Source organism: Mesorhizobium tamadayense (assembly GCF_003863365.1).
Classification (GTDB): Bacteria; Pseudomonadota; Alphaproteobacteria; order Rhizobiales; family Rhizobiaceae; genus Mesorhizobium; species Mesorhizobium tamadayense.
The window spans coordinates 110,151-164,957 of sequence record NZ_RQXT01000011.1; the positions used below are offsets into that span (position 1 = coordinate 110,151).

The window sequence follows — 54,807 nt, forward strand, 5'->3', positions numbered from 1 at the left end:
AAAACTCTTTTGCCAGCCAGTCGACCTGCCGCTCGGTGCCGCCATAGCCTTTACAGGGAATGGCGCGTTCCGCCACCAGCGTGATGCGCATCAGGCGAGCCTGTCGGTTTTCTGCTTGACCATGATCCGGTCCAAAAACCGGTTTCCGCTTTTCGGGATCATGGTCTGTGCGGCCCGACCTTCAGGGGCGAGCGGCGATGCAGAAGCAGGAGCATCGTCAGCAGCGTGCTTGCGACGCCGATCGCGGCGATGAGAACGGCGTCCCAATTCGTCCAGCCGGGGCCTTCGAGCGGCTTGGCGTTGAGCAGGGCGAAGGAATTGTAGCTCTCCTGGTGCGAGATCAGCAGGAAGCCGGTCAGATTGTTGCCGAGATGGGCGCCGAAGGCAGCGCCCAGATTGCCGGTCACATAGACCATCAGCGCCAGAAGCAGCGCGAAGGCGGCGATCGAGACCAGCACGCAGGCATTGATGGCGGGCGTCGAAGCCGGGCTCCAATGCAGCGCGGTGAACAGCAGTCCGGGCAGCGCGCCCCAGATCAGCGGGCTGCCAAATCTGCTGGCGAGACCGCGCAGCAGATAGCCGCGGAACAGAGCCTCCTCCGAGGACGTCTGCAGGAAGGCGAGCAGCACGATCGGCACGAGGAAGAGCAGCCAGGACGAGAAGGCGATCGATCCGCGGGCGATCTCCGGCTGCAGCCAATAGAGCAGGACCTCCGAGAACAGCGAGGTGATCAGAACCGCGACCAGGCCTTTGAGGAAACCGCCGCGCGAGATGCGGCGGTCTGCGCCGACCATCGCCGAGAGCGGCTCGCCATGCACGAAGCGGATCGCCACCCAAAGGCCCATCCAGATGCCGGCAAACGACGCCAGCGCGGTGAGGATGCCGACGGGCGAAGCCAGGAAGTCCTGGACCGGCTGTCCGGTTGCCGGGCCGGGGAGGCGCAGGACGATGAAGGCGTAGGTGCCGGCGACAAGCACGATCAGCGTCATGGCAAGCCAGAAGAAAACGACGATCGCCGTCCCCAGCAACAGCCGGGGCAGGGTGGTTTTCTCGTTCGGCGAGCGCCGGTAACGCTCGAAGGCGGCACTGTCGATGATCACGCGGGTCCCCTGCCGAACGCTTTCGGGTGGCATGATCTAGGGGATCGGCGGTTTTGGCGCAATCGTCTCATCAAGTCTCGCAACCTGTCGGCACCGCTCCGGCCGCAGGGAGCATAGAGATTCGCATCATGGGACGACCCATTCCGCGCCCATTGATTGCGTATCACAGCATGATACTTGGTACGGAGACGCGTTGGAGATTAGCCGAAACGCCCATCACTTTCGTCATTCTGGGGCGGAGCAAGGAGCGAAGCGACGCAGCGCAGACCCCAGGATCCTGCCGTGACATCAAAGCGCTGCTACGGTGCAGAATCTGCTCCGCTGCATTCCTTGGCTATGGTCACGGCATGGATCCTTGGGTCTGCGCTCCGCTTCGCGTCGCTACGCCCAAGGATGACGACTTCGGGGAGGCTTCCGCCCAATTGCGAATGTTTGCGAATGCTCCGGCTGCCGACAAAGTATGCACGACGCCGCAGTTCTGGATGAACATGCAGGCAAGCTATGACCTCGCAGTGGAGGGCGAGGCGAAGAAGGCCGAAATCGACGCCATCGAGCAGATGCAGGCAGCCTGACCTGGCGTTGGCGTTCTTCAAAAGAGCGGCCGCCCAATTTCCGGCGACCGCCTTCCAAATCGCGGTGGATCAGCGCATCACATAGACGATGCGCCGCGTGCCCGGATCGACCAGCGCCGGCTGGTTGTTCACATAGACATAGCGGTAGTTGTAGTCCGGGATCTCGCGCAACTCGACCGTGTCGGGCAGCACCGCGCCGGTCACCACTTCGCCCTCGAGATAGACCGGGGCGACCCGATGCGTGGTGACGTAGGTGCCGACCTCGGCCGGCGGCCTGGCGATCGGCTCGATCGGATCGCTCGCGACGATGGCGCCGGTGTAGTCGTCCTGCGTATAGACTTCGTCGGTCGGCGGCGCCACGACGGCGATGTCGGCCTCGGCCGGCCGGCGCGTGAGCACCACGCGGCTGCCGCCGAAGTCGCCCGTCACATAGTCGGAATAGACCCAGCCGTTGCCGCCGGCTTCGGCGATGGCGCACCATTTGCTGCCTTCGATGCAGCCTCTGAGCGTCGCCGATTGGCCGGCGGCCAGCACGCCGATGACGGGATATTGCGGGCCGGGGCCGGCGCGGACGTTCAAATCCGTCACCGCCGAGACGGGCGTGTCGGCAAGCGCCGCGCCCGACATGGCGAGCAACGCACCGGCAACCGCCGGAAACAATAGGCGTTTCATGGTTTTTCTCCGTTTTCAACGCTCCCTCGGGCTCGAAAACGAAACCAGGCCTTATGCGTTCCGGCTAAAGTGCCGTCGCCTGCTCACGAATTGTTCCATGGTTTTTCGGCGGGCCGATCAAAAGCTGGTGAACGAAGGCCAGTTTTTGCGACGTTACGTCCGAAATGACGAAGGGATAGAGATCGGGCAGCCCCATGCAGCGGTTGATCGAATTGGAGGCCTCCGACAGCACCAGCCAACGGGCGAGGATCTTTTCGAACGGCTCCGGCGCAGGATCGGGCTCGGCGGGCGCCGGCTGCAGATGCCCGCCCGTGTCGCCACGCGGCAAATCGTTGGCTTCCACGGTCTCCAGCCGGCCGAGCGGAAAATTCAGCGCATGCACCATTTCCAGCGTGTCGGCGATGTGCAGATGGTGCGCCCAGGTCTCGGCCCAGTCTTCCCAGGGGTGGGACGTCGCATAGGCCGAGATGTGGCGCTGCTGCCAGTCCGGCGGCGCACCGTTGGCGTAGTAGGCCTTCAGCGCTTGCTCGTAGTCGGTCCGCTCGTCGCCGAACAGGGCGCGAAAGGTCAAGAGCCGCCCGGGATCGTCGCGGATCAGCCGGTCCCAGTAGTAGTGGCCGAGCTCGTGGCGGAAGTGGCCGAGCAAGGTGCGGTAGTTCTCGCCCATCTCGACGCGCCGCCGCTCGCGCTCGGCGGAATCGGCCTCGGCGACGTTGAGGGTGATCAGGCCGTTGTCGTGGCCGGTCAGGATGCGTTCGCCCCCCGGCCCGCCGCCGATCGGGTCGGCGAGGAAGTCGAAAGCGAGCCCGGCCTCGTCCTGAGGTCCGGTCTTGGGCGCGACCGGCAGGCCGAAGGCGAGCAGCGAATAGACGGCGCGTTTCTTCGCCGCCTCGACCCGGATCCAGCGCCGGCGGTTGCCGTCCACCGAAAGGTCGGGGATCAGCTGGTTGAGCGCGCAAGCGCGGCAGAAGATCGTGCCCGGCTCGGCCCGCCAGTTGCAGGCGCATTCGTCGGCATTGCCGCATGGAACGGCGGCGTCGGCGGAAAGCATGAAACGCGACCGCCCCGGGTCATAAAGCACCGGACTGGAACAGTTCAGGCATTGCGCGTTCTCGAAATAGAGACGGTGGCCGCAATGAGGGCAGTCGAACAGCTTCATCGGTAATCGACCCACAGGACAGGGCTGCGGAGTTGGGCATCGCCCAAACGCCCGTCGGCGCCCGTCGTTCCGTCGCTATTTCGGCGCAAGCTGGGCAATGACTTGCCTGGCCACGCCTTCGCCCGACAGCCTTGCGCCGCCGCAGGTCTGGATCAGCGGTCCGGCGACATGCTCTCCGGCGAAGAAGATCTTCTCCGCCACCGGCTGCATCAGCGTGGCGCGCGCTTTTGAACGGCCTGGACGGGCTGTCGCATAGGCGCCGCGCACAAAGCGCTCGCTGCCCCAATTGGTCATCATGGCGCGGCCGACATGGTTCCTCACGTCGCCCCCGAAGATGGCGCACAGCCGGTCGACGACGAAGTCGACGCCCGCCGCCTCGCCGGCCGCCGACATCTCCCAGGCGAAGTCGCCGCCGACAAACCCCACCATCAGGTCGAGGTCGAAGGCAAAGCAGAGGAAATAGATGTCGTGCCTGGCCATCCGCTCGATCAAAAGGTCATCGAAGGGCTCGAGGCCAAGCCGCGTGCCCTTGATCTCCACCGGCAGCTTGGTGAGCATGCCCATGGGCAGTCGAAGAAGGCGCCGAAATGCGTTTAGGGCAGCGCTGGCGAGAATTCAATCTCCTCGAAGGCGAGCACCGCCGGCGAAGCGGTGACGATGACCGCCCTGGCGCGGATAGCGCCGCGATCGGTGACGCAGGCGACATCAGGTCCATCCCAGAAGATCTTGCGCACCGGCGTCGACAGCTCGACCGGCACGTCGGCGCCGAAATGCGCGACCCGCGCGCCGAAACCTTCCTTGCTGAAGTAGTTCGGGTCGAGGTCGGCGGCGGCCTGGAAATCGCGGATCGAGATCTCGTCCTCGTCGGCGCCGAAATCCATCGGGCCGGCGAAAGTGGCGGCGGCGCGCGGCGCATGGCCCTTGGCCAGCAGCGCCGACAGCCGGTCGTCGTCGCTCTCCTTGACCTGATGGGCGGCAAGCAGCTCGAACAGCCTTGCGTCGGCGGCCTTCATCTCGCCCTCTTCGGCCTCGCTCGCCTTGCGATTGCGGTAATAGAGGTGGTCGACATTCATGTCGTGATGGTGCAGCGTCCAGCCGGCAGCTTGCGCTTCGGGGAAGTAGGGATTGCGGTCGGCGGCATGCAGCCGGGCGCAGCCGATGTCGAAGGGCACGCCGAAATGCCGGTCGCTGGTCCAGGCGCGGCCGCCGATGCGGCTCATCGCCTCCAGAAGCGTGAAGGAAAGTCCGGCAGCCCGCAGCGTCTTGGCCGCCGAAAGCCCCGCGGAGCCCGCGCCAATGATCACAACATCTACGTCTTCCATTAAAGCCCCCGCCGCGATAAATGCTTGCGCCATAATAAATGCATGATCCTAGGCAAATTCCCCGGCATTCGCCAGCGCCGAGCGCCGAGCGGCCCGCGTGGGCGGTGACAATCGGGCGTTTCACTGGCAAATTCGCAACCGGGACGTGATTCAGTTAACCAGGAGAGACAGCATGGCATTTTTTGCCAAGGGAAGAATATTTGCAGCGGCAACCGTGGCGGTGCTTGCGCTGGCGACGGGCGCTGAGGCGGGAGCCGGCTGCGGCAAGAATGGGGCTGGCTTCGATGCTTGGAAGCAGGACTTCGCCGCGGAGGCCAGGGCCAACGGCGTTGGCCAGAAGGGTCTGTCCGCGCTGGCCGGCGCGACTTACGCGACGAGGACGATCGCCGCCGACCGCGCCATCCACAAGGCTTTCAGCGGCTCGGTGGAAGCGTTTATGAAGCGCCGCGGCGCGTCCGCGATCATCTCCAGGGGCCGTGCGCTGAAGAAGTCGAACGCGGCGATGTTCGACAGGATCGAACAGAACTACGGCGTGCCGCCGGGCGTGTTGCTCGCCATCTGGGGCATGGAAACCGGCTTCGGCGCTTCCATGGGCAACCAGAACACGGTCTCGGCGATTGTGACGCTGGCCTATGATTGCCGCCGCCCGGACTATTTTACCCCGCATGCCATCGCAGCCCTGAAGCTGGTCGATCGCGGAGCGTTGAGCGCCTCCTCGGTCGGCGCCATGCATGGCGAGATCGGCCACACGCAGTTCCTGCCCGGAAATGTGCTGCAGTACGGCGTCGGCAACGGAAACCTGCGCGACAGGAACACCGCGCTGGCCTCCACCGCCAACTACCTCAAGGGCCATGGCTGGCGCGCCGGCGCGAGCTATGAGGCGAATATGGGCGCAATCGCCGGCTGGAATTCGGCGAGCGTCTACCAGCAGGCCATTGCCCGCATCGCCGAGGCGATCGACGGCGGCACTGACTGACAGAAATCTCTGTTCGACAGAAGGCCCGGCCGTGCGCCGGGCTTTTTGTTTATGGGCCAAATTAGCCGCACTGAAGACTAGCGAAGGCCGAGGTGACGGCCAATCTCCCCCCTTGCGGGAGAGATGTCCGGTAGGACAGAGGGGGGTGCTGTCCCTCCAGCCTATCCAGCAAAATCGTCACCAAACTTTCACGCTGATGCGGGGCCGCAAATCGCAGAGGCTGGCGATCCTTCACACTCCCCTCTGCCCTGCCGGACATCTCCCCCGCAAGGGGGGAGATCAGCAGCTTCACCGACGATTACGCGCCGCCAGTGTCCTCAGCCTCAACCCGTTAAGCCGGATAAAGCCCTCGGCGTCTTTCTGGTCGTAGGCGCCGCGGTCGTCTTCGAAGGTGACCAGCGCGTCGGAATAAAGCGTCTTCTTCGACTTGCGGCCGGTGACGATGACGTTGCCCTTGTAGAGCTTAAGCCGCACCGTGCCTTCGACATCGTCCTGGCTCTTGTCGATCATCGCTTGCAGCATCACGCGCTCGGGCGAGAACCAGAAGCCGTTGTAGATGAGCTCGGCATAGCGCGGCATGAACTCGTCCTTGAGGTGGGCCGCGCCCCGGTCGAGCGTGATCGATTCGATGGCCCGATGGGCGGCGATCAAGATCGTGCCGCCGGGGGTTTCATACACTCCCCGCGATTTCATGCCGACGAAACGGTTCTCGACGAGGTCGAGCCGGCCGATGCCGTTGTCGCGGCCGAGATCGTTGAGGGCGGCCAGCATGGTGGCCGGCGACAGCTTCTTGCCGTTGAGCGCGATCGCGTCGCCTTTGAGAAATTCGATCTCGATCTCGGTGACGACGTCGGGCGCGTCCATCGGCGAGACCGTGCGCTGGTGGACGAATTCCGGCGGCTCGCTCCACGGGTCCTCCAGCACCTTGCCCTCGGAGGAGGAGTGCAGGAGGTTGGCGTCGACCGAGAACGGCGCCTCGCCGCGCTTGTCCTTCGGCACCGGAATCTGGTGCTGCTCGGCGAAGTTGAGCAGGTCGGTGCGCGACTTGAACGACCAGTCGCGCCACGGCGCGATGACCTTGATGTCGGGGTTCAGCGCATAGGCCGAAAGCTCGAAGCGAACCTGGTCGTTGCCCTTGCCGGTCGCTCCATGCGCAATCGCGTCGGCGCCGGTCTCCCTGGCGATCTCGACCAGATGCTTCGAGATCAGCGGACGGGCAATCGAGGTGCCGAGCAGATAGGTGCCTTCATAGACGGCGTTGGCGCGGAACATCGGGAAGACGAAGTCGGCGACGAACTCCTCGCGCACGTCGACGATGCGAATGTCCTTGATGCCCATTATCTCGGCCTTGCGGCGCGCCGGCTCCAGTTCGCCGCCCTGGCCGAGGTCGGCGGTGAAGGTCACGACCTCGGCGCCGAGCTCGGTCTGCAGCCACTTCAGGATGATGGAGGTGTCGAGGCCGCCGGAATAGGCGAGCACGACTTTCTTCACGGCTTTGATCATGGACATTGTTGGCGGTTCCGGAAAAGGTTTCGCGGGCGAGGTATCACGGCATTTCCAGGCGGCGCAAGAGACCAAGGGATGTATGGCGGCGACAGAAGCCGAGCCCGAGTTCGTGTAGGCAGTTGCTGGCGAAGCGGAAATGGCTGCGCTATAGGGTCTGCGATCCATCTCGCAAGGGGCGAAGAATGTCCTTCATTCCAGACACCACGACGCTGATCCAATTCGCCATCGCGACCGTCATCCTGGCGATCACGCCGGGGCCGGACATGACGCTGTTCGTGTCGCGCACGCTGAGCCAGGGCCGCGCCACCGGCTTCGCCTCGATGGCAGGCGCGCTGTGCGGCACGCTGATCCACACCACGCTGGTGGTGGTCGGCGTCTCGGCGCTGATCGTGGCCTCGCCGATGGCCTTCTTCGTGCTGAAGCTCTTCGGCGCCGGCTATCTTGTGTTCCTCGCCTGGCAGGCGGTGACGAAAGGCTCGGCCTTCTCGCCGGAGAAGAAGACGGGGCCGCAGATCTCGCTGTTCCGCAGCTGGGCGGCCGGGCTCGGCGTCAATTTGCTCAACCCGAAGATCATCCTCTTCTTCATGACCTTCCTGCCGCAATTCGTCTCCGCCCATGACCCGAACGCCCCGGGCAAGCTCTTCTTCCTCGGCGTCATGTTCATCGTGCTGTCGATCCCGGTGACGGCGCCGATGGTGCTGGCGGCGGAGAAATTCGCGGCGGCGATGAAGGCGAGCCCGCGCGTCACGCGGGTGGTCGACTATCTGTTCGGCGGCGTGTTCTCTGCCTTCGCGCTCAAGATCCTGACGGCACAGGCGAAGTAGAAATCGCGTAGAGCTCAGGGCTCCGGGTCGGGCAACGGCTCGCGGCGCCAGCTGCCGGCCGAGCGGCCGGCGGAGAGCCAGTAGAATATCCCGCCGACCATGCCGCAGCCGACCAGCGCGAGCCTCACATTGTTGTCGGTGACATCGAAATCGCCGTCGCCGACGTTATGCGCGAAGCCGAGGAAGACGACGGCGATGGCAGCGCCGCCCAGCGCGTAGAACAGCCAGTCGCGCCGGCCGAGCACTTCGGCGATCAGGATGACGACCGCCGCCGGCATGAAGCCGAAATAGGCGACGAACAGCGCCAAGAAAGGCACCGAAAAATAGAGCGCGGGCGCGATCGTCGGATGCCCGGGCTCCAGCGCATAGCCGAAATAGCCCAGGAACAGCACGTTGAGAAAGGCGCTCGCCGCCAGCGAGGCGACGGCATAACCGATCAGGATGACGGCGAAGCGGACGAGATAGGCGATGATACGCCTCACGCCTCGCCGTGCCCCGCGATCATCATCGCCTCGAGCGCCAGGCGGTCCACCTTGCGCATGCGCTCCGATTCGGACTTGAGCTGGCCGCAGGCGGCGAGGATGTCGCGGCCGCGCGGCGTGCGGATCGGCGAGGCATAGCCGGCGTTGTTGATATAGTCGGCGAACTTCTCGATCGTCTCCCAGTCCGAGCACTGGTAATTGGTGCCGGGCCACGGGTTGAACGGGATCAGGTTGATCTTGGCCGGAATGCCTTTGAGCAGCTTCACCAGCGCCTTGGCGTCGTCGAGGGAATCGTTGACGTCCTTCAGCATCACATATTCGAAGGTGATGCGACGGGCATTGGAGAGGCCCGGATAGGCGCGGCAGGCGGCGATCAATTCCTTCAGCGGATACTTCTTGTTGATCGGCACCAGGAGATCGCGCAGATCGTCATTGGTGGCGTGCAGCGAGATCGCCAGCATGACGCCGATCTCCTCGCCGGTGCGGAAGATTTCCGGTACCACGCCGGAGGTCGACAGCGTGATGCGACGCTTCGACAGGGAAAGCCCATCGCCGTCGGAGGCGATCAGCAGCGCCTTCTTCACCGCCTCGAAATTGTAGAGCGGCTCGCCCATGCCCATCATGACGATGTTGGAGACTTTTCTGCCCTCGGCCGGCACGATGGCGCCGTCCGGCGTGTCGCGGTCGGGGAAGTCGCCCAGCCGGTCGCGCCCGGTGAGCAGCTGCGCCAGGATCTCTTCCGTCGTCAGGTTGCGCACCAGCTTTTGCGTGCCTGTGTGGCAAAACGAGCAGGTCAGCGTGCAGCCAACCTGCGAGGAGATGCAGAGCGTGCCGCGGCCTTCTTCCGGAATGTAGACGGTCTCGATCTCGACCGGACGGCCGGCGCCGCGCGGCGGAAAGCGGAACAGCCATTTGCGCGTGCCGTCGGCGGAGATCTGCTCCTCGACGATCTCGGGCCGCGCGACGGTGAAATGCTTGTCCAGCTCGGCGCGCAGGTCCTTGGAGATGTTGAACATATGGGCGAAATCGGAGACGCCGCGCACATACATCCAGTGCCAGAGCTGCTGGCTGCGCATTTTTGCCTGGCGCTCCGGCACGATGCCGGCGTCGACCAAAGCGGCGCCGAGCTCGGCGCGGGTCAGGCCGATCAGCGACGGCTTTTCGGCCGGCGTGGCGCGGGCACGCAAGGCGTCGCGTGCGCCTTCGGCGGTCAGATCGAATGAAAGGGTCATGGTTGCGCCAATATAAGCGGTTTGCGGCCGATTTCAGCATCGTGCCCGAAATGAAGCGCGGCGCATAGCACAGCTTGGCGGCGGAGTCATGCGGCGGGGAAAGGAAGGCGATCTCGCTTGCTATCGAGTCCGACTCAATCGGAGCGCGGCGGCGTGGCGCGAAACCGCATCCCAGAACCGATCACATATTCGTGTCAGCGTAACGACCGGCAGAGCGCCTGCGAAACCTGAAGGGGGCAGCTGTGCCCCTCCAAAATGGGAGTATGCAGAATGAACTGGATCAAGCTCGCCGTCGCTGCCGGTCTCGTCGGCCTGTCCGTGCCTCAGGCATTTGCCGAGGACACGATGGGCACGATGACCATGATGAAAAGTGGGCAGGTGACGGCAATCATGCCCGACGGGCACATGGGCACCATGATGCCGGACGCGAAAACGAGCGCCGAAATGATGAAGATGGCGAAACCCATCAAGCATTGCATGATGATGATGACCGACGCCAAGGGCAAGACCTACATGATCGACACGTCGACCAAGAAGGCCCAGGCCGAATGTGAAAAAATGGCGATGTGAGCAATCCGGGGTTTGTCAATTCTGCCCGCCGGCCAACGCGCCGGCGGGATGTCCAATCCGCCGATCCGCCCAGTCAAAAGCCGGACTTGCGGTCCGGATTCGCGTCAAACCCAGATGTCGCTCTCGCCTATTTGCACTTGGCGATCGAGGCCAGCGCGGCCGAGATGCCCTTCAGCGAGAAGACGTATGATGTGGGATTGCCGCGGCCGGACTTCGCCTGCACCTTCATGTCGGTGCCGGTCTTCATGGCGGCGATCAGCACCGGCTCTTCCGCGGCATTCTCCACCCAGGCCGACTTGCCGCGGGTGAACATCGAGAAGCTCTTCTTGTCGATGGTGACGGTTGCCTTGGAGCCGTCCTGGAAGTTGTAGCCGGCAATGAACTGCGGCTCGTAGGAAACCTGCTGTCCGGGCCGTTGGCTGACGAAGAAGAACATGTCGCCATGGTCGAGCGTCGGCGGCTGCTTTTCGGTCGGCACGGTCAGCACATAGCAAACCTTGCCGCCCGCCGCCTGATAGCTGTAAGTGCCCCAGGCATTGTGCTGGCCGATCTTGGTCGCCTGCTGCGCCAGCGCCGGCGCCGCGAAAGCGGCCGCCAGCACCAGGCTGGAAACTGTAGCAATCAATCCGCGCATCGTTCTTTCCGTATTCCCAACTGGTGCGGAGGCGGGGTCGCGTGGCGTCCTGCCGTCGCTTCATTTTGATTTAATCAGGGTTACCAAACGGTGAATTTTCCTCAAGAAAAGGAGATCACCCCAGGAAACCGCCACCATTCGCGCCCGCCGCTTCAAAGCGGCGGTCGCTATGTCCCGGCGCGAACTTGGAGGGCACGAAAGCGGCAAGAGTTTGTCTTTTCGCGCGGGCGGTTTCGCCGTCTCGTTGTGCCGGAAAGTCAGCCAGGTCAACCCTTGTCGGCCAAAGCGTCCCTGGCGGCCTGCCGGTGCGCGGGCGTGATATGGGCGCTGACGGCGGTGATCGCGGCGGTCAGCACGGCAAGGTCGTCGGTGAAGCCGAGACCGAGGACGAAGTCGGGGATGAAATCCACCGGCAGCACGAAATAGCCGAGCGCGGCAAGCAGAATGCCCTTGGCGCGCAGCGGCGTCTCCTTGTCCATCGCGCAATAATAGGCGGCGACCACCTCGTCCATGAACGGGACCTGCCGGACAGCCTTCTTGGCAGTGCGCCAGAATTTCTCGCGCACCTCGCTTTCGCCGGCGAGCCTGTCGCCAAAGCCGAAGAAATCAAAACCCTGCGCCATCAATCTCTCCTTGGCCGCGCGCGACCCCTGCGCGCCGGCCCGCGGAGAGATGTGGTGAAAACGGCACCCCGCTGCAAGAGTTTGGACGGTGGTTTGGCCGGAAATCGGCCGGGAATGCCGGCAGCAGGGTACGTGGACCCGGCAATTGCCTTGGTCTGGTGATTAGCCGAGCCATCCCTCCGATCGTCATCCTATGGCGGAGCAAGGAGCGAAGCGATGCGGCGCAGACCCTAGGCCATGCCGTTACATGGGAGCGCCGCCCACGGTGCAGAATTCTGCTCCGCTGCACTTTTCGACCGAGGTCACGGCAGGATCATAGGGTCTGCGCTCCCGCTTCGCCTTCGCTCCGCCCTAGGATGACGAAGCTGGAGCGGCGGCAGTCACACTGCGGGAGGACTCCCGCCTCTACCCGAAATACCGATTCATCCGCTTGGCCAGTTCGATGTCGAGCGCCGTGACGCCGCCGGCGTCATGCGTGTTCAGCGTCACGTCGACGGTCTTGTAGACGTTCGACCAGTCGGGGTGGTGGTCCATCTTCTCGGCGGCCAACGCAACTCGGGTCATGAAAGCGAAGGCCTCGGAGAAGTTCTTGAAGCCGAAGCTGCGCTTGATGGAGGCGCCGTCGGCGGCCAGCGACCAACCTTCGAGTTCCGCCAGCGCTGCGGCGATCGCGTACTTGCTGAGTTTCTCTCTGGTCATGTCGGGTTCCTGTGCTATTCGGACTTGAACCCAACCATAGCGCCGGATCGATGAGCGCAAAGCCCATAAATTCCATTCTGTTCGTCTGCCTCGGCAACATCTGCCGCTCGCCTTTGGCCGAGGGCGTCTTGGGCGCAGTTCTGGCGGAGCGCGGAATTGCCCGCGATATCGTGCTCGATTCGGCGGCGATCAGCGGCTGGGAGGTTGGCTCCGGCCCCGATCCGCGCTCGATCGCGGTCGCCGCTGAGCATGGCATCGATATTTCCGGGCAAAGGGCGCGCAGAATAGCGCCGGACGATTTTTCGCGCTTCGACCTGATCCTCGGCATGGACCGGGCGAACGTGCGCGACCTCCAGGCGCTGGCGCCGTCGATCGCGCGCGACCGCATCCATCTCTATCTGGAATTCGCGACCGGAGCAGCCCGCGACGTGCCGGATCCCTACTATGAAGACCAGCAAGCCTTCGCTTCGGTCTACCGCATGATCCGCGAGGCGTCGGAGGCGCTGGCCAAGCGGTTGGAAGCGCGCGCGTCGGCGCCGACCAACGGCCAGGCCTCCTCGACGATATAGGGGCCGCCGCCGACCGAATCGCGCGACGACATCAAGACAAAGCGGCCGACGCGGAAGGGCAGCGTTGAAAAATTGCCGCGCGCCGAAAGATATTGCGCGACGTCGAGCGGGCTCACATTGCGCAGCCGCGCGAGCGTCACATGCGGCGTGAACTTGCGCGGATCGGCCGGCAGGCCGAGGCGCTGGCAGATGCGGTCGATCTCGCCCTGCAGCGCCACCAGATCCGGCGAGGCGGACACGCCGGCCCACACCGCATGCGGCTTCTTGCCGCCGAAGGCACCCACGTCGAAGAGCGCCAAGGGGAAGGAGGGACGGTTGACGCGGTCGAGCGCGTTGGCGATCTCGTCGGCGACATGGCCTTCGACATCGCCGATGAAGCGCAGCGTCAGATGATAGTTTTCGACATCGATCCAGCGGGCGCCTGGAAGGCCGCCCCGGAGCAGGGACAGCGAAAGAGCTGCGTCACGCGGAATTTCGAGGGCGGTGAAAAGACGCGGCATGGAAAGCCTCCTGTCCTCGAATCGAAACTCTCGCCCCTTAGCGAATCATCGATAGCCATGCGGGGCAAGCGGTTTGTTGTCCACAAGCTTTCCCCAGCGGAAACCGTGGCGTTTCGGACTCACGACCCACCGCCGTTCGCGGCGATGGCCTTCTCGACGGCGGGCAGGATGCGCTCGACGATCACATCGACGCCCTTGGGATTGGGATGCAGGCCGTCCTCCAGCTGCAGGCCCGGATGGCCGGCCACACCGTCGAGAAAGAACGGATAGAGCGCAACGTCGTATTTGGCGGCAAGCTTCGGATAGATGGCGTCGAAGGTCTTCTGGTAGTCGGCGCCGAGATTGGGCGCGGCGCGCATGCCGGCCAGCAGCACCGGGATGTTGCGCTGCTTCAGCTTCGCCAGCATCGTGTCGAGGTTCTTCTCGGCGATCTCAGGCGAAACGCCGCGCAGCATGTCGTTGGCGCCGAGCTCGAGGATCACCAGCCTGGTGCCGTCCGGCACCGACCAATCGAGCCGCGCCAGCCCGCCGCTCGTGGTATCGCCGGAAACGCCGGCATTGGCAACGGTCGCATCATGGCCCTTCGCCTTCAAAGCCGCCTGCAGCTTGTCGGTGAAGCCCTCGCCGGGCCCGAGGCCGAAGCCCGCCGTCAGGCTGTCGCCGAAGCCGACGATGGTGAAGGTCTCGGCGCGCGCCGACACCATGGCGCCGCAAACCGCGAGGAAAAGGACGAGGGCTGCGGCGACCGAGTGTTTGAAAGCCATGCGGCGAGCCCCATATGACCGAAGCAATTCCACGAGAGGAGATATATTCGTCTCCCTTTCCACCATATAGGACGCTTTCATTGTGACAGAAGCCGTCATTGCACTGAGGGATGTCTCGCTGACGCTCGGCGAGGGTGCTTCCTCCGTCCATGTGCTCAAAGGCGTCGGCCTCGACGTGGCGGCAGGCGAGGCCACCGGCATCGTCGGTCCTTCGGGTTCCGGCAAGTCCACCTTGCTGATGGTTCTGGCCGGACTGGAAAGGGTCGACTCGGGAACGGTGCGCATAGCCGGCCAACTGCTCAACGGCAAAAGCGAGGACCAGATTGCATCGTTTCGGGGACGAAATATCGGCATCGTCTTCCAGTCCTTCCATCTCATCCCGAACATGACGGCGCTCGAGAATGTCGCAGTGCCGCTGGAGCTCGCCGGCCATGCCGATCCGTTCGCGGTGGCGGCGCAGGAGCTCGCGGCCGTCGGCTTGAGCGACCGTGTGACGCACTATCCCGGCGAGCTCTCCGGCGGCGAGCAGCAGCGCGTGGCGATCGCCAGGGCGCTGGCGCCCTCGCCGCGCATCCTCATTGCCGATGAGCCGACCGGGAACCTTGACCAGGCGACGGGAAAACAGATCGCCGACCTGATCTTCGCCAAGGCGGCCGAGCGCGGCATGACGCTGGTGCTGGTCACGCATGACCCGGCGCTCGCTGCCCGCTGCTCGCGCCAGGTGGCGATGCGCTCGGGGCGCATCGAGGACCCGCCCTTGCTTAGAGTGACGGCGTAACGCTATGGCGGACAAGGCCTGGCTTCGTACCCTGAAGCTCGCCATGCGCTTCTCGTTGCGCGAGATGCGCGGCGGCCTGTCCGGCTTCATGATCTTCCTCGCCTGCATCGCGCTCGGCGTCGCGGCCATCGGCGGCGTCAATTCGGTGGCGCAGGCGATCACCGCCGGGGTCGCCAACCAGGGCCAGACGCTGCTCGGCGGCGATCTGCGCTTTCAGATCAACCAGCGCGACGCTTCCGAGGCCGAGCTCGGCTTCCTCGACAGCCTCGGCACGGTCTCGCTGAACTCCGGCATGCGTTCCATGGCCCGGCTCGAGGACGGCTCGGACCAGGCGCTGGTCGAAGCCAAGGCGGTCGACGACGCCTACCCGCTTTACGGCACGCTGGAAACGGACCCGCCGCTGCCGAAGAAGCAGCTGTTCGGCGAGAGATCCGGCGTCTTCGGCGCCGCCGCGCCCGATCTCTTGTTCGATCGCCTCAATCTGCATATCGGCGACCGGCTGAAGCTCGGCGGCGCCACTTTCGAGTTGAGGGCCAGGCTTGTCAGCGAGCCCGACGCGATATCCGACGGTTTCGGCTTCGCGCCGCGGCTGATGATTTCCAACGACGGGCTTGCCGCGTCCGGGCTGGTTCAGCCCGGCAGCCTGATCGAGAACGCCTATAAGGTCCGGCTGCCCGACCCCGCCGGCGAGGCGCGGATCAAGGAAATCCAGGCTCAAGCCGCGAAAGACTTTCCACAATCTGGCTGGTCGATCCGCACGCGCAGCAATGCAGCACCCGCGCTGTCCTCCAACATCCAGCGCTTCTCGCAGTTCCTCACGCTGGTCGGGCTGACGGCTCTGGTGGTCGGCGGCGTCGGCGTGGCCAATGCCGTGCGCGCCTATCTCGACGGCAAGCGCGGCGTCATCGCCACGTTCAAGAGCCTCGGCGCCTCCGGCGGCTTCGTCTTCACCGTCTATCTGGTGCAGATCCTTTTGATTGCCGGCCTCGGCGTCGTGCTCGGCCTGATCCTGGGTGCCGCAATGCCGTTCGTGGCAAGCGCGCTTTTGCAGTCGGTCATTCCGGTGCCGGCGCAAGGCGGCTTCTATCCGGACGCCCTCGCCATGGCGGCGCTGTTCGGCCTCTTGGTGACGCTGGCCTTCGCGCTGCTGCCGCTCGGGCGCGCCCGCGACGTGCCGGCGACCGCGCTTTTCCGCGAGATGGGGTTCGAAAGCCGCGGCCTGCCACGCCTACCCTATGTCGGCGCCGCTCTCGCGATCGTGCTGGTGCTGGCGGCTTTAGCCATCCTTTCCGCCGACGATCGACGCATCGCCTCGATCTTCGTCGGCGCCACCGTCTTTGCCTTCCTGGTGCTGCGGCTGGTTGCGGCGCTGGTGCAATGGGCCGCCCGGCAAAGCCCGCGCGTGCGTTTCGTGTCGCTCAGGCTGGCGCTCGGCAACATCCACCGTCCCGGAGCGCTGACGCCGTCGGTGGTGCTGTCGCTCGGGCTCGGCCTGACGCTGCTGGTGACGCTGGCGCTGATCGACGGGAATCTCAGGCGCCAGATCTCCGGCAGCCTGCCGGAACGGGCGCCGAATTTCTTCTTCGTCGACATCCAGGGCAGCGATGTCGATGCCTTTGCCGGCCTGGTCGGCAAGGAGGCGCCGCGGGGAACGCTGGTCAAGGTGCCGATGCTGCGCGGCCGGATCATGGCGCTCAACGGCGTCGACGTCGACAAGGTCAAGGTCCCTGCCGACGGCGCCTGGGTGCTGCGCGGCGATCGCGGGCTGACCTATGACGCTAAGCAGCCGGAAAACGCCACGCTGACCGAAGGCACATGGTGGCCACAGAATTATTCCGGCGAGCCGCTTGTGTCGTTCTCGGCCGAGGAAGGCAAAGCGATCGGCCTGAAGCTCGGCGACACCGTCACCGTCAATGTGCTCGGCCGCAACATCACCGCCAGGATCGCCAATTTCCGCCAGGTCGAATGGGAAACCATGGGCATCAATTTCGTCATGGTCTTCTCGCCCAACAGCTTCGCCGGCGCGCCGCATGGCTGGCTGGCGACGCTGACCGACAGAGAAGCCACCACGGCCGACGATGCGCGGCTGCTCAACGCGGTCACCCGCGCCTTTCCGGCGGTGACGACGGTGCGGGTCAAGGACGCGCTCGACATCGTCAACCGGCTGGTCGCCCAGCTCGGCACGGCGATTCGCGCCGCCGCCGGCGTGGCGCTGATCGCCTCGGTGCTGGTGCTCTCCGGAGCTTTAGCCGCCGGCAACCGGGCGCGCATCCATGACGCGGTGGTGCTGAAGACGCTCGGCGCGACGCGCAGGACGCTGATTGCGGCCTTCTCGCTGGAATATGTGCTGATCGGCCTCGCGACCGCGCTGTTCGCGCTGGCCGCGGGCGGCGTCGCGGCATGGTTCGTCGTGGCCCACATCATGACGCTGCCGTCGCATTTCATGCCGGAGGTGGCGGTGGCGACGATCCTCGTTTCGCTCGGCGTCACCGTCGGCATCGGCCTCGCCGGCACCTGGCGGGTGCTCGGCCACAAGGCGGCGCCGGTGCTGCGCAACCTCTGATCCGGCATGCCGGCAAGCTGCGCGTGCCTTAAATCTTCGTAAGGATGCCGGCCGAAACGGCCGAAAACCGGGCTTTTGCTCTCTCACGAAGCGTTGCCCCTCGTTACCGTCTTGTTCTTGACGTCGAGAACGCTCATATTTTGCCCAGGCATGCTGGAGCCCCGCCAGCGGCGCCTGGTCCAAAGGGGGTCACCACTCCAAGGGACCTGTCACCGGACGGGGCAGAAGCAACAGAGGATTTCCAATGGCTGATCCCATTCGCAACTACCAGACGTCCGCCGCCCCCGGCGCGCGCGTCGATATCGATCAGGGCCTGCGGGCCTATATGATCAAAGTCTACAACCTGATGGGGCTTGGCCTGCTCATCACCGGCCTTGCCGCCTGGGGCGCATTCCAGCTTGCCGTCACCGGCGACGGCCAGCTGACTGCCTTCGGCCAACTCATCTATGCAAGCGCGTTCCGCTGGGTCGTCATCCTGGCGCCGCTGGCCGCGGTGATGTTCCTGTCGTTCAGGATCCAGTCGATGAGCGTGGCGGCGGCACAGACGACGTTCTGGGTCTATGCCGGCCTTGTCGGCCTGTCGCTGTCGACGATCTTCCTCGTCTATACCGGCACCAGCATCACCCAGACCTTCTTCGCGACCGCCGCGGCCTTCGGCGGGCTTTCGCTGTACGGCTACACGACCAGGCGCGACCTGACCGCGTTCGGCTCGTTCCTGATCATGGGCGTGATCGGCCTGCTGGTCGCGATGCTGGTCAACATCTTCCTGCAGTCGTCGGCGCTGGCCTTCGCCATCTCGGCGATCGGCGTGCTGGTGTTCGCGGGCCTGACCGCCTACGACACGCAGCGGATCAAGGAGATGTATTTCGAGGGTGACGTCGCCGACGTCGCTGGCCGCAAGGCGATCATGGGCGCGCTGCAGCTCTACCTCGACTTCATCAACCTGTTCATGTTCCTGCTGCAGTTCATGGGCGACCGCCGCTAAACGGTAGCCCGGCTGGACCATAGACTTCGGACAGGGCGGCCCAATGGCCGCCCTTTCCTTTTGTGCATCCCTCTGCTGTTATTGAGGCAAGACGAACAACTGCACAAATTATGAGCAAGATTGCGATCAGGGCCACCATTGCGGCCGACCTCGACCGAATCACGGAAATCTATGCCGACGCGGTCGCGCACGGCACGGCGAGCTACGAGCTGGAGCCTCCCAGCCGCGCCGAAATGGGCAATCGATTCGACAGTTTGACGGCGGGCAGCTTTCCCTATCTCGTGGGCGAGAAGGACGGCATCGTGCTCGGCTATGTCTATGCCGGACCGTTCCGGCCGCGGCCCGCCTACCGTTTCGTCGTCGAGGATTCCGTCTATGTCGCGCCCGAGGCCAAGGGCCAGGGCGTGGGTCTCTTGCTGATGCAGGCGCTGATCGAGGCGGCGCGCGCTGCGGGCTTTCGCCAGATCATCGCGGTGATCGGCGACGGCCATGCCGACAGCGCGTCGGTGCGGCTGCATGAGAAGCTCGGCTTCCGCCATTCCGGGCGCCTGGAAGGATCGGGCTACAAGCACGGGCGATGGCTGGACACGGTGTTCATGCAGCTGTCGCTCAACGGCGGAGCAGCGCTGCCGCCGGATCCGGGCTCGTTGCCGGAGCGGAGATTTCGCAGCCAAATTAAATAGTTAGGCCTCGACCAGCTTCAGCTTGGAATCGAACACGCCAAGCACGCGGCCGAGCTCCTGGCCGCGCTTGAGGATGCGCCCGCCGGCGGCGATGACGGCGAAGGCGCCCTGCCGGCGCGCCAGTTTCGGGTCCTTGACGATCTGGAACAGCGGCACTTCGCTGGCGCGGCGGAAGACCGAAAACACGGCGCGGTCAGTGAGGTGGTCGATCGCATAATCGCGCCATTCATTGGCCGCCACCATGCGTCCGTAAAGCCTCAGGATCTGGTCGAGCTCGCGCCGGTCAAAGCGCACCGGCTGGTCGAGGCGCGCGCGTCGCGCCTCATGCAGCGGGATCAATATTCCGGATGCTTCCCCATCCTCCGTCCCGCAGCTGTGATCGGTCATGCTTCGATCCTTCGCTTGAATCTTGCGCAGTCAAGGTTCGCGCTTTCGCGGCCGAATTGCAAGGCCGGCTAAGCCAGCCGGCACCGCGCTGTTTCCGAAAGGTCCAGTCACGTTTGCAAAACGCGTGTTGGAATTGGTGATGCTTCGCCACAATGTCGCCACAAATTATCCGCGCTCATGCCCCATTGTCCGACGAATTTACCGGCGTTGCCTGAGACGGTTCGGTCCGGCACCGGCTCGTAAACCCCAAGCCCCCCGCCCACGGGTCAGCGTCGGATCGAACCAACCTCGGTTTTTCCTTGGAAAAATCAGGTGCGACGATCCCAAAACCTGAATGACCGGCGTCAGAAGCAAGCTGACGCCGGTTTTTTATTGGCTAGCGGCGCGACCTCCCCTTCTCCCCTTGTGGAAGAAGGAAAGAGCTGCGGTTACGGCTTGCGAATAAAGGCGGCGCCGAGGATCGGACCGGGCATGCCGTCCTTGCCGACCGACTGCAGCAGCACCGCGCAGCCGCCCTTCTTGGCGATCTCGCTCATCGGCAATTCGTAGCGCTGCGCCTTGCCGTGCCACATGCCGGCGGTCTGGATGTCGGAGACGGCGTTCCAGTAGGTCAGGTTGCGGCCGCTGTTCTCGCCCTTGCCGATCTGCACCGTCTTCGGCGGATCGAAATAGACGATCACCACATGGGCGTCGGCCGGGCCATTGCCGGCGTCGCCGGCGTCGATCATGACCCGGTCGCTGGTGCGGCTCACCTTGATGCCGACCCGCATGCCTTCGCCGGTCCTGTCCATACGGGCCAGCGCGCCGCCGACGTCCTTGCGGCTGGCGCCGTTGACGTGGCTGCGGCCATTGATGACGGCTTGCGGGGTATAGACCGAGCGGCTGCCGAAGGCGCGCATGTAGTCATACTGCCGATCGGTGTTCTCTTTGTTGCTCAGCGTGTCTTGCCAGCCCAGATAGTCCCAGTAATTGACGTGGTAGGCGAGCGCGACGACGTTTTCCTTGGCGGCCAGCTCGGCGAAGAATTCATCGGCCGGTGGGCAGGAACTGCAGCCCTGGCTGGTGAAAAGCTCGACCACGCCCAAGGGCTTTTCGGCTTGGGGCTTGTCAGTTTGAGGCTTCTCGGGCTCGCCTGCCAGCGCGGCACCGGCAAACGTTGCAAGGGCCAGCGCAAGTGCCGCAAGCCGCAATGGTCCTCGAGATGCCATGACTGTTCCGATTCCCGCCGGTGACGCCGGCCTTGTTCTGATTGCCAAAATATGTGGCAGAACGGACAGTCAACGGGAAGTCACGTTGCGGTGAAACTTGGTCGCCGCGACCGCAGATAAGGCAGTAGCCGAGGCACTGCATTTTTCGACGCGGTTCGATTTCGGAGCCGCATCACCGCCATGCGGTAAATTTGCCGATGCCGGCCGATCTCTATTGCGGGCGAACCGGACCTGGACTTTTGAGCTGGCCGGCCAATGCTTAGGCCGCCGCGGTTTAATTAGGGCAGTAGGGCAGTAGGGCAGTAGGGGTATCTTTCCCTACTCCCCTACTCCCTTGCTGCTAAGCTGCCAGATCGCGCAGCACGTATTGCAGGATGCCGCCGTTCTTGAAGTAGTCGAGCTCGTCCAGCGTATCGATGCGGCAGATGATGGGGACGTTCTTCACCGTGCCGTCGCCGTAGGTGACCTTGGCCACCATCTTCTGGCGCGGCTTGATCGCGTCCAGCCCGTCGATCTCGACCAGCTCGTCGCCCTTGAGGTTGAGGGAGGCCCATGAGGTGCCGTCCTCGAAGACGAAGGGGATGACGCCCATGCCGACCAGGTTCGAGCGGTGGATGCGCTCGAAGGACTGGGCGATGACTGCGCGGACACCAAGGAGGTTCGTTCCCTTGGCCGCCCAGTCGCGCGAGGAGCCGTTGCCGTATTCGACGCCGGCGAAGATCACCAGCGGCACGCCTTCCTGCTTGTATTCCATCGCCGCATCGTAGATCGACATCTCCTCCTTCGAGGGATAGTGGATCGTGTAGCCACCCTCGCGGCCGTTCTCGCCCAGCATGTGGTTGCGGATGCGGATGTTGGCGAAGGTGCCGCGCATCATCACCTCATGGTTGCCGCGCCGCGTGCCGTACTGGTTGAAGTCGGCGACGCCGACGCCATGCTCGGTCAAGTACTTGCCGGCCGGCGAAGCCGCCTTGATCGAACCCGCCGGCGAGATGTGGTCGGTGGTGATCTTGTCGCCGAAGAGACCAAGCACGCGCGCGCCCTTGATGTCGCCGATCTTGCCGAAGCCGCGCACCATGCCGGCGAAATAGGGCGGGTTCTGCACATAGGTCGAATGATCGTCCCAGGCATAGGTCTGGCCTTCCGGCGCCTTGACCTTCTGCCAGTGCGCGTCGCCCTTGAAGACGTCGGCATATTTGCGGGCGAAAAGCTCGCGCGTGACGTTCTTCTCGATGAACTCCTGGATCTCGACCGCGCTCGGCCAGATGTCCTTGAGATATACCGGCTTGCCGTCGCTGCCCTCGCCCAGCGGCTCGACGGTGAGGTCCTTGGTGACGGTGCCGGCCAGCGCATGCGCCACCACCAGCGGCGGCGAGGCGAGGTAGTTGGCCTGCACGTCGGGCGAGACGCGGCCTTCGAAGTTGCGGTTGCCGGACAAGACCGCGGCAGCAATCAAACCTTTATCGTTGATGGTCTTGGAGATCGGCCCCGGCAGCGGGCCGGAATTGCCGATGCAGGTGGTGCAGCCGAAGCCGACCAGGTTGAAGCCGATCTGGTCGAGTTCCTTCTGCAGGCCGGATTTCTCCAGATACTCGGCGACCACCTGGCTGCCCGGCGCCAGCGAGGTCTTGACCCAGGGCTTCTGCTTCAGGCCGCGCCGGTTGGCGTTGCGAGCCAAGAGGCCGGCGCCGATCAGAACGCTCGGGTTCGAAGTGTTGGTGCAGGAGGTGATGGCGGCGATGACGACGTCGCCATGGCCGAGGTCGTAGGGGGCGCCTTCCACCGCGTAGCGCTTGGAGATCTCGGCCGCCTTCTTGTACTCGGTCTCCATCGCATTGGCGAAGCCGGCGGGAATGTCCTCTAGGGCGACGCGGCCCTCGGGGCGCTTCGGGCCGGCCATCGACGGCACGACGTCGCCGAGGTCGAGCTCGAGCAGGTCGGTGAAGACCGGATCGGCCGAGCCGGCATCGCGCCACATGCCTTGCGCCTTCGAATAGGCCTCGACCAGCGCGATGCGGTTCTCCTCGCGGCCGGACATGGTGAGATAGCGGATGGTCTCGCTGTCGACCGGGAAGAAGCCGCAGGTGGCGCCATATTCCGGCGCCATGTTGCCGATGGTGGCGCGGTCGGCCAGCGTCATATTGGAGAGGCCGGGGCCGAAGAACTCGACGAACTTGCCGACGACGCCCTTCTTGCGCAGCATCTGGGTGACGGTGAGCACCAGGTCGGTGGCGGTGACGCCCTCCTTCAACCTGCCGGTGAGGCGAAAGCCGATGACTTCCGGCAGGAGCATCGAGACCGGCTGGCCGAGCATCGCGGCCTCGGCTTCGATGCCGCCGACGCCCCAGCCGAGCACGCCGAGGCCGTTGATCATGGTGGTGTGCGAATCGGTGCCGACGCAGGTGTCGGGGAAAGCGGTGGTCTCGCCGTCTTCCGAGTTGGTCCACACCACTTGGCCGAGATATTCGAGATTGACCTGGTGGCAGATGCCCGTGCCGGGCGGCACGACGCGGAAGTTGCGGAACGCCTGCTGGCCCCATTTCAGGAACTTGTAGCGTTCCTCGTTGCGCTCGTATTCGAGCTCGACATTGCGCGCGAAGGCCATCGGCGTGCCGAACTCGTCGACGATGACGGAGTGGTCGATAACGAGATCGACCGGCACCAGCGGATTGATCTTTTCCGGATCGCCGCCGAGCGCCTTGATGCCGTCGCGCATGGCCGCGAGGTCGACCACGGCCGGAACGCCGGTGAAGTCCTGCATCAGCACGCGGGCGGGGCGGTAGGCGATCTCGACGCCGGCGGTGCCCCTGTCGGCGAGCCATGCCGCGACCGCCTTGATGCTCTCCTTGGTGACGGAGCGGCCGTCTTCGTTGCGGAGCAGGTTCTCCAGCAGCACCTTCATCGAATAGGGCAGCTGGGCGATGCCGGTGAGGCCGTTCTTCTCGGCCTCGACGAGGTCGAAATAGACATAGTCGGCGCCACCCGCGGTCAGGGTGCGGCGGCATTTGAAACTGTCGAGGGATTTTGACACGTGCGATCCGTCCTTGTCTGTTCAGCCTAAAAGGGAACGGACGCCGATGGCATGCGATCACGCGCAAAGGTGCGGGTACGGCCATTTCCGCTGTCCGCTCCCAAGCAACCCGAGCCGTTCAAGGCGGCGCGTGCGCTGGTTCGGCGCTAATTCTGTTCCCGCGCCGACCGCTGGCACGGATGAACCGCATATAGAGAATTTCCTGGAATAGTTCTAGACAGTCGAAAAGCAAATTTGTGCGATGCGGCGGCGGCCGCGAGACGGTGCTTTCGGGACGGGCAAGGAATGCGGCTGATCGCCGAAAATCTGGGCGGCGAGCGCGGCGGCGAGACGGTCTTTTCCGGCATCGGATTCGCGCTCGAAAAGGGCGAGGCGCTCGTCGTCACCGGGCCTAACGGCGCCGGCAAATCGACGCTTCTGAGGGTCATCGCCGGCTTGCTGCCAGTAGCCGCGGGCAAGATACGTGTCGAAGGCAGCGGCGAGGATTTTTCCTCTATCGCTTCGGCCTCGCACTATCTCGGCCATCTCAATGCGATGAAGACGGCGCTCAGCGTCGAGGAGAATCTGGCCTTCTGGCGCGCCTTCCAGGGCGAGCCGGCTTTGAGCGTGGAGGAGGCGCTGGAGACGGTCGGGCTGGGCGGGCTTGGGCATTTGCCCTTCGGCTATCTCTCGACCGGGCAGCGGCGCCGCGCCTCGATCGCGAAGCTTTTGACCAGCCGGCGACCGGTCTGGCTGCTCGACGAGCCGACCGCGGGGCTGGACAAGGCGTCGGAGGAGCGGTTCGCGGGGCTGATGCGCGGGCATCTCGAAGGCGGAGGGATTGTGGTTGCGGCAACGCATCTGCCGTTGGGGCTGCGGGGGGCGAAGGGGCTGGCTTTGGGGGTGGCTGGATGACGTTTGCACTCCGTCCCACCCCCCTCTGGCCTGCCGGCCGTCTCCCCCGCAAGGGGGGAGATCTGATGTCACTGCGGCTTTCGCCAATCTTCGACGCTGAAGGGGGAACGCCGGCGGCGCAGCTGCCAATCTCCCCCCTTGCGGGGGAGATGGCCGGCAGGCCCGAGGGGGGTGAGAAGGAACGCGCCGTTTGTAGAGAGGGCGATCGAGCCATAGAAGCGCCTCGCCAATGCTAGCCCTCTTCCTGCGCGACATCCGCCTCTCGATCCGCGCCGGCGGCGGGGCGCTGATCGGCGTCATCTTCTTCCTGGCGGTGATCGCCACCATCCCCTTCGGCGTCGGGCCCGACCTCAACCTTTTGTCGCGCATCGGCCCGGCGATCCTGTGGATCGCCGCCCTGCTCGCCTGCCTGCTCGGGCTCGACCGGCTGTTCCAGGCCGACCGCGAGGACGGCTCGCTCGACCTTTTGGTGCTCAACAGCGATCGCCAGATGCTGGCGCTGACGGTGCTGACAAAATGCCTGGCGCACTGGACGGGCAGCGTGCTGCCGCTGGTGGTGGCTGCGCCTCTGCTCGGCCTGTTCATGAATATGGAGCCGGCAGGCATCGGCGCCACGGCGCTGACGCTGCTCATCGGCACGCCGGCCATCACCTTCATCGGCGCTGCGGGCGCAGCCGTGGCGGTGGCGCTGCCGCGCGGCGGGCTGCTGATCTCGGTGCTGGTGTTGCCGCTCACCGTCCCGGTGCTGATCTTCGGTGTCTCGGCAAGCTATGGCGCGGTGGCCGATCCGGCGCCGTTCCTGCAGCCCTTCCTCATTCTTGCCGCGCTGACGCTGTTTCTTGCTGTGCTCGGGCCCTTGGCCGCGGCGCTGGCGTTGCGCCACGGGACGGATTGAGGCCCCGGGAACGTTCAGACCTGCGGCGCCGCGCCTGATTGCGCGGCCGGCAGCGCAAGGTTAAGGGAAGCCATGATCGAACGGATTGGCAGGGCAGGCGCTAAGGCCACGCGCACGGAGCGGCTGATATGAGCGCGCATGCTCTCTATGTCACTGCCGCCTATGCCATCACGGCGATCGTGCTCATCGGGCTGATCGGCTGGATCCTGCTCGACCAGCGGGCGCGCAGGCGCGAGCTCGCGGCGCTCGAGGCCGCCGGCGTGCGGCGGCGCTCCGACAAGGCCGGGACGACGAAGCCATGAGGATCGAAACCCAAACGCCGGCGCCCCGCCGCGGCCTCTTCGTGCTCTTGCCGCTACTGATCTTTTTGGGATTGGCGGGATTGTTTCTCTCGCAGCTCCTGTCCGGCCGCGACACTTCGGAAATTCCCTCGGCGCTGATCGGCCTGCCGGCGCCGCAGACGAACCTGCCGCCGCTGGAAGGCGTCAACCTACCGGGGCTGGAGTCAAAATCCTTCGCCGGCAAGGTGACGCTGGTCAATGTCTTTGCGTCCTGGTGCGCGCCGTGCCGGGAAGAGCACCCGGTGCTTTTGGCGCTGTCGCATGACAAGCGCTTCACGCTTGCCGCTCTGAATTACAAGGATCCGCCGGAAAATGCCCGCCGCTTCCTTGGCGACCTCGGCAATCCCTATCAGGCGATCGGCGTCGATCCGGCCGGCCGTGCGGCGATCGACTGGGGCGTCTATGGCGTGCCGGAGACCTTCGTCATCGGCAAGGACGGCAAGATCGCTTACAAACATGTCGGGCCGCTGACGCCGGAATCGGCGCGAGACCTGCTGCTGCCGCAGATCGAGAAGGCGCTTGCGGCGCCGGGTTGACGATCGAGAACATGGCGGGTCAGAAAGTGGCGACGGATCGCAGCGTCACCCCGCCGCCGCCTGTTCCGCCGCTTCCTCGATCCGCTCCATGTCGTCGTCCGAAAGGCCGAAATGGTGGCCGATCTCGTGGATCAGCACATGGGTGACGATGTCGCCCAGCGTCTCCTCGTTCTCGGCCCAATAGTCGAGGATGGCGCGGCGGTAGAGCGTGACGCGGTTCGGCCCCTCGCCGGTCTGCGGGTTCCAGCGCTCGGCGATGCCGCGCCCCTCGAACAAGCCGAGCAGGTCGAAGGGCGTCTCCAGCGACAAATCGTCCATGATCTCGTCGGTCGGGAATTCGGCGATCTGGATGATGATCTCGCCGGTGAGCTTGCGGAACTCCTCCGGCAGATGGGCGTAGGCCTCCAGCGCCAGAAGCTCCATCTCGTCCATCGACGGCGAAAGTTGGTCGTGCCAGGTGCGGGTCTTGTAGATACGGGCCATGAGGTTTCCTTTAATCCCGGCATATAGGCTTTCGCACCGAATGAGGCAAATGAGCCAGCCGGCAGGCTTCCTGGAGGATAAAGTGCGAAGGAATAAATTCCTTGTGACTCCGCTTGACTCTTCCGAAGGCCTCTGGAATCTATAAGAACATAACAGGAACAACTGCTGCCGGAAGTGAACGTCATGGCGATGAGCGCCGTGGCGCGGGACACTGTTTTTGCCCTGCGCCGCCAGATCGCGAAGATCGAGGGAACGCTGCCCGAGCGCCTGGAAGCGCCGGCAAGCGGCGCACCCGCCGATACCGCTCGATCCGACATCACAGTCGTCCGGCGCGGCCTCGTCGTGGCCTCGCCGGATGCCTTCCTGCACACCGGCATCGAACGCCTCGACACCGCCCTTGGCGGCGGCCTGCCGAAAGCGACGCTCAGTGAAATCCATGGGCTGGAGACCCGCGATGCCGGCGCCGTCGCCGGCTTCGCGCTGTCGCTCACCAGCCTGATCCTCAAGGAAAAGCAGGGCCTGCCCATTCTCTGGATCGGCACGGCGGAGATTTTCCGCGAGGCCGGCTTTCCCTATGCCAGGGGACTCCAAATCCTGTTCGGCATCGAGCCGGAGCAATTGCTGTTTTCCGAAGCGCCGAAGCTCCTGGACGCGCTGTGGATCGCCGAGGAGGCCGCCCGCATGACGGCCTTCGCCGCCGTCATCCTCGAGATCCGCGGCAACCCGCAGCGGCTCGACCTTACCGCGACGCGGCGGCTGCATGCGCGGGCGCAAAGCGCCGGCCGCCCGGTGCTTTTGCTGCGCCAGGCCGGGGCGGCCGAGCCCACCTCCGCGCCGGTGCGCCTCATCGTCTCGGCAGCGCCGGCGGCGAGCCGCGAGACGCTCGCCGGCCCGCTCGCCGGCTCGATCGGCCGCCCCGCCTTCACCGTCGATATCGGCAAGAGCCGCACGGCCCTGCCCGGACAATTCACACTGGAGTGGAACCCCGATGAGCACGCTTTTGAGGAAAGAAGAAGGGGTGAGGAAAGAAGAAGCGATGAGGAAAGAAGGCCCCAGGAAGAGCGGGCAGCGAATCCTGTCGCTGTGGTTCCCGTACCTGTGCGCGGAGCGGATCCTGCGCCAGCGTCTGGGGCGGTCCTGGCGTTCCCGGCCGTCGGATCACCTGCCGCTGGTGATCAGCCATCGCGACAGCAACGCCCAGCGCATCGCAGCCCTCGACGAGCGGGCTGAGGCGCTCAAATTGAAGCGTGGCATGGGCATTGCCGATGCGCGCGCCATGCACCCCTCGATCGACGTGGTGGAGGCCGACCCGGAAGCCGACCGCCGCCTGCTCGAAGGCCTTGCCGACTGGTGCGACCGCTACACGCCGTTGGTGGCGATCGACGGCGAGGACGGGCTGTTCCTCGACGTCACCGGCTGCACGCATCTGTTCGGCGGCGAGCGCGCCATGCAGGACGAGATCCTCACCCGCTTCTTCCAGCAGGGCTTCGATGTCCGCGCCGGTCTCGCCTCAACGCCGGGCGCCGCCTGGGCGGCGGCGCGCTTCCACGGCGACCGCATCGTCGCCGGCGGCGAGGAGGAGGCGCTGCTGGCACCCTTGCCGCTTTCGGCGCTGCGCATCGCGCCCGAAACCCGCGCCAGCCTCGAAAGCGTCGGCCTGCGCACGGCGGGCGCCGTGATGGCCGCGCCCCGCGCCCCGCTCGCTCGCCGCTTCGGCGCCACTTTGCTGCTGCGTCTCGACCAGGCGCTTGGCCGCCTCGACGAGGCGGTGTCGCCGCGCCTTCCAGTCGCGCCGCTTTCGGTCGAGCGCCATCTTGCCGAACCGATCATGCTCACCGACGACATCGAGCGGCTGGTGAGCCGGCTTGCCGTGGCCTTGAAGGTCGATCTCGAACGCCGAGGCGAGGGCGCCAGGGCGCTCGCCCTTCTTCTCTTCCGCGTCGACGGCGCCGTCAGCCGCATCGCGGTCGGCACCTCGCGTCCGATGCGCGAGCCGCAACTGATCCGAAGACTGTTCCACGAACGGCTCGCAGCACTTGAGCAGAACATCGATGCCGGCTTCGGCTTCGACCTCGTGCGGTTGTCGGTGCTTTCGGTCGCCGCCTTCGACATGCTGCAGGGCGACCTTGCCGGCGAGGTTGCCGACGACGATGCCGACATCGCTTTGTTCGCCGACCGCATCCGCGCCCGTCTCGGCGAGGCCGCCGTGCTGAAGCCGGTCGTCGTCGAGAGCCATCTGCCGGAGCGCGCCGTGACCACGGTTCCCTTCGCGGAAGCGCCGCAAAGGCGCATGCCGCCGAAACAATCCGACCGGACAGCGCCGCCGATGACCATCTTCCCGCCGGAGCGGCCGGTGCGGCTGTTCCGCTCGCCCGAGCCGATCGAGGTGCCGGCGACCGAGATCCCCGAGGGCCCGCCGATGAATTTCCGCTGGCGCCGCGCGCTCTACCGCGTCGCCCGTGCCGAAGGGCCGGAACGCATCGCCGCCGAATGGTGGCGGCAGCTGCCCGGCGAGGACGAGGCGCCGACGCGCGACTATTACCGCATCGAGGACAGCGAGGGCCGCCGCTACTGGCTCTATCGCCAGGGCCTCTACAGCAGCGCCGCGCAGGCCGCGCCGCGCTGGTTCATGCATGGGGTGTTCGCATGAACGCGCTGACCGCCATCCCCTATGCCGAGTTCGGCATCCAGTCGAACTTTTCCTTCCTGCGCGGCGCCTCCAAGCCCGAGGAACTGGTGGTCACGGCGAAATTCTACGGCTTTGCCTCGATCGGCCTTGCCGACCGCAACACCGTCGCCGGCGTGGTGCGCGCCTGGCAGCAGGCCAAGGTCGAAAAGCTTGCCTATCATCCCGGCTGCCGCCTGGTTTTCCGCGACGGCACGCCGGATATTCTCGCCTATCCCCGCGACCGCAAGGGCTGGGGGCATCTCTGCCGCATGCTGACCCAGGCCAATTTGCGCGACGAGAACGAGAAGGGCGCGACGCTGCTCGAGCTCGGCGATCTTCTCGAATGGGGCGATCTGATGTCGCTGGCGGTCCTGCCCAGTCCGTCGGGGGGCGCGGAAGATGGTCTCGCGCTCATTAGCCGGCTCAAGGATCGCTTTGGCGCGGCGCTCCGGCTGGCAGTGGCGCCGGATTACGGCGGCAATGACCGTTTCCGCATCGAGCAGGCGGCGGCGATGGCCGAGCATGCGCGTGTCCCGCTGATGGCGACCAACGACGTGCTCTATCATGCCGCCGACCGCCGACCGCTGCAGGACGTGCTCACCGCGATCCGCCTCAACACGCCGGTTTCCGGGGTCGGGCTGGAGCTGACCGCGAATGCCGAACGTCATCTGAAGCCGCCGCTGGAGATGGCGCGCCTTTTTCGCCGCTATCCGCAAGCGCTGGCGGAGACGCTGCGCTTCGCCGAGGAGCTCACCTTCTCGCTCAGCGACCTCGAATACAATTATCCGGACGAGCCGACCGAATCCGGCCTCGGGCCTCAGGCCGAGCTCGAACGTCTGGCGCGGGAAGGGGCTGCCGTCCGCTACCCGGCCGGTGTTCCCGCCCATGTCACGCAGCGCATCACGGAAGAGCTCGCGCTCATCGAGCGGCTGAATTACGCGCGCTATTTCCTGACCGTCCACGACATCGTCAAGTTCGCCCGCAGCAAGGACATCCTTTGCCAGGGGCGCGGCTCGGCCGCCAATTCGGTCATCTGCTTCTGCATCGGCATCACCGAGGTCGGCCCCGACCGGATCGATGCGCTGTTCGAGCGCTTCATCTCCGAGGAACGCAACGAACCGCCGGACATCGACGTCGACTTCGAGCATGAGCGGCGCGACGAGGTCATCGCCTATATCTACGAGAAATACAGCGCCAAGCGCACCGCGCTCGCCGCCGCCGTCATCAGCTATCGCGGCCGTTCGGCCCTGCGCGAGGTGGCCAAGGCCATGGGTCTCTCCGAAGACGTCCGAAGCGCCCTGTCGAGCACCATCTGGGGCTGGTCGACCTCCGAGCTCGGCGAAAGGGAGGCCAATGCCGGCGGCCTCGACCGCACCGACCCGCTGTCGCGGCAGGTGCTGGAGCGCGCCAACGAGATCATGGGCTTTCCCCGCCATCTCTCCCAGCATGTCGGCGGCTTCGTCATCACCCGAGACCGGCTTGACGAGGTCGTGCCCATCGTCAAGACGGCGATGGAGGAGCGCAAGATGGTCGAGTGGGACAAGGACGACCTCGACGCGGTGAAGATCCTCAAGGTGGATGTGCTGGCGCTCGGCATGCTGACCTGCCTGAAGCGCGCCCTGACCCTGCTCACGCACCATTATCCCAAGGCGCGGGATCCGTTTGGACAACCCTACGTGCTCGCCACCCTCCCGGAAGAGGACGGGCGCGTCTACGCCATGATCTGCCGGGCCGACACGCTTGGCGTCTTCCAGATCGAATCGCGCGCCCAGATGTCGATGCTGCCGCGGCTCAAGCCTGAAAAGTTCTACGACCTCGTCATCGAGGTGGCGATCGTGCGGCCCGGCCCGATCCAGGGCGACATGGTGCATCCCTATCTGCGCCGCCGACAGGGCAAGGAGAAGGCCGAATATCCCAAGCCCGAGCTGGAAGAGATCCTCGGCAAGACGCTGGGCGTGCCGCTGTTCCAGGAACAGGCGATGAAGATCGCCATCGTCGCCGGCGGCTTCAGGCCGGGCGAGGCCGACGAATTGCGCCGCGCCATGGCCACCTTCAAGCGCACCGGCACGATCGGCAATTACCGCCAGCGGATGATCGACGGCATGGTCGGCAGGGGTTACGAGAAGGAGTTCGCCGAGCGCTGCTTCAAGCAGATCGAGGGCTTCGGCGAATATGGCTTCCCGGAAAGCCATGCCGCGTCCTTCGCGCTGCTGGTCTATGCCTCCTGCTGGTTCAAGACCTTCTATCCCGACGTCTTCTGCGCCGCGATCCTGAATGCGCAGCCGATGGGTTTTTACCAGCCGGCCCAGCTTGTCCGCGACGCGCGCGACCACGGCGTCGAGGTGCGCGAGGTCGACATCAACCACTCCGTCTGGGATTGCACACTGGAAGAATCCACCTTCGATCCCTCGCGTCTCCTCGAACGCCATGCCTCGATGCGCGGCGTCATCGAGACGGCTCATGCCGTGCGGCTCGGTTTCCGCCAGATCAAGGGGTTGTCCGGGGAGCGCATGGATGCCGCCGTTGCCCGGCGCGGCGACGGCTATCGATCGGTCAGGGATGTCTGGCTGCGTTCGGGCCTCGATGTCGGCGAGATCGAAAGGCTGGCTGAGGCCGACGCCTTCCGCTCGCTCGGCCTCGACCGCCGCGCGGCGCTCTGGGAGGTGCGCGCGCTCGACGGCAGGAGCGCCGCGGAAAAACTGCCGCTATTCGACCAGCCGTCGCTGCGCCTGCGCGAGCTGGAACCCGAGACGAAGCTGCCGAAGATGCCGCTCGGCGAGCATGTCGTCCACGACTACCGCTCGCTCGGCCTTTCCCTGAAGGCGCATCCCGTCGCCTTCCTGCGCGAGCGGCTCACCCGCGCCGGCATCACCCCCAATGCCAGCCTGCCGTCGGTGAGCGATGGCCGCCGCGTCTCCGTCGCCGGCCTGGTGCTGGTGCGCCAGCGCCCCGGCAAGGGCAACGCGATCTTCCTCACCCTGGAGGATGAAAAGGCGATCGCCAATGTCATCATCTGGCCGCGCGTCTTCGACCGCTTCCGCTCCGTGGTCATGGGCGCGCGCTTCATCCGCGTCACCGGCAAGCTGCAGCACGAATCGGATGTCATCCACATCGTCGCCGACAGGATCGAGGATCTGACGTCCTGGCTGAGCGTACTTCTGCGGCCACCTACTATCGAGCATCAGCCCGCCGACAGCCCCAGACCGAATGGATCGGAGCGCGCCGCAAGCCGCGTCCTGCCTGTCCGGCAGGACATCGAGGCTCTATCGGGCACCGCGCAGCAGGTCATGCCCAAGGGGCGCAATTTTCAGTAGGATAAAGCATGAGCCCTTACTCTGGGGCGCTGCAGCGGTGCAGAATCTTGACGCCGGCGGGACAGCGCCCCCCTCTGTCCTGCCGGACATCTCCCCCACTTGGGGGGAGATCGGACGTCACGCAGACTTTCGCCAATCTCCGGCGTTGCAGGAAGAGCGCCGCGACGAAACTGCCAATCTCCCCCCAAGTTGGGGAGATGGCCGGTAGGCCAGAGGGGGGCGCGAAGGATCACCAACCTTTTTCGTCACCGCATCCGTTGAAGACTCCTCACGATGGCCCGCCCAGCCGTGGCGGCGGCGTGAGCGCATCTTCGGCCGAGATCGTGCGCGCTTCCGAAGGCAGCATGATCGGAATGCCGTCGCGCACCGGATAGGCGAGCTTCGCCACGCGTGAGATCAACTCGCCGCGCTCGGGGTCCCAGGTCAGCGGTCCCTTGGTCAGCGGGCAGGCAAGCAGTTCCAGTAATTTCGGGTCGACCGTCGCCTTGCGCCCATCACGTCCGTCCGCCGCCATCGCACTTTTCCGTTGTCCAATTGCCACGGGCTTAAGTGTGCTGAGATTCAGGTGAGGCCGGCCTGCAAATGGCGGCTTCCTGCGCTTCCGGTGCTCACGTACTTCAAGTACGCTCCGCTCCGGTTCTCGGAAGCCACCATTTTCGGCTCGGCCTCACCTGAATATCAATACACTTACTGTATGCTGGAGCCAAAATCCTCATCCTCGCGCGCCAGCGTTATTTCGGTGATGGCGATCAGCGTCTCGGCGCGCGTCTTCAAGTCCGCGGCCTCGAGCAGCGCCTGCTTCTCGGCCGGCCCATAGGGCGCCATCATCGACAGGGCATTGACCAGCATGGCGTTCTCGGCGCGGCTGACGCTTTCCCAGTCGGCCTCGAGGTCGTTGGCCTGCAGGTAGGCGCGAAACGCCTTGAGCAGAGCCGGCCGGTCGACCTCGGCGCCGGCTGGATCCTCCTCGAGATCGGCGAGGAAGGCCGCGATCCGGCATTGCCGGAACGGCGTCCTGACCGTCAGCTCCTGCGTGACGCGGAAGCGGCAGACACCTTGCAGCGAGATCAGGTAGCGGCCGTCGCCGGTCTCGGCGAGCGAGATGATGCGCCCGGCGCAGCCGACGCTGCACAGCTCCGGCCCGCCGTCGTCGCGCAGCGCGCCGTCGAGACTTGGCTGGATCATGCCGATCAGCCGGGACCCGGCCATCGCCTCATCGATCATCTGCAGGTAACGCGGCTCGAAAATGTTGAGCGGCATGCGGCCGCCCGGCAGGAGCAGCGCTCCGGCGAGCGGAAACACCGGGATCGTCGACGGCAAATCCCTCGCGAGCCGGTAGCGGGCGTTTCCGACCTGCACTTCAACCCTCCGCCTGCACTTCAACCTTCGAAAGCGTCGCCGGCCAGCGTGTCAAACCTGCGGTCTCCTCCGACGCAGCCCGGCTCATTCAACCCTTCATCGCAGGGCAAGCCGTTCTCGCCTGCCGCCTATCTGGCGCAGTCGCCGCCTTGTGCAAGCCCCTTACCCAGCAAAAGGGGCCGGCAGCAAAGCCGGCAAAACGCTCAGGAGAACAACAGCGATGACAGCTTGCGCCGCGCCGCAAGCGTGGCCTCGTCGGTCATCCCCCATGCCTCGAAGAATTTCAAGAGCTGCGCCCGTGCGCCGTCGTCGTTCCACGCCCTGTCGGCCTTGACGATGGCCAGCAGATTGTCGGCGGCCTGCATCCGCTCGCCGCGCGCGTTCTGCACCATCGCCAGGTCGAACCGCGCCTGATGATCGTTCGGATCGGCGGCGAGCCGCCGCTCGAACTCCGCCGGATTGCCAAGCGCCGCCGCTTCCGCCGCAAGCGTCATCTTGGCGCGCAGCGCCGCAAGCGCCGGTGCGTCCTTCTTGTCCTCCGGCGCCTTCGCCAGCACCGCCTCGGCGCTCTGTGCGTCGCCTGCGTCGAACAGTATCTCACCCAGGCCCGCGATCGCCTCGATGGTTTCGGGCGCCTGCTCAATGATCGCGTCGTAGATGTCAGCCGCGGTCTGGACGTCGCCCGCCTCGTGCGCCTCGCCGGCCGCTGCCAGCGCGTCGGTGATCTGCGGCGCGCCGCCACCGCCCTTGCCGCCGACCTTCTGGATGAACTGCGTGATCTGGCTCTCTGGAATCGCGCCCATGAAGCCGTCGACCGGCTGGCCGTCCTTGAAGGCGATGACCGCGGGAATGGACTGGATGCCGAGCTGGCCGGCGATCGAGGGGTGGTCGTCGATATTCATCTTGACCAGCTTGACCTTGCCGCCGGCAGCCTGGACCGCCTTTTCGATCTGCGGTGTCAGCTGCTTGCAAGGGCCGCACCAGGGCGCCCAGAAGTCGACCAGCACCGGCTGGCGGCGCGATTCCTGGATGACGTCGGCGGCGAACGTCGCGGTCGTGGTGTCCTTGACCAGGTCGGCGGCCGCCGGCGCCTCGCCGAGCGATACCTTGGCACGGTCGCCGCCGCCATACTGGACGGACTGGGCGTACTGGCCGGCATTGCCGCCAAATGAGCCGCTGAACGGGTTGTTGTCACTCATATCGTCGCCCTTTCGGTCGCCGGCGTCGGGACGCGGCGCGTCATTGTCGGAATTCGATTTCGCCATCCATGTGGCGATCAGCCCCTAACTTTCAAGATAATGGGACTTTCAAGGTAACGAGACTTTCAAGATAACAGGATCGTGGCCGGTTGCCTCGACGAATCTGACGAGATCGGCGGCGGCAATGGTCGTCGTCGCCTCATTGGTCAGCGGGTGGCCGTTGATGACCTCGTGGCTCATCAACTCCTGGTCGAGAACCACCTTCACCCGTCCGGCCGTGTCGTTGATCAGGCCGAAGACGGTGACCGCGCCGGGAATGACGCCGAGCAGCTCCATCAGCATTTCCGGCTTGCCGAACGACACGCGGCCGGAAGCACCGATCAGGTGATGGATTTGCTTGAGGTCGACCTCCGCCTCCTCGCCCACCGTGACGAGAAAGAAATTGTCCTTCTTGTCCTTGAGGAAGAGGTTCTTGGTGTGGCCGCCTGGGATCTCGCCGCGCAGCGCCTGCGAATCGGCGACCGTGAACAAGGGCGGATGGCGCACCGTCGAGGCGGAGATGCCGAGATCGGCAAGAAAGGCATAAAGCTCGCATTCGGTCTTCGGCATCGGTCCTCGCATCATCCGGAAAGCTCATGCCGTTTACGGCCAACCATGCCCTCGGGGCAAGATCGCCCGGGTGGGCCAACGCAATCCGCCTGTCGAAACGAACCTTCGGTGTATGAAGAGCCAGCTCCAAAAAGACCGTCATTTCCCTGTTGCAATCGGCGCGCTCTTCGGCCATATAGGCGCGGCTTGCGGCCCAAGGCCGCGCGAGCGGGTGTAGCTCAGGGGTAGAGCACAACCTTGCCAAGGTTGGGGTCGGGCGTTCGAATCGCCTCACCCGCTCCAGTTTCCTCACCGAGGATCAAGCAAACGAAAAGCCGCGGTTTCCGCGGCTTTTTCGCATTTTGAGGCTGGCCGAAAGCCGCTTTCGCGGGGTCTACGCCAGCCTCGCCCTCGTCGTCCTCGGCGTCGCCAGCAAAAGGCTCGTCTCGCTGCCCGTTATGCCGGGGATCAGCCGTATCCGCCGCAGCACCGCATCGAAATCGGTCAGCGAGGCGGTGCCGAGCTCGACCACAAGGTCCCAGCGGCCGTTGGTGGTGTGAATGGTGGAAATCTCCGGAAAGCCGCCGAGCGCCCGGATGACGCGGTCGGCGGCATGGCCCTCGATCTCGATCATCATGACGCCGCGTATCTTCTGGTCGACCGCGTCGGCGCGCAGTACCACCGTATAGCCGATGATCTCGCCGGATTTTTCCAGCCGCTCCATGCGTGCCCTGACCGTCGCGCGCGACAGGCCGAGATCGAGCGCGAGGTCAGAGACGCTGCGCCGCGCATCGTGCCTGAGAAGCGTCACCAGCCTTTCGTCGAGCGAGTCCATGATTGTCCATTTCGATCGAATTCTATGTCCAATATGATAGATTACCCTTTTCGAAATGCCAATTTCGCCTGTTCAAACCGCCAGACCGCAATGGTTCACTGCTTCGATCAATCGCAAGGGCGGAAAAGAATCATGCGCTGCAGGATCGTTGGCGCGCCGGTGCAGGACGGTGCGGGCAGGATGGGATGCGAGATGGGGCCGAGCGCGCTGCGCACCGCGGGGCTTGTTTCGGTGCTGTCGGAGCTTGGCCATGAGGTCGAGGACTGGGGCGCGGTGCAGAAGGCTCAGTCGCGCGCGGTCGTCCATGGCAATCTCGCCTTGAAGGCCCTGCCGGAGATTTCCGCCTGGACGGCGTCGATTGCCGAGACCGCCTATGTGGCTTCGAAGGACGCGATGCCGATCTTTCTCGGCGGCGACCACTCGATCTCCGCTGGCACCGTCTCCGGCGTAGCCCGCCGCGCCGCCGAACGCGGCCGGCCGCTCTTCGTGCTCTGGCTCGACGCGCACCCGGATTTCCACACGCTCGACACCACCACCAGCGGCAACCTGCACGGCGTGCCGCTCGCCTATGCCAGCGGCCGGCCGGGCTTTTTGGGCTATTTCCCCGATCTGCCGACCGCCGTCGACCCCGCCCGCGTCTGTACCATGGGCCTGCGCAGCGTCGATCCGGCCGAGCGCCGGGCGCTGAACGAAGCCGGCGTCACCGTGCACGACATGCGCGCCATCGACGAGCATGGTATCGCGCCGCTGCTGCGCGCCTTCTTGCGCCTCGTCGAGAAGGAAAACGGGCTGCTGCATGTCAGCCTCGACGTCGACTTCCTCGACCCGTCGATCGCGCCGGCCGTCGGCACCACGGTGCCGGGTGGCGCCACCTTCCGCGAGGCGCATCTGCTGATGGAGATGCTGTCCGACAGCGGCCTGGTCTCCAGCCTCGACCTTGTCGAGCTGAACCCGTTCCTCGACGAGCGCGGCCGCACAGCGACCCTGATGGTCGATCTCACCGGCAGCCTGATGGGCCGCCGCATCATGGACCGCCCGACCCGCAGCCATTCCGGAAGCCTCTGACCATGACCCAGCCTTCCCGCCTTGCCATCGTCCCCTTCGTCAGCGTCGACCGCATGATGAAGCTGGTGCTCGCCATCGGCGTCGAGCGCTTCCTCACCGAGCTCGCCGCCTATATCGAAGAGGATTTCCGCCGCTGGGAGCTGTTCGACAAGACGCCGCGCATCGCCTCGCACAGCCATGACGGCGTCATCGAGCTGATGCCTACCAGCGACGGCCGCCTCTACGGCTTCAAATATGTCAACGGCCACCCGAAGAACATGCGCGAGGGCCGTCAGACGGTCACCGCTTTCGGCGTGCTGGCCGATGTCGGCTCCGGCTATCCGATGCTCTTGACCGAAATGACGATCCTGACGGCGCTGCGCACTGCGGCCACTTCCGCCGTCGCCGCCAAATATCTGGCGCCCAAGGGCTCGCGCGCCATGGCCATCATCGGCAACGGTGCCCAGTCCGAATTCCAGGGCGTCGCCTTCAAGGCGCTGCTCGGCATCGACCGGCTGCGGCTCTACGACATCGACCGCCAGGCCTCGGAAAAATGCGCGAGGAACCTCGCCGGCCAGGGTTTCGACATCACCATCTGTTCGACCGGGCAAGACGCGGTCGAAGGCGTCGACATCATCACCACGGTGACGGCCGACAAGCAGTATGCCACGATCCTTACCGACAACATGGTGGGTTCCGGCGTGCACATCAACGCGGTCGGCGGCGACTGCCCCGGCAAGACCGAGCTGCACCGCGACATCCTCCTGCGCTCCGACATCTTCGTCGAGTTCCCGCCGCAGACGCGCATCGAGGGCGAGATCCAGCAGCTCGACGCCGACCATCCGGTGACCGAGCTGTGGCAGGTGATGACCGGCAAGGCGCAAGGGCGCAAGACGCCGGAACAGATCACGCTGTTCGATTCCGTCGGCTTCGCCACCGAGGATTTTTCCGCCCTCCGCTATGTCCGCGACCAGCTCCAGGCCACCGGCCTCTATGAGGAGCTCGACCTTCTCGCCGACCCCGACGAGCCGCGCGACCTGTTCGGCATGCTGCTGAGGGCAGCCATGCAGCCGGCTGCCTGAGGGACTGCGATCTGCTATCCGCGCGCTGGCGCGCAGCTCTCCCGCTCGACGAGGACCGGCGCCAGCACCTCGCGACGCGACGGCGCTGCCGGCTCGCCGACGCGCTCGAGCAGCAGGCTCACCGCCCGCGTTCCGATCTTCTCGACCGGCTGCGCGATCGTCGTCAGCGGCGGCCACGTGGTGACCGCATAGGGAATGTCGTCGAAGCCGACCAGCGACATGTCGTCGGGAACACGCAATCCGCGCGATCGCAGCGCGGTGATGGCGCCCATGGCCATCAGGTCGTTGCAGGCGAACACCGCGGTGATATCCGGCGCCTGCGCCATCAGCCGCTCCATCGCCAGGCGGCCACCGGCGAAATGATAGTCGGAATCGACCACCGACGAGGCAGGCAAGTCGAGGCCCACCTCCTTCAACGCCCTGGTGAAGCCGCGCAGGCGGGCCGGGCTGGAGCTCGAATCGCGCGGGCCGCCGATGACGCCGATCCGCTCATGGCCGAGCCCGGCCAGATGGCGGCCGGCGAGATAGCCGCCGTGATCATGGTCGACCAGCACGGTATCGACGTTGACGGAATGGATCTCGCGGTCGAGCAGCACCGCCGGCACGGCGGCGGAAAGGTGTGAGAACACCCGCGCGTGGTCGGACGAGCCGGCGAAGATCAGCCCGTCGATCTGCTTTGCCAGCAGCACCGACAGATAGCGCTCTTCCTTCTCCGCGCTGCCGTCGGAGTTGCACAGGATCACCGTGTAGCCCGCCACGAACCCAGCATCCTCGATCTGGCGCGCCACGCCGGCGAAGAACGGGTTGGAATTGTCGGGCAGCAGCAGGCCGATGGTCTTGGTCTCGCCGCGCCTGAGGCTTCTCGCCAGCGAATTCGGGCTGTAGCGCAAGGCTGTGATCGCCGCACGAACGCGCTCGGCCGTCTCCGGCTCGACATGGCGCGTGCGGTTCATCACATGCGAGACGGTTGCGACCGACACTCCGGCATGGCGCGCGACATCGGCAATCGTCGTCATCGTTTCCTTCCCCCTGGCGAATAACCCGCAGCGGCCGTCCCCGATAGAGGTCTAGGATGACGGTGAGCACAATGACAAGGCCAATCACGATCGGTTTGAAATTGTCGCCGACGCCGAGCAGCCGCGGCCTTGGGAAATCTCTGTTGCTTCCTCCGCTTGGGCGATCCGTAATCGGTTACGCAACCGATTAATGGCCAAATTGTGCCTGGATTTGGCGGGTGTCAATGGGCGGAGATGCGCTGCTGCGGCTGTCAGGTCGGGTATGGTCGGCCACGTAAGGCTCGGCCAGCCTGCCTCTCACCGCCAGCCGAGCGCCGGCGCGACGTGCTTCAGGATCGCCTCGATGACGTGGGCGTTGTAGTCGACGCCGAGCTGGTTGGGCACGGTGAGCAGCAGTGTGTCGGCCTCGGCGATCGCCTGGTCCCCCTTGAGTTGTTCCACCAGCACGTCGGGCTCGGCGGCGTAGGTGCGGCCGAACACGGCGCGGCGCTCCGGCTCGATATAGCCGAAATGATCCTCGCCCTCGCTGCCGCCGAAATAGGCGCGGTCCATGTCGTTGACCAAGGCGAAGATGCTGCGGCTCACCGAGACGCGCGGCTCCCGGGCGTGGCCGGCTTCCTTCCAGGCGGCGCGATAGGCGCGGATCTGCTCGGCCTGCTGGATGTGCAGCGGCTCGCCGCTCTCGTCGAATTTGAGCGTCGAGCTCTGCAGGTTCATGCCGAGCTTGGCCGCCCATTCGGCGGTGGCGTTGGTGGCAGCGCCCCACCAGATCCGCTCGCGCAGGCCGGCCGAGAACGGCTCGAGGCGCAAGAGGCCGGGCGGATTGGGAAACATCGGCCGCGGATTGGGTTGCGCAAAGCCTTCGCCGCGCAAAAGATCGAGGAATATCTCGGCATGGCGGCGGGCCATGTCGGCGTCGGTCTTGCCCTCCTCCGGCACATAGCCGAAATAGCGCCAGCCGTCGATCACCTGCTCGGGCGAGCCGCGGCTGATGCCGAGCTGCAGCCGGCCGCCGGCGATGAGGTCGGCCGCGCCCGCATCCTCGGCCATGTAGAGCGGGTTCTCGTAGCGCATGTCGATGACGGCGGTGCCGAGCTCGATGTGCTTGGTTTTCGCCCCGGCCGCGGCAAGCAGCGGGAAGGGCGAGCCGAGCTGGCGGGCAAAATGGTGGACGCGGAAATAGGCGCCGTCGGCGCCCAGCTCCTCGGCCGCGACCGCAAGGTCGATCGACTGCAGCAGCGCGTCGGCGCCCGAGCGCGTGCCCGATTGCGGCGAGGGCGACCAATGCCCGAAGGACAGAAACCCGATCTTCTTCATGCGCTCCGTTCCCAATTCCCTGACGTAGATATTTTCACTGCTCGGATGGGCTTGCGTTTAGCGGGCCGCATACCTCGGAGATTGGCCGGAACGCCCACCGCTTCGTTAGGGAGGCCTCCGCCAAGCCCAAACATTTGCGATGGTTCGGCGAAACGGACAATGAAATCCGACAAGCTGCAGCCTTTCAAGCCGGAAATCCGTCAGTCGGTGCGGATCCAGACACCCTTGGTGTTGAGGTATTCGTCGAGATGCTCGGCGCCGCCCTCGCGGCCATAGCCGCTCATCTTGTAGCCACCGAAGGGCACCGCCGGGTCGATCGCGTGATAGGTGTTGACCCAGACCGAACCGGCGCGCAGCCGGTTGGCGAGCTGATGCGCCTTGCCGATATCCTTCGTGAACACACCGGCGCCGAGGCCGTAAGGCGTGTCGTTGCCGCGTCGCACCGCCTCGTCCAGCGTGTCGAAGGGCAGCGCCGAGATGATCGGGCCAAAAATCTCCTCACGCGCGATGCGCATGCCGTCTGTCACGCCGGCGAACACGCCGGGTGTCATGAAATTGCCGGCGGCAAGCGTGCCTTCAGTGATGCGCTCGCCACCCGTCACCAGCCGCGCGCCCTCGCGCGCGCCGTCGGCGATGAAGCCGCTGACGCGCTCGAGCTGTCTTGGCGAGATCAGCGGCCCGATCTCGATTTCGGGATCGGCGCCGTCGCCGATCCGGAGCTTGGCCGCGAAGGCCGCGACGCGCTCGACGAATTCCTCATAGATCGGCCGCTCGACGAAGAGCCGCGACCCGGCGATGCAGATCTGGCCGGAATTGGCGAAGACCGACATGGCCGCCACCGGCACGGCGCGCTCGATATCGGCGTCGGCCAGGACGATCACCGGCGACTTGCCGCCGAGTTCCAGCGACACACGCTTCATGTTGGCGGCAGAGGCACGCAGGATCGCCTGACCCGTCGCGGTCGAGCCGGTGAAGACCAGCTTGTCGACGTCCATATGCGCGGCCAAAGGCGCGCCGGCCTCCGCGCCGGTTCCGGTCACGACATTGACGACGCCGGGCGGCACGCCGGCTTCCTGCATCAGGTCGGCGATCAAGAGCGGCGTCAGCGGCGCTTCTTCCGAGGGTTTCAGCACGATGGTGCAGCCGGTGGCCAAAGCCGGGCCGATCTTCCAGATCGAGGCAGCGGTGGGCGCATTCCAGGGGATGATCGCGCCGACCACGCCGACGGGCTCCTTGCGCGTGTAGGAGACGATCTCGCCCGGCAGCGAATTGCCGATGGTGTGGCCGTGGATCGACGTCGCCATGCCGGCATAGAAGCGCAGCATGCCGAGCACGCGATTCTTGTTGGCGAGGGTGCGGGTGACCGGCATGCCCATGTCGGTGGTGTCGGAAAGCGCCAGCTCCTCCCAATGCCGCTCTATCACGTCGGCGATCTTCAACAGCAGCAGCTGGCGCTCATAGGGCTTGAAGCGGCTCCACGGCCCCTCGAAGGCCCGCCGCGCCGCCGCGACCGCCAGGTCGATATCCCTCGAATCGGCCTGCGGCACGGTGCCGATCACCGCGCCGGTGGCCGGATTGCGCGTCTCGAACGCCCGGCCGCTCACCGAATCGCGCCATTCGCCGTCGATCAGCATCCGGCGATGCCGGCCGTCGATCGGCGTGCGTAGGGAAAAGTCTCTCACCGGTATCGTCATCGCGAGCCGCTTTCTCTGACGAGCATGGCGTTATGGCACCGGCCTGCACCGGGGTGCAAGTTCGGCTCCGCGGTCGAATCGCCAGTCGCCGGCTGATCTATCCATCCGCCATACTTTGTACTTCATCGCCTATTGAACAAGACTGGACCGGCCCTCCGTCTGGAACGGGCGGCGAAACACGGAGCCCGGCACCCATTCATGCATGAACTGACGCCCGTTCTCTCCACCGTGACCGCTTCCTTCCTGGCGTCCTTCGTCGAGGTGGTCGAAGCCTTCACCATCGTGCTCGCCGTCGGCGTGACGCGCGGCTGGCGGCCGGCGCTGACCGGCGCGGCGTCGGCGCTCGCCGTGCTGGCGGCGCTGGTGCTGGCCTTCGGGCCGTTGCTGGCGCTCGTCCCCATCACGCTCCTGCAATTCGTGGTCGGCGTGCTGCTGGTCCTGTTCGGCATGCGCTGGCTGCGCAAGGCGATCCTGCGCAGCGCCGGCGTCATCGCGCTGCGCGACGAGGAGGCGGCCTTCTCCAGGGAAACCGATGCGCTGAGCCGCCAGGCCAACGACCGCCGCGCCGGCTACCTGGCCGGCGTCGCGGCCTTCAAGGCGGTGCTGCTCGAAGGGGTTGAGGTGGTATTCATAGTCATCGCCGTCGGCGCCGCCCACGGCCAGACGCTTCAAGCCGGCTTCGGCGCGCTCGCGGCCGTCGTGCTGGTGATGCTGATCGGTCTCGCCGTGCACCGGCCGCTGGCGCGCGTGCCGGAAAACGCGCTCAAATTCGCCGTCGGCCTGATGCTGACCAGCTTCGGCGTGTTCTGGACCGGTGAAGGCCTCGGCGCCGAATGGCCGGGCGAGGATTTTGCGCTCCTTGCCATCTTCGCCATCATCGCCGCCGCATCCCTCGCCATGGTGCGCTGGCTGCGCAACAGCTGCGCGGCGCCCGCTGAGGGAATTGCCCGATGAAAATCATCCGTCTCGTTCTGAAGGAGCTCGTCGGCATGTTCGTCGACGACGGCAGTCTCGCGCTGCTGGCGGTGATCCTGATTGCCCTGGTCACCGGCGCTGTGAAGCTTCTGGCGCTGCCGCCGCTCGCCGGCGGCATCCTGATTCTGGCCGGCTGTCTGGCGATCCTTTTGGAAAGCACGAGGCGCGGCGCGCGCGGCAGCAGCCGGACCTAAACCGACCTGAAGGTGACAGGGGCATCCGGCCGGTTAAGCCTGGATGGCGCGGCTTTCCCTGCGGATCGTGCTTTTCACGAAAAGCTCGGCGTGCTCAGCCCACTGGATTTCCGTCACGTTGTTCTCGCGCACGGATCGCCTGAAAGCTTCTCGCAAGGCGTCGAGCTCAAAAACCGACATCCGTCCGGGTGTATTGCGCTTCGATGCGCGAGCGTCCATCGCGTTGCCGCCAGCCAGGGTTCAGGCCTGATCTGTATGCCTGGTCGGTTCAGGCCATCAAGGCGTCGCCGCTGACTTCTTTTGGGTGCAAACCGGCCAGGGTTGGCCGTGAAATACACGATCGCGATCAGTAGACGGTGAACAAGGTCGGCAGCACGCCGGCCATGCGAAAATACTCGACCGTTTCGATGAGTGGAAACAAGGCCAGGAAATAAAGCCCGTCCCGGAACGTGTTCTTCAGCGCGCCGGTGGAAAAGACCCAATGGTCCTGGTCGCGGTAAAGCATCGGGTTCGGCCAGAAACGCGGCGTCCGTTCGGCATAGGCCGTGTAGCCGGCGCCGAACTTGGCCGCCAGGAACTCGGCCTCCCGGCTGGCGGTGAACCGGAAGACAAGGAAGCTTGCGAAACCCAGCATCGCCGCAGCCAGCACCGATCCGAACATCAGCCCGATGCCGGCCGCGCCGATGGTCGAGAAGAAGTAAAGCGGGTTCCTGGTCATCGAGAACGGACCCGAGACGACCAGCTCGTCATTCTTCCTGCCGCCGACATAGAGGATGCTCCACAGCCGGCCGAGGAAGCAGATGAGGACGAGGCTGAAGCCGATCATTTCCACCAGCTCGTGCCCGTTCGAGCCTTCGCTGAGAAACGGCTTGGAAAACAAGAGCAGGACGATGGCCATGACCGCGGCGACCTGGACGACGATCAGGCGCTTGTGCTGGTCGAGCGCTCTTGGCGCTGACTTGAGCGATGTGTAAGCCATTCGGGTTCAGTCACTCCGGCCCCGGCAGGGAGGTTGCTCCCAGTAGCCTTTCTCCTGTCCCATTGCGAGGCCTCATCGGTGTTTTCGGTCATCCTTACGAATTTGTAAGGACCCGGACAGGCCTGCGTAAGTCCGGCTTGTGGGAATGGATCTGCGCCGATGCTACCATGCCGGCTGAGCTGGACTCCGCACGATAGGTCAAAAATGCGACTTCTGCTGGTTGAGGATGACCCGAGGACAGCCGACTATGTCGTCAGAGGGCTGACCGAGGCCGGCCATGCCTGCGATCTCTTGCGCAACGGCCATGACGCGCTCGCCGCGGCAACCCGCGATGCCTATGACGTCATCGTGGCCGACCGCATGGTCCTCGGCCTTGACGGCCTGTCGATGATCAAGGCGGTGCGCGCGGCCGGCGTCAAGACGCCGGCCATATTCCTGACCTCGATCGGCGGCGTCGACGACCGAGTCGAAGGATTGGAAGCCGGCGGCGACGACTATCTCGTCAAGCCGTTCGCCTTTTCGGAGCTGCTTGCCCGCATCAACGCGCTCGGCCGCCGGCCGGCTGCGCAGGAACAGAAAACGGCGCTGCGCGTCGCCGACCTCGAAATGGACCTTATCATGCGCCGCGTGACCAGGCAGGGCCAGGCGATCGACCTGCAGCCCCGGGAGTTCAGCCTGCTCGAGGTGCTGATGCGCGGCGAGGGCCGCGTGATTACCCGCACCATGCTTCTGGAGCGCGTCTGGGATTTCCATTTCGACCCCAAGACCAGCGTCGTCGAGACCCATATCAGCCGGCTGCGGGCCAAGGTCGACAGGCCGTTCGACGTGCCGCTCATCCATACCGTGCGCAACACCGGCTACAGCCTGCATGCGCCCGCTTGACGATGCATGCTGCATCTCGCACGTCCGGCAGGCTGCCCGTATATAAGCGACATGGCAATGTTGGACACTGCAAAGCGATGGGCACGCGGCATCAAGCGCGACACGGTGGCGCTGTGGCTTGCCGCCCGCGATCCTCGCGTTCCCTGGTATGCGAAGGCCGCGGCCGGAGCCGTCGCGGCCTATGCCCTCAGCCCCATCGATCTCATTCCGGATTTCATCCCGATCATCGGCTATCTCGATGACCTTTTGATCGTGCCGCTCGGCATCATGCTGGCGGTCAAGCTGATCCCTGCCGGTCTCATGCAGGAACTCCGCGACGAGGCAACGCGCAGCGCCAAGCCGGTCAGCAAGGCAGGGCTGATCTTCATCATTGCCATCTGGATGTTGGCGGCCATGGCCTTGCTGTGGCTGTTCTGGCCGATGCCTGCTTAGAGCAATGAAAGAGACGCGCCCCAGCCTGCTGCGCAGCACGCCGTTCCGGCTGGCGCTGACCTTCGCCTTCCTGTTCGTGCTCGCCTTCATCCTGTCCGGCGGGATCGTCTACTGGCTGATGAGCGCCGAGCTGGCGCGACGGCTCGACCAGTCCATCAAGGAAACCTATTCGGTCGTCGCCCTGACCTATGCCGAGAACGACAAGGAAGATCTTGTCGCCTCGGTCAACAACAATGCCGACCTCAGCCCGGACAAGGACCAGCTTTTCTCGCTGACCGATCCCCGCGGCAATCATCTGGCCGGAAACTTCACCGCTTCCGGCCTGCCCGAGGGCTTCTCGATGTTTGCCGCCAGATTGCCGGGCGTGCCGCCCGACACCATGTACCGCGCCTATACCGGCGAGGTCGGCGGCAACAGTCTCACGGTCGCCTTCTCGCTGGCCGAGACCGACGAGCTGGAGACCATCGTGCTGATGAGCTTCGGCTGGGGCACGCTGTTCATCGCCGGCATCGCCATCGCCGGCGGCGCCTTGCTCGCCTCGCGCGTCCAGCGGCGCCTCGACGGCATTGCCGCCACCATGGTCGAGGTTTCGCACGGACGGCTCGACGCCCGCATCCCGCTGATCGGCAATAGCGACGACATCGACGCCGTATCCACGCAGGTGAACGCCGCGCTCGACCGTCTATCGGCGCTGGTCGACGGCATGCGGGAGGTCAGCGCCAACATCGCGCACGACCTGAAGACGCCGCTCAACCGCCTGCAGATGATCCTGGAGCAGGCCACCGACAAGACGGCTGCAGGCGAAGATGTTTCCGGCGATCTGGCCGACGCCCGCGCCGAAAGCCGGCAGATCAACGAGACCTTCGACGCGCTGCTGCGCATCGCCCAGATCGAGGCCGGCGCGCGCAAGGCGCGCTTCGTCGATCTCGACGTCGGCAGCGTGGTCGACACCATCGGCGAGGTCTATGCCGACGTCGCCGAGGACGACGGGAAATCATTGTCGACAGCGCTCGTTCCGGGCACGAAATGGTACATCCACGGCGATCGCGACCTGCTGATGCAGATGCTGGCCAATCTGGTCGAGAACGCCTTGCGGCATTGCCCGCCGGGCACGGCGATCGAGCTGTCGGTGACCGGAAAGGGCGACCGCGTCCTCGTCCAGGTGCGCGACAATGGCCCCGGCATTCCAGCCGGGGAGCGCGAAAAAGTCTTCCAGCGGCTCTACCGGCTGGATTCCAGCCGCACGACTCCGGGCAGCGGCCTGGGCCTCAGCCTCGTCAAGGCGGTGGCCGACTTGCATGGCGCGACAGTCACGCTGCAGGACAACAATCCAGGGCTTGCCGTGATCATCGATTTTCCCGCGGTGAGTTCGCCCGCCGCCTGATCGATTTTAGCGCCCGCCCGCCCTGCGGAAATCGGAGGGCGACATGCCGGCGAGCTTGCGGAACGACTTGTTGAAGGCGCTGAGCGAGCCAAAGCCCGAATCCATGGCGACCTTCAGCACATTGGCGCCCTCATGCATCAGCAGCGCCTGCGCGTAGCTCAGCCGCAGCAGATTGACGTACTCGTTGAGCGTCATGCCCGTAGATTTCTTGAACAGGCTCATGGCGTATTTGGGATGGATGTCGGCCGCGGCCGCGATGTTCACGCAGTCGATGTCGTAGAGGAAATTCTCGGCGATGAAGTCGCACATGCGCCCGACATTGCGCGACGACTGCTGGTCGAACGGGCTGCCGGCCCCGTGTCCGGACGCGGCTTCCGGCACCAGCCGGTACGCCTCGAACCGCACCCGCTCGAGCCGAAGCAGCAGCTCGTTGACGGCGTGTTCGGTCTTGGCCGGGTCGTCGGAGCGCGCATACTCGTTCCAGCGCTTGAAATTGTCGTTGTCCGACTGATCGGTGGCATTCGTCACCAAGGTCGCGCCCGTCATCAGCCGGTGCCGGACGTCGGCCGGCAGATGCAGCCTGAAGAAATGCACCAGCGGCAAGTGCGCGCCGGCATAGGTCGCATCGTCCGACAGATCGTCCATCTGGTGCGGCAGGCCGCCCCAGAACAGGCACATGTCGCCGGCAGAGAGCGAGATCTCATGCTCGGCCATGCGGTAATGCACGCTGCCGCGCACGATGAAGTTCACCTCGACCTGGGCGTGCCAATGCGGCTTCAGCATCACCAACGGATGGTTATGGAACATCTGCAAGGCCAGCGGCAGGCCTTCGACGCTGCTGGCGCCTGGGTGGTAGAATGGACGCTCCGGCATCTTACTTTCCGGCAATTTTTTATTCCCTTTGACGGGGACAAGCCTTCCGCACCGCATAATCTAGCCATGCTCACAGTGAGAGAGCAAATGAATTGGGAGGATTTCAATGCGCACCACACTGACCTGCGCCACGCTTTTGCTTGCCTTGGGCTCCGGCCCGGCCTTGGCGCAATCCGGCGAGCTTACGATCTGGAGCTGGAACATCGCCGCTTCGTCGCTGAAATCGACGGTCGAAGGCTTCAACAAAAAATACCCCGACATCAAGGTCACCGTTCAGGACCTCGGCAACCAGCCCACCTATGACAAGTCCATCGCCGGCTGCGCCGCCGGCGGGGTCGGCCTGCCGGACATCGTCTCGATCGAGAACGGCGAGGCCGAGAACTACTGGAGCCAGTTCCCGGACTGCTTCGTCGACCTGCACACGCTGGGCTACGCGGCGGAAGACCAGAAGAAATTCCCCGACTTCAAGCGCACCGAGCTGGAAGTCGGCGACAAGGCATACGCCATGCCGTGGGATTCCGGCCCGGTCGCCGTCTTCTACCGCCGCGACTTCTACGAGAAGGCCGGCGTCGATCCCGCCTCGATCAAGACCTGGGACGATTTCATCGCCGCCGGCAAGAAGATCCAGGCCGCGAATCCCGGCGTCACCATGACCAATGCCGACTTCAACGGCGACACCGAATTCTTCCGCATGATCTCCAACGAGCAGGGCTGCGCCTATTTCGCCGAGGACGGCCAGTCGATCACAGTCAACCAGCCGAAGTGCGTCGACGCCATGACCAAGGTCAAGGAGATGAAGGACGCCGGCATCGTGTCTTCGGCCGACTGGTCGACCAAGATCACCAACAACACGGCCGGCACCGTCGCCACCCAGGTCTATGGCGGCTGGTATGAGGGCACGATCCGCACCGAATCACCGAAGGAAAGCGGCAAGTGGGGCGTTTACCTGATGCCGAGCCTGACCGCCGACGGCCCGCGCGCCGCCAATCTCGGCGGCTCCTCTTTGGCCATCACCTCGGCCAGCAAGAACAAGGAAGCCGCCTACGCCTACCTGAAATACACGCTGGAGACGAATGAGGGCCAGATCACCATGCTGAAGGATTTCGGCCTTGTGCCCTCGCTGATCTCGGCGCTCGACGATCCTTACGTCGCGCAAGGCCAGCCCTATTGGGGCGGCCAGGCGGTGTGGAAGGATATCCTTGCCACGCTTCCCAAGGTGGTGCCGAGCCGCGGCACGCCGTTCCAGAGCGACGCCGAGATCATCCTGCGTGCCGTGCAGACCAAATATTTGGCCGGCGGTTACCCCGACGCCAAGGCCGCGCTCGACGACGCCGCCAGCCAGATCGCCTCGGCGACGGGCCTGCCGGTCAAGTGACAGGGCAGCCGGACGTGGTGCGAGAGCAGATTGCCGGAACGTCGACGCTGCCCCTCACCTGCCTGCCGGCATCCTCTCCCCGTATAGTGACGGGGAGAGGGGCGCTGTCGCCGACGGTTTCGCCAATCACCGACGATGCCGAGCAAGCGCCAACGCTGCGGTCAGCCGCTTCTCCCCGTCTCTGTACGGGGAGAAGTACCCGGCAGGGCGATGAGGGGCAGCGCTGACCTCGGCTAATGATGGCCTTCCGTCGGCCACATCGATATCAACACCGCCCGCTACGACAGGCGTGAAACAAAACAAACCGAAAGGAGGGAGCACGATGCGCCACCGCAACGCCACCGCGTATCGCTTCCTCACGCCTTACCTCCTGATCTTCGCGATCTTCTGGGTCTGGCCGATCATCAGCTCGTTCCTGATCTCCTTCCAGGCGACCCGCACCGTGCCGTGGCGCTTCGCGCCAACTTTCAACTGGGGCCGGCTGATCGGCGATCCCGCCTTCTTCAACGCCTTGAAGAACACGCTGCTGATCCTCGTCATCCAGGTGCCGGTGATGATCTCGCTGGCGATCGTGATGGCGGTGCTTTTGAACTCGCCGCTGCTAAAGGCGCGCGGCCTTTACCGCTTTGCCTTCTTCGCCCCGGTCGTGGTCGGCGAGGTGGCCTATTCGGCGGTATTCCGGCTGATGTTCAGCCTCGATTTCGGCATCATCAACAAGCTGCTCAACGGCGTCGGCCTGCCGAAGGTCGACTGGTTCTCCAACGTCACGCCGGCGATGGCGCTGATCATGATCGCGGTGACCTGGCGCTGGGCCGGCTACAATGCCATCATCATCCTCGCCGGCCTGCAATCCATCCCGGAGGACGTCTACGAGGCGGCGACGCTGGACCGCGTCAGCAAGGTCAAGCAGTTCTTCCACATCACCCTGCCGCTCCTGAAGCCGGTCATCGTCTTCTGCGCCGTGCTGTCGATCATCGGCACCATGCAGCTCTTCACCGAGCCGTTCCTGATCACCGAGCGCGGCGGACCGGGCGGCGGCACCGAGACGCTGGGCCTGCTGCTCTACCGCCAGGGTTTCCGCTCGCTCAATTTCGGCTATGCCTCGGCCGTCGCCTACACCATGGCGGGCCTCGCCATCGCCATCACCCTGGTGCAGCTCTGGCTGACGAGGGACCCGAAATGACCTCGCGCTCCCAAAGACGGCTCGGGCGCAGCATCTTGCTGCATCTTTTCCTGACGCCGCTGGCGCTGATCTGGCTGTTCCCGCTGTGGATGATGGTGGTGTTCTCCACCATGCCCGACAACGGCATCTTCAGCCCCGGTATCGAGCTCTTGCCGCACGATAACTTCCTCGAGAATTTCAACAATCTGCAGCGCGATACCAATTTCGTCGGCGCCATCGGCATCTCCGTCTCCGTGGCGGTGACCTATACTTTCCTCTCGGTGCTGCTCACCTCGATGGCCGGCTGGGCGCTGGCGCGCTACGAGTTCCTCGGCAAGGGCATCGTGGTGGCGATCATCTTCGGCACCATCACGCTGCCCTACGCGGTGGTGCTGATCCCGCAATTCATCATGGTGGCGCGCGACTTCCAGCTCGCCAACACTTGGGTCGCGCTGATCGTACCGCCGCTGTTCAATTCGCTCGGCGTGCTCTTTATGCGCCAGGCTTTTTCCATGATGCCGGCCGAGCTGTTCGACGCCGCAAGGGTCGAGGGCGTGAAGGAATGGCGCATCTTCCTCTTCATCGCGCTGCCGCTGGCGCGGCCGATGCTGGCGGCGCTCGCCATCATCCTCTTCCTCGCCTCCTGGAACAACTATCTCTGGCCGCTGCTGATCAACAGCCAGCCCGGCGCGATGACGGCGCCGGTGGCGCTCGGCACCTTGATCGGCCTCACCAAGGTCTCCTGGGGCGGCATCATGGCGGGCGCCGTGATGCTGACGGTGCCGATGCTTGTCGTCTTCGTGCTGTTGCAGCGTCATTTCATCGCCGGCATCGCCGCCGGCGCGGTCAAGTAGGATAGGAGCGCGATGGCCGCCGTCACCCTCACCAATGTCGTCAAGCGTTTCGGCCTCTTCGAGGTCGTCCACGGCGCCAACATCGACATCGCCGACGGCGAGTTCGTCGTCTTCGTCGGCCCGTCCGGCTGCGGCAAGTCCACGCTTCTGCGCATGGTTGCCGGGCTGGAGGACATCAGCGGCGGCAAGATCGCCATTGGCGGCAAGGTGGTGAACGACGTCGAGCCGGCCGACCGCGGCATCGCCATGGTGTTCCAGTCCTATGCGCTTTATCCGCACATGACGGTGGAGCAGAATTTGAGCTTCGGGTTGCGGATGAACGGCAATCCGAAGGCCGACACCGAACGGCGGGTGAAACGCGCCGCCGAGATCCTGCGCATCGACGAGCTGATGCAGCGGCGGCCGAAGCAACTGTCCGGCGGCCAGCGCCAGCGCGTCGCCATCGGCCGCGCCATCGTGCGCGAGCCGCAGGTGTTCCTGTTCGACGAGCCGCTAAGCAATCTCGATGCCGAGCTGAGAGTCCAGATGCGGGTCGAGATCGCGCGCCTGCACAAGGAGCTGGGCGTCACCATGATCTATGTGACGCACGACCAGACCGAGGCGATGACGCTTGCCGATCGCATCGTCGTGCTCAAGGCCGGCAATGTCGAGCAGATCGGCGCGCCGCTCGACCTCTATGACGATCCGGCCAACCGTTTCGTCGCCGGCTTCATCGGTTCGCCGAAGATGAATTTCCTCAAGGCCAATGTCGTCGAGGCAGGCAATGGCTCCGTGACGGTCGAGCTCGTCAATCATGCTGGCGCCAGGTTGCGGAAGCCGCTCTGCGGTGCCTTGCCGGCGGTCGGCGCCGAGGTCGTGCTGGGCGTCAGGCCGGAGCATTTCTTCGAAGCCGGCGAGGGCGAGTGCGACATTCCGGTCAAGGCCGACGTCGCCGAGCATCTGGGCTCGGTGAGCTACGTCTATGCCGATGCCGGGTCGGAGGAGCTGATCATCGAGCGCGAGGCCGCGCGCCAGCGTGCCAGCAGCGAGCATTTCACCGTCTCGATCAAGGCGGAGCGCTCGCTGCTCTTCGACAAGACAGGCGCGAGGATTCGCTGACTTTCCTTTCTGCCCGATCGCGAAGGCGTGGCGGCGACCCATGGAGAATTCGACATGACATCAGGAAAAATTCGCTGGGGCATTCTTGGACCCGGCAGCATAGCAAGATCCTTCGCCGGCGGCGTGGCGCAGTCGCGCAGCGGCGAGCTGGTCGCACTCGGCGCCCGCAACCCCGGCAAGCCGGGCCTTGCCGAAGCTTTTGCGGGCGCGCGCATTCTCGACGGCTACGAGGCACTCCTCAACGATCCCGAGGTCGATGCCGTCTACATCTCGATACCGCATCCCGGCCATGCCGAGTGGGCGATCAAGGCCGCCGAAGCCGGCAAGCATGTGCTGTGCGAAAAGCCGCTGGCGCTGACCGCCTTCGAGGCCGACGCGATGATGCATGCGGCGCGAAAAGGGGGCACTTTTCTGGGCGAAGCCTTCATGTACCGGCTGCACCCGCAGACGCTGCAACTGGTCGAGCTGATCAAATCGGGGGTCATCGGCGAGGTGCGCATGGTCAAGTCGAGCTTCGGCTTCGCCATGCCGGGCTTCATGCCGGAGCACCGGCTCTACGCCAACGAGCTTGCCGGCGGCGGCATCCTCGATGTCGGCGGCTATCCGGTGTCGATGGCGCGGCTGATTGCGGGTGCTGCGGCGGGACAGCCTTTCCTCGAGCCGGACAAGGTTGTGGGCGCGGCCCATCTCGGCCAGTCCGGCGTCGACGAATGGGCCTCGGCATTGCTGCACTTCGCCAACGGCATCGTCGCGGAGGTCTCCTGCAGCATTTCGCTCAACCAGGACAATGTCCTGCGCATTTTCGGCACCAAAGGGCATATCGAGGTGCCTGACTTCTGGTTCGCCGGTGGCAACCGCGACGTCGGACCGGGCCGGATCGACGTGATCCGGTCCGGGGCCGCGCGCGAGGTGATCAGCGTGAACGAAACCCGTCATCTCTATTCCTTCGAGGTCGACGCCGCCGGCGAGGCGATCCGGGCCGGCAGGCAGGAATTCGCCTGGCCGGGCATGGGCTGGGCCGACAGCCTCGGCACGTTGCGCGTGCTCGACAAATGGCGCGCCGCCGTCGGACTTGAATACGAGATCGAGAAGCCGGCTAAGCGCGTCGCCACGATTTCGGGCCGGCCGCTGCGCTCCGGCGGCAGCGCCATCGGCAAGCGCGCCATCCCCGGCCTGCCGAAACAGGTCTCGCGGCTGGCGCTCGGCTTCGAGGATTTCCGCACCTTCTCCTCGGGCTCGATCTTGCTCGACGCCTATTTCGAGGCCGGCGGCAATCTGTTCGACACCGGCTATGTCTACGGCGCCGGCTATACGGAAACGCTGCTCGGCCAGTGGCTGAAGAATCGCGGCGTGCGCGGGCAGTCGGTCATCATCGCCAAGGGCGCGCATTCGCCGCTCTGCTATCCCGATGTGATCGCCAAGCAGCTCGCCCAGTCGCTCGACCGGCTGCAGACCGACCATGTCGATATCTATTTCATGCATCGCGACAATCCGG

Annotated in this window: 57 protein-coding genes and 1 tRNA gene (2 of these 58 running past the window's edge); 29 read left to right on the forward strand and 29 right to left on the reverse strand. The window is 65.1% G+C overall.

Annotated elements, in window-relative coordinates:
* Window positions 1–91, reverse strand: partial view of a glycosyltransferase gene (locus EH240_RS11975; RefSeq protein WP_124998398.1) — the 5' portion only. The gene continues 851 nt to the left of window position 1, outside the view; only the first 91 of its 942 coding nucleotides appear in the window; its start codon is at window positions 89–91; its stop codon lies off the left edge, out of view.
* A 67-nt stretch (window positions 92–158) separates the two neighbouring features.
* A complete protein-coding gene (locus EH240_RS11980; protein WP_124998400.1) occupies window positions 159–1,100 on the reverse strand; it encodes a CPBP family intramembrane glutamic endopeptidase in 942 nt (313 codons plus the stop codon).
* A gap of 128 nt (window positions 1,101–1,228) precedes the next feature.
* Here EH240_RS11980 and EH240_RS38455 point away from each other — a divergent pair, with 128 nt between their 5' ends.
* Window positions 1,229–1,672, forward strand: a complete 444-nt coding sequence (locus EH240_RS38455) for a hypothetical protein (protein ID WP_206075251.1) — start codon at window positions 1,229–1,231, stop codon at window positions 1,670–1,672.
* Window positions 1,673–1,741: 69 nt separating this feature from the next.
* Here EH240_RS38455 and EH240_RS11990 read toward each other — a convergent pair whose 3' ends face one another.
* The 4 genes from EH240_RS11990 to EH240_RS38845 form a co-directional block, all read right to left on the reverse strand.
* Window positions 1,742–2,344: a DUF1236 domain-containing protein gene (locus tag EH240_RS11990; protein ID WP_124998402.1), complete on the reverse strand. Its 603-nt coding sequence runs from the start codon at window positions 2,342–2,344 to the stop codon at window positions 1,742–1,744.
* A 64-nt stretch (window positions 2,345–2,408) separates the two neighbouring features.
* Window positions 2,409–3,503: a zinc-binding metallopeptidase family protein gene (locus EH240_RS11995; protein WP_124998404.1), complete on the reverse strand. Its 1,095-nt coding sequence runs from the start codon at window positions 3,501–3,503 to the stop codon at window positions 2,409–2,411.
* Between the two features lie 75 nt (window positions 3,504–3,578).
* The gene (locus EH240_RS38840) at window positions 3,579–4,067 is read right to left on the reverse strand and encodes an FAD-dependent oxidoreductase (RefSeq protein WP_245435955.1); all 489 of its coding nucleotides are present in this window, start codon (window positions 4,065–4,067) and stop codon (window positions 3,579–3,581) included.
* 29 nt (window positions 4,068–4,096) lie between these two features.
* The gene (locus EH240_RS38845) at window positions 4,097–4,825 is read right to left on the reverse strand and encodes a flavin monoamine oxidase family protein (protein ID WP_245435957.1); all 729 of its coding nucleotides are present in this window, start codon (window positions 4,823–4,825) and stop codon (window positions 4,097–4,099) included.
* A gap of 172 nt (window positions 4,826–4,997) precedes the next feature.
* On the opposite strand from EH240_RS38845, the gene EH240_RS12005 reads away from it, so the two are divergent.
* On the forward strand, window positions 4,998–5,801 hold the full coding sequence (locus EH240_RS12005; protein ID WP_124998406.1) for a lytic murein transglycosylase: 804 nt from the start codon (window positions 4,998–5,000) through the stop codon (window positions 5,799–5,801).
* A gap of 288 nt (window positions 5,802–6,089) precedes the next feature.
* Here EH240_RS12005 and EH240_RS12015 read toward each other — a convergent pair whose 3' ends face one another.
* On the reverse strand, window positions 6,090–7,310 hold the full coding sequence (locus EH240_RS12015) for an argininosuccinate synthase (RefSeq protein WP_124998410.1): 1,221 nt from the start codon (window positions 7,308–7,310) through the stop codon (window positions 6,090–6,092).
* A 179-nt stretch (window positions 7,311–7,489) separates the two neighbouring features.
* On the opposite strand from EH240_RS12015, the gene EH240_RS12020 reads away from it, so the two are divergent.
* Window positions 7,490–8,131, forward strand: a complete 642-nt coding sequence (locus EH240_RS12020; RefSeq protein WP_124998412.1) for a LysE family translocator — start codon at window positions 7,490–7,492, stop codon at window positions 8,129–8,131.
* Window positions 8,132–8,145: 14 nt separating this feature from the next.
* Here the strand turns inward: EH240_RS12020 and EH240_RS12025 are convergent, their stop codons facing one another.
* Together EH240_RS12025 and rlmN are read right to left on the reverse strand one after the other, a co-directional pair.
* Window positions 8,146–8,613, reverse strand: coding sequence for a hypothetical protein (locus tag EH240_RS12025; RefSeq protein WP_124998414.1), 468 nt, complete (start codon window positions 8,611–8,613; stop codon window positions 8,146–8,148).
* Window positions 8,610–9,845: a dual-specificity RNA methyltransferase RlmN gene (gene rlmN / locus EH240_RS12030; RefSeq protein WP_124998416.1), complete on the reverse strand. Its 1,236-nt coding sequence runs from the start codon at window positions 9,843–9,845 to the stop codon at window positions 8,610–8,612. Before rlmN ends, EH240_RS12025 begins: the two co-directional genes overlap by 4 nt.
* A gap of 270 nt (window positions 9,846–10,115) precedes the next feature.
* Between rlmN and EH240_RS12035 the strand changes: the two genes are divergently transcribed.
* The gene (locus EH240_RS12035) at window positions 10,116–10,415 is read left to right on the forward strand and encodes a hypothetical protein (RefSeq protein ID WP_124998418.1); all 300 of its coding nucleotides are present in this window, start codon (window positions 10,116–10,118) and stop codon (window positions 10,413–10,415) included.
* Window positions 10,416–10,542: 127 nt separating this feature from the next.
* Here EH240_RS12035 and EH240_RS12040 read toward each other — a convergent pair whose 3' ends face one another.
* The 3 genes from EH240_RS12040 to EH240_RS12050 form a co-directional block, all read right to left on the reverse strand.
* Window positions 10,543–11,049 (reverse strand): invasion associated locus B family protein, encoded by a 507-nt coding sequence (locus tag EH240_RS12040; RefSeq protein WP_124998420.1) that lies wholly within the window; start codon window positions 11,047–11,049, stop codon window positions 10,543–10,545.
* Between the two features lie 266 nt (window positions 11,050–11,315).
* Entirely contained in the window at window positions 11,316–11,672 is a 357-nt protein-coding gene (locus EH240_RS12045; protein WP_124998422.1) for a YkvA family protein, read from the reverse strand.
* Window positions 11,673–12,077: 405 nt separating this feature from the next.
* Window positions 12,078–12,371: a 4a-hydroxytetrahydrobiopterin dehydratase gene (locus tag EH240_RS12050; protein WP_124998424.1), complete on the reverse strand. Its 294-nt coding sequence runs from the start codon at window positions 12,369–12,371 to the stop codon at window positions 12,078–12,080.
* A gap of 50 nt (window positions 12,372–12,421) precedes the next feature.
* On the opposite strand from EH240_RS12050, the gene EH240_RS12055 reads away from it, so the two are divergent.
* Window positions 12,422–12,940, forward strand: a complete 519-nt coding sequence (locus EH240_RS12055) for a low molecular weight protein-tyrosine-phosphatase (RefSeq protein WP_124998426.1) — start codon at window positions 12,422–12,424, stop codon at window positions 12,938–12,940.
* Here the strand turns inward: EH240_RS12055 and thpR are convergent.
* Both thpR and EH240_RS12065 read right to left on the reverse strand, forming a co-directional pair.
* Entirely contained in the window at window positions 12,844–13,440 is a 597-nt protein-coding gene (gene thpR / locus EH240_RS12060; protein WP_124998429.1) for an RNA 2',3'-cyclic phosphodiesterase, read from the reverse strand. The genes EH240_RS12055 and thpR overlap by 97 nt on opposite strands.
* Window positions 13,441–13,559: 119 nt before the next feature.
* Complete coding sequence (locus EH240_RS12065; protein ID WP_124998431.1) at window positions 13,560–14,204, reverse strand: arylesterase; 645 nt, start codon at window positions 14,202–14,204, stop codon at window positions 13,560–13,562.
* An 82-nt stretch (window positions 14,205–14,286) separates the two neighbouring features.
* Between EH240_RS12065 and EH240_RS12070 the strand changes: the two genes are divergently transcribed.
* The 4 genes from EH240_RS12070 (at window position 14,287) to EH240_RS12085 (ending at window position 19,213) form a co-directional block, all read left to right on the forward strand.
* The gene (locus EH240_RS12070; RefSeq protein ID WP_124998433.1) at window positions 14,287–14,982 is read left to right on the forward strand and encodes an ABC transporter ATP-binding protein; all 696 of its coding nucleotides are present in this window, start codon (window positions 14,287–14,289) and stop codon (window positions 14,980–14,982) included.
* A 4-nt stretch (window positions 14,983–14,986) separates the two neighbouring features.
* Window positions 14,987–17,545 (forward strand): ABC transporter permease, encoded by a 2,559-nt coding sequence (locus EH240_RS12075; protein ID WP_124998435.1) that lies wholly within the window; start codon window positions 14,987–14,989, stop codon window positions 17,543–17,545.
* Window positions 17,546–17,789: 244 nt separating this feature from the next.
* On the forward strand, window positions 17,790–18,530 hold the full coding sequence (locus EH240_RS12080; RefSeq protein WP_124998437.1) for a Bax inhibitor-1/YccA family protein: 741 nt from the start codon (window positions 17,790–17,792) through the stop codon (window positions 18,528–18,530).
* A 110-nt stretch (window positions 18,531–18,640) separates the two neighbouring features.
* The gene (locus tag EH240_RS12085; RefSeq protein WP_124998439.1) at window positions 18,641–19,213 is read left to right on the forward strand and encodes a GNAT family N-acetyltransferase; all 573 of its coding nucleotides are present in this window, start codon (window positions 18,641–18,643) and stop codon (window positions 19,211–19,213) included.
* On the opposite strand, the gene EH240_RS12090 is transcribed toward EH240_RS12085, so the two are convergent.
* The 3 genes from EH240_RS12090 to acnA form a co-directional block, all read right to left on the reverse strand.
* The gene (locus tag EH240_RS12090) at window positions 19,214–19,600 is read right to left on the reverse strand and encodes a DUF2794 domain-containing protein (protein WP_124998441.1); all 387 of its coding nucleotides are present in this window, start codon (window positions 19,598–19,600) and stop codon (window positions 19,214–19,216) included.
* A 428-nt stretch (window positions 19,601–20,028) separates the two neighbouring features.
* Window positions 20,029–20,808, reverse strand: a complete 780-nt coding sequence (locus EH240_RS12095) for a DUF1223 domain-containing protein (RefSeq protein WP_124998443.1) — start codon at window positions 20,806–20,808, stop codon at window positions 20,029–20,031.
* Window positions 20,809–21,148: 340 nt separating this feature from the next.
* On the reverse strand, window positions 21,149–23,839 hold the full coding sequence (acnA, locus tag EH240_RS12100; protein WP_124998445.1) for an aconitate hydratase AcnA: 2,691 nt from the start codon (window positions 23,837–23,839) through the stop codon (window positions 21,149–21,151).
* 285 nt (window positions 23,840–24,124) lie between these two features.
* On the opposite strand from acnA, the gene ccmA reads away from it, so the two are divergent.
* The 4 genes from ccmA (at window position 24,125) to EH240_RS12125 (ending at window position 26,505) form a co-directional block, all read left to right on the forward strand.
* Complete coding sequence (gene ccmA, locus EH240_RS12105; protein WP_124998447.1) at window positions 24,125–24,733, forward strand: heme ABC exporter ATP-binding protein CcmA; 609 nt, start codon at window positions 24,125–24,127, stop codon at window positions 24,731–24,733.
* Window positions 24,734–24,962: 229 nt separating this feature from the next.
* Window positions 24,963–25,628 (forward strand): heme exporter protein CcmB, encoded by a 666-nt coding sequence (gene ccmB, locus EH240_RS12115; protein WP_124998449.1) that lies wholly within the window; start codon window positions 24,963–24,965, stop codon window positions 25,626–25,628.
* 128 nt (window positions 25,629–25,756) lie between these two features.
* A complete protein-coding gene (gene ccmD, locus EH240_RS12120) occupies window positions 25,757–25,930 on the forward strand; it encodes a heme exporter protein CcmD (protein ID WP_124998451.1) in 174 nt (57 codons plus the stop codon).
* The gene (locus EH240_RS12125) at window positions 25,927–26,505 is read left to right on the forward strand and encodes a DsbE family thiol:disulfide interchange protein (protein WP_124998453.1); all 579 of its coding nucleotides are present in this window, start codon (window positions 25,927–25,929) and stop codon (window positions 26,503–26,505) included. The genes ccmD and EH240_RS12125 overlap by 4 nt, the downstream gene beginning before the upstream one ends.
* Window positions 26,506–26,550: 45 nt before the next feature.
* Here EH240_RS12125 and EH240_RS12130 read toward each other — a convergent pair whose 3' ends face one another.
* Window positions 26,551–26,988, reverse strand: coding sequence for a metallopeptidase family protein (locus EH240_RS12130; RefSeq protein WP_124998455.1), 438 nt, complete (start codon window positions 26,986–26,988; stop codon window positions 26,551–26,553).
* 183 nt (window positions 26,989–27,171) lie between these two features.
* Between EH240_RS12130 and EH240_RS38850 the strand changes: the two genes are divergently transcribed.
* Genes EH240_RS38850 through EH240_RS12145 form a run of 3 tightly spaced genes read left to right on the forward strand, consistent with a single transcriptional unit; the run spans window position 27,172 to window position 32,970 of the window.
* Window positions 27,172–28,218, forward strand: a complete 1,047-nt coding sequence (locus tag EH240_RS38850) for an ImuA family protein (RefSeq protein ID WP_124998457.1) — start codon at window positions 27,172–27,174, stop codon at window positions 28,216–28,218.
* Complete coding sequence (locus EH240_RS12140) at window positions 28,160–29,638, forward strand: DUF6504 family protein (protein WP_124998459.1); 1,479 nt, start codon at window positions 28,160–28,162, stop codon at window positions 29,636–29,638. Before EH240_RS38850 ends, EH240_RS12140 begins: the two co-directional genes overlap by 59 nt.
* Window positions 29,635–32,970, forward strand: coding sequence for an error-prone DNA polymerase (locus tag EH240_RS12145; RefSeq protein ID WP_124998461.1), 3,336 nt, complete (start codon window positions 29,635–29,637; stop codon window positions 32,968–32,970). Before EH240_RS12140 ends, EH240_RS12145 begins: the two co-directional genes overlap by 4 nt.
* A 268-nt stretch (window positions 32,971–33,238) precedes the next feature.
* Here the strand turns inward: EH240_RS12145 and EH240_RS12155 are convergent, their stop codons facing one another.
* From EH240_RS12155 to EH240_RS12170, 4 genes are all read right to left on the reverse strand, one after another.
* Window positions 33,239–33,484: a Trm112 family protein gene (locus tag EH240_RS12155; RefSeq protein ID WP_124998463.1), complete on the reverse strand. Its 246-nt coding sequence runs from the start codon at window positions 33,482–33,484 to the stop codon at window positions 33,239–33,241.
* Window positions 33,485–33,657: 173 nt separating this feature from the next.
* Window positions 33,658–34,329 carry an LON peptidase substrate-binding domain-containing protein gene (locus tag EH240_RS12160; RefSeq protein ID WP_124998465.1) on the reverse strand — a complete coding sequence of 224 codons (672 nt, stop codon included), beginning with the start codon at window positions 34,327–34,329 and terminating at the stop codon, window positions 33,658–33,660.
* Between the two features lie 203 nt (window positions 34,330–34,532).
* Window positions 34,533–35,528, reverse strand: a complete 996-nt coding sequence (gene trxA / locus EH240_RS12165; protein WP_124998529.1) for a thioredoxin — start codon at window positions 35,526–35,528, stop codon at window positions 34,533–34,535.
* Window positions 35,529–35,636: 108 nt separating this feature from the next.
* Complete coding sequence (locus tag EH240_RS12170; protein ID WP_124998467.1) at window positions 35,637–36,137, reverse strand: prolyl-tRNA synthetase associated domain-containing protein; 501 nt, start codon at window positions 36,135–36,137, stop codon at window positions 35,637–35,639.
* 207 nt (window positions 36,138–36,344) lie between these two features.
* On the opposite strand from EH240_RS12170, the gene EH240_RS12175 reads away from it, so the two are divergent.
* Window positions 36,345–36,419 (forward strand) — tRNA-Gly (locus EH240_RS12175).
* 91 nt (window positions 36,420–36,510) lie between these two features.
* Here the strand turns inward: EH240_RS12175 and EH240_RS12180 are convergent.
* A complete protein-coding gene (locus EH240_RS12180) occupies window positions 36,511–36,951 on the reverse strand; it encodes an Lrp/AsnC family transcriptional regulator (protein ID WP_124998469.1) in 441 nt (146 codons plus the stop codon).
* A gap of 132 nt (window positions 36,952–37,083) precedes the next feature.
* On the opposite strand from EH240_RS12180, the gene rocF reads away from it, so the two are divergent.
* The gene (gene rocF, locus EH240_RS12185; protein ID WP_124998471.1) at window positions 37,084–38,016 is read left to right on the forward strand and encodes an arginase; all 933 of its coding nucleotides are present in this window, start codon (window positions 37,084–37,086) and stop codon (window positions 38,014–38,016) included.
* Window positions 38,017–38,018: 2 nt separating this feature from the next.
* Complete coding sequence (locus tag EH240_RS12190) at window positions 38,019–39,077, forward strand: ornithine cyclodeaminase (RefSeq protein ID WP_124998473.1); 1,059 nt, start codon at window positions 38,019–38,021, stop codon at window positions 39,075–39,077.
* Window positions 39,078–39,091: 14 nt separating this feature from the next.
* Here EH240_RS12190 and EH240_RS12195 read toward each other — a convergent pair whose 3' ends face one another.
* From EH240_RS12195 to EH240_RS12205, 3 genes are all read right to left on the reverse strand, one after another.
* Window positions 39,092–40,093 carry a LacI family DNA-binding transcriptional regulator gene (locus EH240_RS12195; RefSeq protein WP_124998475.1) on the reverse strand — a complete coding sequence of 334 codons (1,002 nt, stop codon included), beginning with the start codon at window positions 40,091–40,093 and terminating at the stop codon, window positions 39,092–39,094.
* A 297-nt stretch (window positions 40,094–40,390) separates the two neighbouring features.
* Window positions 40,391–41,410, reverse strand: coding sequence for an LLM class flavin-dependent oxidoreductase (locus EH240_RS12200; protein ID WP_124998477.1), 1,020 nt, complete (start codon window positions 41,408–41,410; stop codon window positions 40,391–40,393).
* Between the two features lie 200 nt (window positions 41,411–41,610).
* Complete coding sequence (locus tag EH240_RS12205; RefSeq protein WP_124998479.1) at window positions 41,611–43,104, reverse strand: aldehyde dehydrogenase family protein; 1,494 nt, start codon at window positions 43,102–43,104, stop codon at window positions 41,611–41,613.
* A 198-nt stretch (window positions 43,105–43,302) separates the two neighbouring features.
* On the opposite strand from EH240_RS12205, the gene EH240_RS12210 reads away from it, so the two are divergent.
* Both EH240_RS12210 and EH240_RS12215 read left to right on the forward strand, forming a co-directional pair.
* Window positions 43,303–44,058 (forward strand): COG4280 domain-containing protein, encoded by a 756-nt coding sequence (locus tag EH240_RS12210; protein WP_124998481.1) that lies wholly within the window; start codon window positions 43,303–43,305, stop codon window positions 44,056–44,058.
* A 35-nt stretch (window positions 44,059–44,093) separates the two neighbouring features.
* Entirely contained in the window at window positions 44,094–44,273 is a 180-nt protein-coding gene (locus EH240_RS12215; protein WP_425374788.1) for a hypothetical protein, read from the forward strand.
* Between the two features lie 33 nt (window positions 44,274–44,306).
* On the opposite strand, the gene EH240_RS12220 is transcribed toward EH240_RS12215, so the two are convergent.
* A complete protein-coding gene (locus EH240_RS12220) occupies window positions 44,307–44,492 on the reverse strand; it encodes a hypothetical protein (protein ID WP_124998485.1) in 186 nt (61 codons plus the stop codon).
* Window positions 44,493–44,619: 127 nt separating this feature from the next.
* The gene (locus EH240_RS12225) at window positions 44,620–45,252 is read right to left on the reverse strand and encodes a methyltransferase family protein (RefSeq protein ID WP_124998487.1); all 633 of its coding nucleotides are present in this window, start codon (window positions 45,250–45,252) and stop codon (window positions 44,620–44,622) included.
* A 204-nt stretch (window positions 45,253–45,456) separates the two neighbouring features.
* Here EH240_RS12225 and EH240_RS12230 point away from each other — a divergent pair, with 204 nt between their 5' ends.
* The 3 genes from EH240_RS12230 to EH240_RS12240 are packed head-to-tail and all read left to right on the forward strand — an operon-like array spanning window position 45,457 to window position 47,950.
* Window positions 45,457–46,134, forward strand: coding sequence for a winged helix-turn-helix domain-containing protein (locus EH240_RS12230; protein WP_124998489.1), 678 nt, complete (start codon window positions 45,457–45,459; stop codon window positions 46,132–46,134).
* A 51-nt stretch (window positions 46,135–46,185) separates the two neighbouring features.
* On the forward strand, window positions 46,186–46,566 hold the full coding sequence (locus EH240_RS12235) for a YkvA family protein (RefSeq protein ID WP_124998491.1): 381 nt from the start codon (window positions 46,186–46,188) through the stop codon (window positions 46,564–46,566).
* Window positions 46,567–46,570: 4 nt separating this feature from the next.
* Window positions 46,571–47,950 (forward strand): sensor histidine kinase, encoded by a 1,380-nt coding sequence (locus tag EH240_RS12240; protein WP_124998493.1) that lies wholly within the window; start codon window positions 46,571–46,573, stop codon window positions 47,948–47,950.
* A gap of 6 nt (window positions 47,951–47,956) precedes the next feature.
* Here EH240_RS12240 and EH240_RS12245 read toward each other — a convergent pair whose 3' ends face one another.
* Window positions 47,957–48,823, reverse strand: coding sequence for a helix-turn-helix domain-containing protein (locus EH240_RS12245; RefSeq protein ID WP_124998495.1), 867 nt, complete (start codon window positions 48,821–48,823; stop codon window positions 47,957–47,959).
* 106 nt (window positions 48,824–48,929) lie between these two features.
* On the opposite strand from EH240_RS12245, the gene EH240_RS12250 reads away from it, so the two are divergent.
* From EH240_RS12250 to EH240_RS12270, 5 genes are all read left to right on the forward strand, one after another.
* Window positions 48,930–50,198, forward strand: coding sequence for an ABC transporter substrate-binding protein (locus tag EH240_RS12250; protein WP_124998497.1), 1,269 nt, complete (start codon window positions 48,930–48,932; stop codon window positions 50,196–50,198).
* A 322-nt stretch (window positions 50,199–50,520) separates the two neighbouring features.
* Window positions 50,521–51,381 carry a carbohydrate ABC transporter permease gene (locus tag EH240_RS12255; RefSeq protein ID WP_124998499.1) on the forward strand — a complete coding sequence of 287 codons (861 nt, stop codon included), beginning with the start codon at window positions 50,521–50,523 and terminating at the stop codon, window positions 51,379–51,381.
* Window positions 51,378–52,214: a carbohydrate ABC transporter permease gene (locus EH240_RS12260; RefSeq protein ID WP_124998501.1), complete on the forward strand. Its 837-nt coding sequence runs from the start codon at window positions 51,378–51,380 to the stop codon at window positions 52,212–52,214. The genes EH240_RS12255 and EH240_RS12260 overlap by 4 nt, the downstream gene beginning before the upstream one ends.
* Before the next feature lie 12 nt (window positions 52,215–52,226).
* Complete coding sequence (locus tag EH240_RS12265; RefSeq protein WP_124998503.1) at window positions 52,227–53,312, forward strand: ABC transporter ATP-binding protein; 1,086 nt, start codon at window positions 52,227–52,229, stop codon at window positions 53,310–53,312.
* A gap of 54 nt (window positions 53,313–53,366) precedes the next feature.
* Window positions 53,367–54,807 carry the 5' portion of an aldo/keto reductase gene (locus EH240_RS12270; RefSeq protein ID WP_124998505.1) on the forward strand. 587 nt of this gene lie beyond the right edge of the window, so the window shows 1,441 of its 2,028 coding nt (coding positions 1–1,441); the start codon lies at window positions 53,367–53,369; its stop codon lies off the right edge, out of view.

Bases quoted from the DNA above. Each gene is read 5' to 3' on its own strand.
- EH240_RS12005 (WP_124998406.1), top strand. From the start codon at position 4,998: ATGGCATTTTTTGCCAAGGGAAGAATATTTGCAGCGGCAACCGTGGCG.
- EH240_RS38850 (WP_124998457.1), top strand. From the start codon at position 27,172: ATGGCGATGAGCGCCGTGGCGCGGGACACTGTTTTTGCCCTGCGCCGC.
- thpR (WP_124998429.1), bottom strand. From the start codon at position 13,440: ATGCCGCGTCTTTTCACCGCCCTCGAAATTCCGCGTGACGCAGCTCTT.
- EH240_RS12260 (WP_124998501.1), top strand. From the start codon at position 51,378: ATGACCTCGCGCTCCCAAAGACGGCTCGGGCGCAGCATCTTGCTGCAT.
- EH240_RS38840 (WP_245435955.1), bottom strand. From the start codon at position 4,067: ATGGGCATGCTCACCAAGCTGCCGGTGGAGATCAAGGGCACGCGGCTT.
- EH240_RS12230 (WP_124998489.1), top strand. From the start codon at position 45,457: ATGCGACTTCTGCTGGTTGAGGATGACCCGAGGACAGCCGACTATGTC.
- EH240_RS12225 (WP_124998487.1), bottom strand. From the start codon at position 45,252: ATGGCTTACACATCGCTCAAGTCAGCGCCAAGAGCGCTCGACCAGCAC.
- EH240_RS12245 (WP_124998495.1), bottom strand. From the start codon at position 48,823: ATGCCGGAGCGTCCATTCTACCACCCAGGCGCCAGCAGCGTCGAAGGC.
- EH240_RS38455 (WP_206075251.1), top strand. From the start codon at position 1,229: ATGGGACGACCCATTCCGCGCCCATTGATTGCGTATCACAGCATGATA.
- EH240_RS12075 (WP_124998435.1), top strand. From the start codon at position 14,987: ATGGCGGACAAGGCCTGGCTTCGTACCCTGAAGCTCGCCATGCGCTTC.
- EH240_RS12265 (WP_124998503.1), top strand. From the start codon at position 52,227: ATGGCCGCCGTCACCCTCACCAATGTCGTCAAGCGTTTCGGCCTCTTC.
- EH240_RS12045 (WP_124998422.1), bottom strand. From the start codon at position 11,672: ATGGCGCAGGGTTTTGATTTCTTCGGCTTTGGCGACAGGCTCGCCGGC.
- EH240_RS12065 (WP_124998431.1), bottom strand. From the start codon at position 14,204: ATGGCTTTCAAACACTCGGTCGCCGCAGCCCTCGTCCTTTTCCTCGCG.
- rlmN (WP_124998416.1), bottom strand. From the start codon at position 9,845: ATGACCCTTTCATTCGATCTGACCGCCGAAGGCGCACGCGACGCCTTG.
- EH240_RS11990 (WP_124998402.1), bottom strand. From the start codon at position 2,344: ATGAAACGCCTATTGTTTCCGGCGGTTGCCGGTGCGTTGCTCGCCATG.
- EH240_RS11995 (WP_124998404.1), bottom strand. From the start codon at position 3,503: ATGAAGCTGTTCGACTGCCCTCATTGCGGCCACCGTCTCTATTTCGAG.
- trxA (WP_124998529.1), bottom strand. From the start codon at position 35,528: ATGAGTGACAACAACCCGTTCAGCGGCTCATTTGGCGGCAATGCCGGC.
- ccmA (WP_124998447.1), top strand. From the start codon at position 24,125: ATGCGGCTGATCGCCGAAAATCTGGGCGGCGAGCGCGGCGGCGAGACG.
- EH240_RS12190 (WP_124998473.1), top strand. From the start codon at position 38,019: ATGACCCAGCCTTCCCGCCTTGCCATCGTCCCCTTCGTCAGCGTCGAC.
- EH240_RS12055 (WP_124998426.1), top strand. From the start codon at position 12,422: ATGAGCGCAAAGCCCATAAATTCCATTCTGTTCGTCTGCCTCGGCAAC.
- EH240_RS12020 (WP_124998412.1), top strand. From the start codon at position 7,490: ATGTCCTTCATTCCAGACACCACGACGCTGATCCAATTCGCCATCGCG.
- EH240_RS12255 (WP_124998499.1), top strand. From the start codon at position 50,521: ATGCGCCACCGCAACGCCACCGCGTATCGCTTCCTCACGCCTTACCTC.
- EH240_RS12220 (WP_124998485.1), bottom strand. From the start codon at position 44,492: ATGGACGCTCGCGCATCGAAGCGCAATACACCCGGACGGATGTCGGTT.
- rocF (WP_124998471.1), top strand. From the start codon at position 37,084: ATGCGCTGCAGGATCGTTGGCGCGCCGGTGCAGGACGGTGCGGGCAGG.
- EH240_RS12035 (WP_124998418.1), top strand. From the start codon at position 10,116: ATGAACTGGATCAAGCTCGCCGTCGCTGCCGGTCTCGTCGGCCTGTCC.
- ccmD (WP_124998451.1), top strand. From the start codon at position 25,757: ATGAGCGCGCATGCTCTCTATGTCACTGCCGCCTATGCCATCACGGCG.
- EH240_RS12170 (WP_124998467.1), bottom strand. From the start codon at position 36,137: ATGCCGAAGACCGAATGCGAGCTTTATGCCTTTCTTGCCGATCTCGGC.
- EH240_RS12080 (WP_124998437.1), top strand. From the start codon at position 17,790: ATGGCTGATCCCATTCGCAACTACCAGACGTCCGCCGCCCCCGGCGCG.
- EH240_RS12130 (WP_124998455.1), bottom strand. From the start codon at position 26,988: ATGGCCCGTATCTACAAGACCCGCACCTGGCACGACCAACTTTCGCCG.
- EH240_RS12240 (WP_124998493.1), top strand. From the start codon at position 46,571: ATGAAAGAGACGCGCCCCAGCCTGCTGCGCAGCACGCCGTTCCGGCTG.
- EH240_RS38845 (WP_245435957.1), bottom strand. From the start codon at position 4,825: ATGGAAGACGTAGATGTTGTGATCATTGGCGCGGGCTCCGCGGGGCTT.
- EH240_RS12015 (WP_124998410.1), bottom strand. From the start codon at position 7,310: ATGTCCATGATCAAAGCCGTGAAGAAAGTCGTGCTCGCCTATTCCGGC.
- EH240_RS12180 (WP_124998469.1), bottom strand. From the start codon at position 36,951: ATGGACTCGCTCGACGAAAGGCTGGTGACGCTTCTCAGGCACGATGCG.
- EH240_RS12250 (WP_124998497.1), top strand. From the start codon at position 48,930: ATGCGCACCACACTGACCTGCGCCACGCTTTTGCTTGCCTTGGGCTCC.
- EH240_RS12155 (WP_124998463.1), bottom strand. From the start codon at position 33,484: ATGGCGGCGGACGGACGTGATGGGCGCAAGGCGACGGTCGACCCGAAA.
- EH240_RS12145 (WP_124998461.1), top strand. From the start codon at position 29,635: ATGAACGCGCTGACCGCCATCCCCTATGCCGAGTTCGGCATCCAGTCG.
- EH240_RS12205 (WP_124998479.1), bottom strand. From the start codon at position 43,104: ATGACGATACCGGTGAGAGACTTTTCCCTACGCACGCCGATCGACGGC.
- EH240_RS12195 (WP_124998475.1), bottom strand. From the start codon at position 40,093: ATGACGACGATTGCCGATGTCGCGCGCCATGCCGGAGTGTCGGTCGCA.
- EH240_RS12050 (WP_124998424.1), bottom strand. From the start codon at position 12,371: ATGACCAGAGAGAAACTCAGCAAGTACGCGATCGCCGCAGCGCTGGCG.
- EH240_RS12090 (WP_124998441.1), bottom strand. From the start codon at position 19,600: ATGACCGATCACAGCTGCGGGACGGAGGATGGGGAAGCATCCGGAATA.
- EH240_RS12085 (WP_124998439.1), top strand. From the start codon at position 18,641: ATGAGCAAGATTGCGATCAGGGCCACCATTGCGGCCGACCTCGACCGA.
- EH240_RS12210 (WP_124998481.1), top strand. From the start codon at position 43,303: ATGCATGAACTGACGCCCGTTCTCTCCACCGTGACCGCTTCCTTCCTG.
- EH240_RS12215 (WP_425374788.1), top strand. From the start codon at position 44,094: ATGTTCGTCGACGACGGCAGTCTCGCGCTGCTGGCGGTGATCCTGATT.
- EH240_RS12235 (WP_124998491.1), top strand. From the start codon at position 46,186: ATGGCAATGTTGGACACTGCAAAGCGATGGGCACGCGGCATCAAGCGC.
- EH240_RS12095 (WP_124998443.1), bottom strand. From the start codon at position 20,808: ATGGCATCTCGAGGACCATTGCGGCTTGCGGCACTTGCGCTGGCCCTT.
- EH240_RS12040 (WP_124998420.1), bottom strand. From the start codon at position 11,049: ATGCGCGGATTGATTGCTACAGTTTCCAGCCTGGTGCTGGCGGCCGCT.
- EH240_RS12125 (WP_124998453.1), top strand. From the start codon at position 25,927: ATGAGGATCGAAACCCAAACGCCGGCGCCCCGCCGCGGCCTCTTCGTG.
- EH240_RS12200 (WP_124998477.1), bottom strand. From the start codon at position 41,410: ATGAAGAAGATCGGGTTTCTGTCCTTCGGGCATTGGTCGCCCTCGCCG.
- ccmB (WP_124998449.1), top strand. From the start codon at position 24,963: ATGCTAGCCCTCTTCCTGCGCGACATCCGCCTCTCGATCCGCGCCGGC.